General features: G+C 69.3%; 52 protein-coding genes and 1 tRNA gene (2 of these 53 running past the window's edge). 29 read left to right on the forward strand and 24 right to left on the reverse strand.

Features of this window, described 5'->3' with window-relative positions; translation table 11 throughout:
* The 3 genes in view from ACFVVM_RS21895 to ACFVVM_RS21905 are tightly spaced (at most 47 nt apart) and all read left to right on the forward strand, a layout consistent with a single transcriptional unit that may run on beyond the window.
* On the forward strand, positions 1-124 hold the 3' portion of the coding sequence (locus tag ACFVVM_RS21895) for a hypothetical protein (RefSeq protein WP_387621180.1). 311 nt of this gene lie to the left of the window's left edge; the window shows 124 of its 435 coding nt (coding positions 312-435); the start codon falls outside the window, past its left edge; the stop codon is at positions 122-124.
* Between the two features lie 47 nt (positions 125-171).
* Positions 172-1086: a prephenate dehydratase gene (gene pheA, locus ACFVVM_RS21900; RefSeq protein ID WP_387621182.1), complete on the forward strand. Its 915-nt coding sequence runs from the start codon at positions 172-174 to the stop codon at positions 1084-1086.
* Positions 1083-1751: a histidine phosphatase family protein gene (locus ACFVVM_RS21905; RefSeq protein WP_387621185.1), complete on the forward strand. Its 669-nt coding sequence runs from the start codon at positions 1083-1085 to the stop codon at positions 1749-1751. Before pheA ends, ACFVVM_RS21905 begins: the two co-directional genes overlap by 4 nt.
* 19 nt (positions 1752-1770) lie before the next feature.
* On the opposite strand, the gene ACFVVM_RS21910 is transcribed toward ACFVVM_RS21905, so the two are convergent.
* The 6 genes from ACFVVM_RS21910 to ACFVVM_RS21935 all read right to left on the reverse strand — a co-directional run bounded on the left by ACFVVM_RS21910 (position 1771) and on the right by ACFVVM_RS21935 (position 7369).
* Positions 1771-2607 (reverse strand): ESX secretion-associated protein EspG, encoded by an 837-nt coding sequence (locus tag ACFVVM_RS21910; protein ID WP_387621188.1) that lies wholly within the window; start codon positions 2605-2607, stop codon positions 1771-1773.
* On the reverse strand, positions 2604-3716 hold the full coding sequence (locus ACFVVM_RS21915; protein ID WP_387621191.1) for a PPE domain-containing protein: 1113 nt from the start codon (positions 3714-3716) through the stop codon (positions 2604-2606). The genes ACFVVM_RS21910 and ACFVVM_RS21915 overlap by 4 nt, the downstream gene beginning before the upstream one ends.
* A 48-nt stretch (positions 3717-3764) precedes the next feature.
* Positions 3765-4076 (reverse strand): PE family protein, encoded by a 312-nt coding sequence (locus ACFVVM_RS21920; protein WP_387621194.1) that lies wholly within the window; start codon positions 4074-4076, stop codon positions 3765-3767.
* A 109-nt stretch (positions 4077-4185) separates the two neighbouring features.
* Entirely contained in the window at positions 4186-4524 is a 339-nt protein-coding gene (locus ACFVVM_RS21925) for a metallopeptidase family protein (protein WP_387622307.1), read from the reverse strand.
* 14 nt (positions 4525-4538) lie between these two features.
* Positions 4539-5615, reverse strand: coding sequence for a septum formation family protein (locus ACFVVM_RS21930; protein ID WP_387621197.1), 1077 nt, complete (start codon positions 5613-5615; stop codon positions 4539-4541).
* 56 nt (positions 5616-5671) lie between these two features.
* Positions 5672-7369: an aldehyde dehydrogenase family protein gene (locus tag ACFVVM_RS21935; RefSeq protein WP_387621199.1), complete on the reverse strand. Its 1698-nt coding sequence runs from the start codon at positions 7367-7369 to the stop codon at positions 5672-5674.
* Positions 7370-7450: 81 nt separating this feature from the next.
* Here ACFVVM_RS21935 and serS point away from each other — a divergent pair, with 81 nt between their 5' ends.
* The 11 genes from serS (at position 7451) to ACFVVM_RS21990 (ending at position 22174) form a co-directional block, all read left to right on the forward strand.
* Positions 7451-8707, forward strand: coding sequence for a serine--tRNA ligase (serS, locus tag ACFVVM_RS21940; RefSeq protein ID WP_387621201.1), 1257 nt, complete (start codon positions 7451-7453; stop codon positions 8705-8707).
* 78 nt (positions 8708-8785) lie between these two features.
* Entirely contained in the window at positions 8786-10627 is a 1842-nt protein-coding gene (locus ACFVVM_RS21945; protein ID WP_387621204.1) for a putative bifunctional diguanylate cyclase/phosphodiesterase, read from the forward strand.
* 38 nt (positions 10628-10665) lie between these two features.
* Positions 10666-10959, forward strand: coding sequence for a type II toxin-antitoxin system Phd/YefM family antitoxin (locus ACFVVM_RS21950; RefSeq protein ID WP_387621207.1), 294 nt, complete (start codon positions 10666-10668; stop codon positions 10957-10959).
* Positions 10956-11216, forward strand: coding sequence for a Txe/YoeB family addiction module toxin (locus ACFVVM_RS21955; protein WP_387621209.1), 261 nt, complete (start codon positions 10956-10958; stop codon positions 11214-11216). Before ACFVVM_RS21950 ends, ACFVVM_RS21955 begins: the two co-directional genes overlap by 4 nt.
* Before the next feature lie 115 nt (positions 11217-11331).
* A complete protein-coding gene (locus ACFVVM_RS21960; RefSeq protein WP_387621212.1) occupies positions 11332-12750 on the forward strand; it encodes an MFS transporter in 1419 nt (472 codons plus the stop codon).
* 195 nt (positions 12751-12945) lie between these two features.
* Entirely contained in the window at positions 12946-13884 is a 939-nt protein-coding gene (locus tag ACFVVM_RS21965; protein WP_387621214.1) for a DMT family transporter, read from the forward strand.
* Positions 13885-14132: 248 nt separating this feature from the next.
* Positions 14133-16046, forward strand: coding sequence for a protein kinase (locus ACFVVM_RS21970; protein ID WP_387621217.1), 1914 nt, complete (start codon positions 14133-14135; stop codon positions 16044-16046).
* Positions 16047-16126: 80 nt separating this feature from the next.
* Positions 16127-17293, forward strand: a complete 1167-nt coding sequence (locus ACFVVM_RS21975; RefSeq protein ID WP_387621220.1) for a hypothetical protein — start codon at positions 16127-16129, stop codon at positions 17291-17293.
* The gene (locus ACFVVM_RS21980) at positions 17290-19155 is read left to right on the forward strand and encodes a serine/threonine-protein kinase (RefSeq protein WP_387621223.1); all 1866 of its coding nucleotides are present in this window, start codon (positions 17290-17292) and stop codon (positions 19153-19155) included. Before ACFVVM_RS21975 ends, ACFVVM_RS21980 begins: the two co-directional genes overlap by 4 nt.
* A complete protein-coding gene (locus tag ACFVVM_RS21985; protein ID WP_387621226.1) occupies positions 19152-21074 on the forward strand; it encodes a protein kinase in 1923 nt (640 codons plus the stop codon). The genes ACFVVM_RS21980 and ACFVVM_RS21985 overlap by 4 nt, the downstream gene beginning before the upstream one ends.
* 56 nt (positions 21075-21130) lie before the next feature.
* Complete coding sequence (locus ACFVVM_RS21990; protein ID WP_387621229.1) at positions 21131-22174, forward strand: Gfo/Idh/MocA family oxidoreductase; 1044 nt, start codon at positions 21131-21133, stop codon at positions 22172-22174.
* A 46-nt stretch (positions 22175-22220) separates the two neighbouring features.
* On the opposite strand, the gene ACFVVM_RS21995 is transcribed toward ACFVVM_RS21990, so the two are convergent.
* On the reverse strand, positions 22221-23756 hold the full coding sequence (locus ACFVVM_RS21995) for a Rieske 2Fe-2S domain-containing protein (protein WP_387621232.1): 1536 nt from the start codon (positions 23754-23756) through the stop codon (positions 22221-22223).
* A gap of 476 nt (positions 23757-24232) precedes the next feature.
* Here ACFVVM_RS21995 and ACFVVM_RS22000 point away from each other — a divergent pair, with 476 nt between their 5' ends.
* A complete protein-coding gene (locus ACFVVM_RS22000; protein WP_387621235.1) occupies positions 24233-24994 on the forward strand; it encodes a lysophospholipid acyltransferase family protein in 762 nt (253 codons plus the stop codon).
* A 113-nt stretch (positions 24995-25107) separates the two neighbouring features.
* On the opposite strand, the gene ACFVVM_RS22005 is transcribed toward ACFVVM_RS22000, so the two are convergent.
* On the reverse strand, positions 25108-25905 hold the full coding sequence (locus tag ACFVVM_RS22005; protein ID WP_387621238.1) for a helix-turn-helix domain-containing protein: 798 nt from the start codon (positions 25903-25905) through the stop codon (positions 25108-25110).
* An 85-nt stretch (positions 25906-25990) separates the two neighbouring features.
* Between ACFVVM_RS22005 and ACFVVM_RS22010 the strand changes: the two genes are divergently transcribed.
* Together ACFVVM_RS22010 and ACFVVM_RS22015 are read left to right on the forward strand one after the other, a co-directional pair.
* Complete coding sequence (locus tag ACFVVM_RS22010; protein WP_387621240.1) at positions 25991-26863, forward strand: NAD(P)H-binding protein; 873 nt, start codon at positions 25991-25993, stop codon at positions 26861-26863.
* 153 nt (positions 26864-27016) lie between these two features.
* Positions 27017-27088, forward strand: a tRNA-Gly gene (locus ACFVVM_RS22015).
* A 44-nt stretch (positions 27089-27132) separates the two neighbouring features.
* Here the strand turns inward: ACFVVM_RS22015 and ACFVVM_RS22020 are convergent.
* On the reverse strand, positions 27133-27768 hold the full coding sequence (locus ACFVVM_RS22020) for a histone deacetylase (protein WP_387621241.1): 636 nt from the start codon (positions 27766-27768) through the stop codon (positions 27133-27135).
* Positions 27769-27873: 105 nt separating this feature from the next.
* On the opposite strand from ACFVVM_RS22020, the gene ACFVVM_RS22025 reads away from it, so the two are divergent.
* Both ACFVVM_RS22025 and ACFVVM_RS22030 read left to right on the forward strand, forming a co-directional pair.
* Positions 27874-28527, forward strand: coding sequence for a DUF6636 domain-containing protein (locus ACFVVM_RS22025; protein ID WP_387621244.1), 654 nt, complete (start codon positions 27874-27876; stop codon positions 28525-28527).
* 85 nt (positions 28528-28612) lie between these two features.
* Positions 28613-30517 (forward strand): alkyl/aryl-sulfatase, encoded by a 1905-nt coding sequence (locus ACFVVM_RS22030; RefSeq protein ID WP_387621247.1) that lies wholly within the window; start codon positions 28613-28615, stop codon positions 30515-30517.
* 51 nt (positions 30518-30568) lie between these two features.
* Here the strand turns inward: ACFVVM_RS22030 and ACFVVM_RS22035 are convergent, their stop codons facing one another.
* The 12 genes from ACFVVM_RS22035 to ACFVVM_RS22090 all read right to left on the reverse strand — a co-directional run bounded on the left by ACFVVM_RS22035 (position 30569) and on the right by ACFVVM_RS22090 (position 45515).
* Positions 30569-32815 (reverse strand): heavy metal translocating P-type ATPase, encoded by a 2247-nt coding sequence (locus tag ACFVVM_RS22035; RefSeq protein ID WP_387621249.1) that lies wholly within the window; start codon positions 32813-32815, stop codon positions 30569-30571.
* A gap of 70 nt (positions 32816-32885) precedes the next feature.
* A complete protein-coding gene (locus tag ACFVVM_RS22040) occupies positions 32886-33821 on the reverse strand; it encodes a hypothetical protein (RefSeq protein WP_387621252.1) in 936 nt (311 codons plus the stop codon).
* A gap of 21 nt (positions 33822-33842) precedes the next feature.
* A complete protein-coding gene (locus tag ACFVVM_RS22045) occupies positions 33843-34046 on the reverse strand; it encodes a heavy-metal-associated domain-containing protein (RefSeq protein WP_387621254.1) in 204 nt (67 codons plus the stop codon).
* Positions 34047-34194: 148 nt separating this feature from the next.
* Positions 34195-34971, reverse strand: coding sequence for a sterol desaturase family protein (locus tag ACFVVM_RS22050; RefSeq protein WP_387621257.1), 777 nt, complete (start codon positions 34969-34971; stop codon positions 34195-34197).
* 19 nt (positions 34972-34990) lie between these two features.
* On the reverse strand, positions 34991-35848 hold the full coding sequence (locus ACFVVM_RS22055) for a FadR/GntR family transcriptional regulator (RefSeq protein WP_387621259.1): 858 nt from the start codon (positions 35846-35848) through the stop codon (positions 34991-34993).
* Positions 35849-35989: 141 nt separating this feature from the next.
* Positions 35990-36631: a hypothetical protein gene (locus tag ACFVVM_RS22060; protein WP_387621262.1), complete on the reverse strand. Its 642-nt coding sequence runs from the start codon at positions 36629-36631 to the stop codon at positions 35990-35992.
* A gap of 10 nt (positions 36632-36641) precedes the next feature.
* Complete coding sequence (locus ACFVVM_RS22065) at positions 36642-38318, reverse strand: ABC transporter family substrate-binding protein (protein ID WP_387621265.1); 1677 nt, start codon at positions 38316-38318, stop codon at positions 36642-36644.
* 29 nt (positions 38319-38347) lie between these two features.
* Positions 38348-40027 (reverse strand): ABC transporter family substrate-binding protein, encoded by a 1680-nt coding sequence (locus ACFVVM_RS22070; protein ID WP_387621267.1) that lies wholly within the window; start codon positions 40025-40027, stop codon positions 38348-38350.
* Complete coding sequence (locus tag ACFVVM_RS22075) at positions 40024-41700, reverse strand: ABC transporter family substrate-binding protein (protein WP_387622309.1); 1677 nt, start codon at positions 41698-41700, stop codon at positions 40024-40026. The genes ACFVVM_RS22070 and ACFVVM_RS22075 overlap by 4 nt, the downstream gene beginning before the upstream one ends.
* Positions 41701-41731: 31 nt before the next feature.
* Positions 41732-43576 carry an ABC transporter ATP-binding protein gene (locus ACFVVM_RS22080; RefSeq protein WP_387621269.1) on the reverse strand — a complete coding sequence of 615 codons (1845 nt, stop codon included), beginning with the start codon at positions 43574-43576 and terminating at the stop codon, positions 41732-41734.
* Entirely contained in the window at positions 43573-44541 is a 969-nt protein-coding gene (locus tag ACFVVM_RS22085; RefSeq protein WP_387621272.1) for an ABC transporter permease, read from the reverse strand. The genes ACFVVM_RS22080 and ACFVVM_RS22085 overlap by 4 nt, the downstream gene beginning before the upstream one ends.
* Complete coding sequence (locus tag ACFVVM_RS22090) at positions 44538-45515, reverse strand: ABC transporter permease (protein WP_387621275.1); 978 nt, start codon at positions 45513-45515, stop codon at positions 44538-44540. The genes ACFVVM_RS22085 and ACFVVM_RS22090 overlap by 4 nt, the downstream gene beginning before the upstream one ends.
* A gap of 87 nt (positions 45516-45602) precedes the next feature.
* Here ACFVVM_RS22090 and ACFVVM_RS22095 point away from each other — a divergent pair, with 87 nt between their 5' ends.
* Complete coding sequence (locus ACFVVM_RS22095; protein WP_387621278.1) at positions 45603-46430, forward strand: HAD family hydrolase; 828 nt, start codon at positions 45603-45605, stop codon at positions 46428-46430.
* Positions 46431-46518: 88 nt separating this feature from the next.
* On the opposite strand, the gene ACFVVM_RS22100 is transcribed toward ACFVVM_RS22095, so the two are convergent.
* On the reverse strand, positions 46519-49140 hold the full coding sequence (locus ACFVVM_RS22100) for an N-acetylmuramoyl-L-alanine amidase (RefSeq protein WP_387621281.1): 2622 nt from the start codon (positions 49138-49140) through the stop codon (positions 46519-46521).
* Between the two features lie 260 nt (positions 49141-49400).
* Between ACFVVM_RS22100 and ACFVVM_RS22105 the strand changes: the two genes are divergently transcribed.
* A complete protein-coding gene (locus tag ACFVVM_RS22105) occupies positions 49401-50927 on the forward strand; it encodes a SpoIID/LytB domain-containing protein (RefSeq protein WP_387621284.1) in 1527 nt (508 codons plus the stop codon).
* 165 nt (positions 50928-51092) lie between these two features.
* Here ACFVVM_RS22105 and ACFVVM_RS22110 read toward each other — a convergent pair whose 3' ends face one another.
* Positions 51093-51593, reverse strand: coding sequence for a MarR family winged helix-turn-helix transcriptional regulator (locus ACFVVM_RS22110; RefSeq protein ID WP_387621286.1), 501 nt, complete (start codon positions 51591-51593; stop codon positions 51093-51095).
* A 103-nt stretch (positions 51594-51696) separates the two neighbouring features.
* On the opposite strand from ACFVVM_RS22110, the gene ACFVVM_RS22115 reads away from it, so the two are divergent.
* Complete coding sequence (locus ACFVVM_RS22115) at positions 51697-52866, forward strand: EamA family transporter (RefSeq protein ID WP_387621288.1); 1170 nt, start codon at positions 51697-51699, stop codon at positions 52864-52866.
* Between the two features lie 11 nt (positions 52867-52877).
* On the opposite strand, the gene ACFVVM_RS22120 is transcribed toward ACFVVM_RS22115, so the two are convergent.
* Positions 52878-53504 (reverse strand): TetR/AcrR family transcriptional regulator, encoded by a 627-nt coding sequence (locus ACFVVM_RS22120; RefSeq protein ID WP_387621291.1) that lies wholly within the window; start codon positions 53502-53504, stop codon positions 52878-52880.
* A 104-nt stretch (positions 53505-53608) separates the two neighbouring features.
* On the opposite strand from ACFVVM_RS22120, the gene ACFVVM_RS22125 reads away from it, so the two are divergent.
* From ACFVVM_RS22125 to ACFVVM_RS22155, 7 genes are all read left to right on the forward strand, one after another.
* A complete protein-coding gene (locus tag ACFVVM_RS22125; protein ID WP_387621294.1) occupies positions 53609-54328 on the forward strand; it encodes an SDR family oxidoreductase in 720 nt (239 codons plus the stop codon).
* A gap of 54 nt (positions 54329-54382) precedes the next feature.
* Positions 54383-55141 carry a MerR family transcriptional regulator gene (locus ACFVVM_RS22130; protein WP_387621297.1) on the forward strand — a complete coding sequence of 253 codons (759 nt, stop codon included), beginning with the start codon at positions 54383-54385 and terminating at the stop codon, positions 55139-55141.
* 199 nt (positions 55142-55340) lie between these two features.
* Entirely contained in the window at positions 55341-55892 is a 552-nt protein-coding gene (locus ACFVVM_RS22135; RefSeq protein WP_387621299.1) for a hypothetical protein, read from the forward strand.
* Between the two features lie 30 nt (positions 55893-55922).
* Positions 55923-56330, forward strand: a complete 408-nt coding sequence (locus ACFVVM_RS22140) for a hypothetical protein (protein WP_387621302.1) — start codon at positions 55923-55925, stop codon at positions 56328-56330.
* Positions 56331-56355: 25 nt separating this feature from the next.
* A complete protein-coding gene (locus tag ACFVVM_RS22145; protein ID WP_387621305.1) occupies positions 56356-56901 on the forward strand; it encodes a hypothetical protein in 546 nt (181 codons plus the stop codon).
* 81 nt (positions 56902-56982) lie between these two features.
* Positions 56983-57624, forward strand: a complete 642-nt coding sequence (locus tag ACFVVM_RS22150; RefSeq protein ID WP_387621306.1) for a hypothetical protein — start codon at positions 56983-56985, stop codon at positions 57622-57624.
* A 28-nt stretch (positions 57625-57652) separates the two neighbouring features.
* Positions 57653-57671 carry the 5' end (the start) of a hypothetical protein gene (locus tag ACFVVM_RS22155; protein WP_387621309.1) on the forward strand. The gene runs 812 nt beyond the window's last position, so 19 of the gene's 831 nt are visible here — the first part of the coding sequence; the start codon lies at positions 57653-57655; its stop codon lies beyond the right edge, outside the window.

The raw sequence follows: 57671 nt of genomic DNA on the forward strand, positions 1-57671 counted from the left end.
AGACCTGACCTTCCTGAAGTCCCTCAAACCAGCAGCCATCGAAGCCACCCGCAACGTCTTGCTCGCCATAGAAACACCGGCAGAGCAACAGGTGCGTGAGGCGCTGCAGGTCTTGGACGCCTGACTCTCCACTGTCGAAAACCCCGCGGCGCCAGCCGCTAAAATTGCGCCGTGCCGTCTATTGCTTATTTCGGGCCTTCCGGAACGTTCACGGAGATGGCTCTGGTGAAGTTCGAGAACTCGGGGGCCTTCCACGGTCCGGTCGAGCGCGTCGCCGCGCCCAGTCAGGGGGCGGCGCTGGATCTGATCCGCTCTGGCGCGGTCGATGGTGCGGTGGTGCCGATCGAGAGTTCGGTGGAGGGGTCGATTCCGGCGACGCTGGATTCGCTGGCCATCGGGCCGCGGTTGCAGATCGTCGCCGAGACCGAGCTCGAGGTGAGCTTCACGATTCTGGCGCGTTCGGGCACGTCCCTGGCCGAGGTGCGCACGCTGGCGGCCTATCCGGTGGCGGCCGCGCAGGTCAGGGAGTGGGTGGCGCGGAATCTGCCCGAGGCGCGCCCGTTCGTCTCGGCGTCGAACGCCGCCGCCGCCGAGGACGTGGCCGCCGGGACCGCCGACGCGGCGGTGTCGACAGCGCTGGCGGGCGAGCGGCTGGGCCTGACGGTGCTGGCCGACCAGGTGGCCGATCACGAGCAGGCGATCACCCGGTTCGTCCTGGTGACCCGCCCCGGCGTCGCCCCGCAGGCCACCGGCGCCGACCGCACATCGATCGTGCTCGAACTGCCGAACGAACCCGGCTCGCTGATGCGCGCCTTCGCCGAATTCGCCACCCGCGGCGTCGATCTCACGCGCATCGAATCCCGGCCGACCCGTACGGGGATGGGCACCTACCGGTTCTATCTCGACTGTGTCGGCCACATCGACGATCCGGCGGTGGCCGAGACCTTGAAGGCGCTGCACCGCACGGCGCGCATCCGGTATCTCGGCTCGTGGCCCGCCTCGGCGACGGTCGGTACCCCGCCGCCCTCGGACGAACCGGCGGCAGAATGGTTGACACAATTGCGAAAGGGGGTCGCGGACCTATGATCACCCGTCCGAAACTGGTGCTGGTTCGCCACGGCGAGACCGAAGGCAACGTCGCGCGCATCCTCGACACCCAGGTGCCCGGCCTGCCGCTGACCGAACGCGGTATCGCGCAGGCGAAGGCGTTCGGCGCCGGGCTGATCCGCCCGCCGCAGGTGCTGGTCACCTCGGAGGCGCTGCGGGCCCGGCAGACCGCCGGTCACATCGAGGAGGCGACCGGGATCGGCGCGCAGGTGCTCGACGGCCTGTTCGAAGTGCAGGTAGGTGAACTGCACGGACGGTCCGATCGGGCCGCGCACGAACTGTTCCAGGAGGTCTACCGCGGCTGGCACCTCGGCGAGCTCGACATCAGGACACCCGGCGGTGAGTCCGGCCGCGACGTGCTCGACCGGATCCTGCCGGTGCTCGACGGGCTGCGGAAGGAGTTCCTGACCGGCCAGGCCGACGGCGATGTGCTGGTCGTGAACCACGGCGCCGCAATGCGTTTGGTCGGCAAGGCGCTCTCGGGCGTCGCGCCGCCGTTCACGACGAACAACCACCTCGACAACACCGAGACGATCGAGCTGCTCCCCACCGAGGACGGCGGCTGGGAGTGCATTCGGTGGGGCCGGTTCACCCCACCGTTCACGGTCAAGGCCGAGCCGTCCGCCGACGACCCGATGGGGTGAGGCGTCGGCGGCGCGGGCGTCAGCTCGGGCGGTCGGCGCGTGCGATCGGGAAGTCCGCGCGCACCGGCAGCGACTCGATCAGGTCCGCCACCGCCGTGCGCAGGCGCGCCGGACTGCCGGTGGCGATCGAGGACCACTTCACCCCGTCGTCGGCGACGCTGGCGGTGATGATGAATCGGCCACCGCGCGTGTTGAACACGGCGATGTGGTTGTCCTGGATCTCGCGGGTGCCGTCACCGTAGGCGATGCCGACGATCTCGGCGTAGGAGTGGATCTCCACCAGCGCCGAGGCGAGCACCTGGGCGTCGGTCGACGGGTTGCCGACCTTGCTCAGGCGCTGCGCGGTGGCGGCCGCGTCACCGGTGTCGTTGAACAGCGGCGCGAGATCGTCGGTCGGCGCGTTGAGTCCGTACAGCTCGAGCGCCTCGGTGGGCCCGAGCGCCTGCAGCACCGCGCCGGGCAGATCCAGACCGGCATCGTCGATGACGTAGGAGGTCGGCCCGCGCAGGGCGACGACCGCACGGTCCTCGCCCTGCGCCAGACAGAATCGGTTGACCTGGCCCGCGACCACCCAGCGCATCTCGATGACCCACTGCGGCCGGTAGAGCACCCGCAGGCGCTCGGCGAGCTCGGGCGCCACCACGTCGCCGAACAGCAGTTCGCGTTCGGCGAGCGCGGCTTCGGCGACCTTCATGGCGGCGTCGTGGTCGGTGACGTTGTCGTACCGGCCCTTGGCGTCGAGCACCACGGGCATCTCGTCGAACTGCAGCGTCTCCAGGAGGTGCTGCATGTCGTCGAGCGAGAGCACGACGGCCTCGAGCAGCGAACCTCCGCTGCCCCCGCCCAGAACCGTCACTTGGCCGTCCCGGCGAGATCGGCGCCGATCACGCCCTCCGCGGCGTAGCGGCCGTCGGTGAAGGCTTCGTTCGAGCTGCCGTAGTCGATGGCGTCGTGCTCGTCGTCGTCCTCGCCCTTGGTGGCGGCGCGGTTACCCATCAGCGGGTTGGCGCCGGACGCGGCCGGACGCGCGGCGCTGTCCACACGGGCGGCCGAGGAATCGGCGACCGGCGCGGCAGCGGGTGCGCTGGCCGCGGGGGCACCCCAGCCGTCGGGCAGCTTGAGTCCGCCGAGCGCGGCACCGGCCGAGGTGGTCGCCAGACCACCGGCGGCGGCACCGACCGCGCCGACACCCATCGCGGCGGGAGCCGCGGCGGCGGGCATGGTGGCCCCGCTGGTGGCGGCCGACAGCGCGGTGGCGCCGATGTTGCCGACCGTGCCGACCCCACTGGTGACCACACCGCCCGCGACATTCGCGGCCTGGGTGGCCGCGCTGACCACACCGGGGTTGGTGACGAAGGCCTGGGCCGCCGCGACCGCGGTCTGGATCGGGTCGCCACCGAAGTCGCCCTGTGCGGTCCCGGCACCACTGGCGATCGAGGGCGGCTGCTGGAACTCACCGGGCGTCAGCACGGTGGCGGTGGTGGCGGCCTCGTAGGTCTCCATCACCAGCGCGGCGCGGATGTCCATGGCGCTCTTGGCGACCTCGGCGGCGGCGAACGCGCCGGAGGCGGCACCGGCCGGGTTGGCCGAGGCGACGACCGCGCCGTTGGTCGCGATGATCTCGGGCAGGCTCGGCATCGCGATCGAGGCGACGGTGTAGGCGGTGGCGTTGGCGGCGGCTTTGGTGCCCATGGCCGCGGCCAGCGCGCCCTGCTGGGCCGTCCAGCCCAGGAAGGGCGCGAGCTTGGCGAGCACGGCGAGGCCGTTGACACCCTGCAGGCCGACGCCTACCTCGGCGATCACGCGGGTGAGGGTGAAGGAGGCGTCACCCCAGGCCGCGGTCAGCGTGCCCCACGAGGTGGCGGCGGCCGAGATCGGAATCGCGCGCGCCCCCGCGTTGAGGGTGGTGGAGTTGAACTCTGCCATGCGAGGCAGCCAGAACACCCCGGTGATCCCTGCGGTCATGCTTGTTTCTCCCCTGAATGGATTCTCGTCGACGGATCGGAGGGCGGGCTACACCTGGATGGCGTTGATGACCGCGCCGCGGACCCCGTCTTGCCCGATGTGGGTGCTCAGCTGCGAGCGGATCGTGGCCGCCGCGTGATGCAGCTCGAGGATGGCCTGCGCGATCGCCGCGTCATGGGTGCCCGCCGCCTTGTTGAAGTGATTGGCGGCGAGCAACGACACCTCTTCGGCGCCCGAGGGCAGCACATGGGTGGTCGGCCCGGCCAGGGCGGCGACGGCGGCGAGGCGGTCGGCGAGCAGATCCAGCTCGACGGCAGCGGCGAGGACGATTTCAGGCGTGACGGAAATGTGTCCAACCATGACCCGACTCCTTCTGGTGGCGACTATCGGGAACCACGAGAATTCCCCCTACGAGTGATAGGACGCGCGAGCGGGTCGTTCGGTTCCATCGATCCCCCACCCAATCTCGCTAGCCCCATCCCAGCTCATGCAACCGGTCGTCGTCAATCCCGAAATAGTGTGCTATTTCATGGATCACGGTGATCGCGACCTCTTCGACCACGTCGTCGTCGGTGTTGCAGATATCGAGAATAGCCTCTCGATACACGGTGATGGTATCCGGCAGCGAGCCCGCGTAGTAGCTGTCTCGCTCGGTGAGCGCGATTCCGTGGTACAGCCCGAGCAGCGAGGGCTCCTCGTCGTTGCGCGCCTCGACCAGGATCACCACGTTGTCGATGGCGTCGGTGAGCTCGGGCGGGATCAGGTCGAGCGCGTCGCCGACCAGCTCCTCGAACCGCTCGGCCGGCATCCGCTCCGGTGCGCTCACCTGGGCTGGGGCTGCGGCGGCAGCGGTGCGGCGCCCGGCAGCGGGGCCGGGGTGGAGCGGCCGGTGTTGGGCGGCGGCACGGGGGCCTGGCCGTCGATCAGGATCTCCCCGCGCGCCGAACCGACGATCGGCGCGAAACCCTCACGGTCGGCGCCCTTTCCGAGCCAGCAGTCCAGTTTCTGGCTGCCCGCCAGCCAGCTGGCCGGTTCCAGATAATCGAAGAACAGGGTCAGCGTCTTGTTGCGGATGGCCTCCGGGCTGCCGAGATACTCGGTGGAGAGCCGGTTGCACTCGGACTCGACGTACTTGTCCTGATCGGCCTCCGACGGCGGTCCGCCGGTGAAATTGGCCGCCAGGTCGACCGTGCCGACGATCTCCACCGAGTGCGGCTGGGCGCAGTCGACCGGATCGGTCGGCAGGTTCTGGTTGATGCCGAGGCAGGTTCCGCTGGCGTGCACCTTGGACTGGTCCTGCTCGAGGATGCTGCCGGCCGAAGCCGGACTGGCCGTGGTGGCCGCGACCTGCACGCCGCAGCGCAGCGTGCGGTCGCCGTGCTGCCAGCCCGCCGGGCTCGGCGACATCACGTTCACCATGTACCGGCCGCGCGGGTCGAAGCGTCCGCCCACGTACTTCTGCACGGCCGACACGCAGTGCTCGTCCCTGAGCTCGGTCATCCGCAGCGAATCGGGGTGCCGGGTGCCCTCGCCGAACTCGCGGCCGGGGTAGGCGCTGAGATCGATCACCCCGGCCACCTCGAACAGGTGCTTGTCCGCGCAGTTCACCTTCACCAGGTCGCTGCGGTCGGGCTTGGTCCAGCTCAGGCAGTCGCCCGCGTTGGCGCTGCTGAACTCCTTGTCCCTGACCACGGGCTCGGCGCCGGGGGAGTGCGCCTCGACCTTGTCGGTGTCGAAACCGCTGACCGTCATGGTGACCATCGCGGCGATCACCGCGCCGAGGGCGCCGATCAGCAGCCCCCACCGCAACTTCGTCGCCGACAGGTGCAGCGAACTGGCGACGCGGCCACGCGACGCGGTCTCGGATCCCTGCTCTTGGTCACTCTGCTCTTCGGACATCGCGGTCCATCATGGCAGCGTGGTCGCGGCTGTGCCACGACCACGCCACTTATCGCTCAGCCGCGCAGGGCGGAGGCGAAGATGCCGGGGAGCCGTCGGATCTTCCCGTCGCCGTAGAAATCGGTCAGCTTGCGGCCGGTGGAGGTGCCGGTCTTGTTGGAGACGAACCACGGCGGCTTCGGGCTCAGGGTGAACTCGCCCGCCAGGATCGCGCGCGGGGCGGGGCGGAAGGGTCCGCGGACCACGGTGCGTTCGACATCGTCGAGCAGGAAGGCGTTGTGGACGACGCCGACGCCGCTCTGGATGTCGTCGAGGGTGTGGCCGGGGAAGGCGCCCCAGCTCGCGCGCGGGGTGAGGAAGGCCAGGCCGGTCCAGGCGTTGAGCGCGACGGTGCCGTAGCGCAGCTTCTCGATGGCAGCGTCGAGTTTCGCGCCGAGCGCCTTGATGGTGCCGGGGTGGGCGATGATGTTGGCACCGAGGGTGCCCATCAGTTCGTCGTTGGCGAAGTCGACCGCGTTGCCGAGGAATTCGGCGCCGGAGCCGGGCAGTTCGACCACGCCGAGGACCGGCGAGAAGTACTCGGTCTGCAGCAGCGGGGTATCGGCGGTCGGCAGGTTCTCCACCAGCACGCGGCCGTTGGCGCGACCGGCATCCGGGTAGCTCTCGAGCGCACCGGCGACGCGGTCGGCACTGCCGGGGTAGTAGGCGGTCCGTGTGGGCGCCTGATCGATCGCCGCGCGCAGCTCGGTCAGGAACTGGTCCTTCAGCGGCCAGTCGGCGCTGAGCACCACGGTCTGCGCGGCGACGCAGTTGTAGCCGCCGTTGTGCAGACGCTGGGTGGCCACGTGCTCGGCCTGGAACTTCAGATCCGCCGGGCTCCACTCGCCGGGGACGACGATGACCGGCGCGACCCCGCCCAGTTCGGAGGTGATCGGCTTGTCCAGCGCGGGCTTGCCCTCGGCCCGGCGCCGCGCGCCTTCCTCGCCCCGGCCCCAGACGATCGCGTCGTGGGTGGGCGCGCCGCCGGTCATGTGCACGTGCGCGACCTGCGGATGGTTCACCAGGTACCCGCCCTCGGGCGCGCCACCGGTGAGGATGCGCACCACGCCGAGCTCGATGAACGGCGCGAAGATCGCCTGGAACACCGGCAGCAGCGGATCGGTGATCGGGTTGAGCTTGAGCGCGACCACCCGGTTGTTGGCGTAGAGCTCGTAGAGGGTGTCCAGCGGCGCGATCGACATGATGTTGCCCGCGCCGAGCACCGCGCCGACGCCCTTGGTCGCGGCAGGGTCGAGCTGGGCGAGCCCGGCCTTGCGACGCGCGGTGGCGCCGTCGACACCGGGACGCAGCCACACATCCGCGCTGAATCCGCTCAGCAGCAGTTTGTCGTAGATGCCGTGCGGCAGCGCGGGCACCGTGATCCGGCCACCGGGCGCGGCACCGAACTCGACACCGTCAAGAGGGCTTGCGCCCTGCTCGAGGGCGGCGAGCGAATCGCTGAGCGCCTTCGCCCCGCCCAGCATCGTCATCGGGCCCGACATCCACTCCTCGCCCACCAGCGGGCTGTCGGGATCGAGCTGCTTGATGGTGCGGGCGGCGGCGACCCAGGCCTCGGCATCGCGGGCGGTCAGCGCGTGGAGTTCGTCGAGCAGTTCGCGGCGGCGACGCAGGTCGGTCGCCGCCCAGGTCTTTTCCCCCTGTGTGAGGTCGGCGAGCGCGTTGTCGATGACGGCAGTGTCGAAAGTGGTACTCACACCGCAACTATGCTCCTGTTCGCCCTGCTTGGCATAGGGGCGAAAGAATTTGCGTTGCGCAAACTACTAGGCTGTTTGTTCATGATCGACCTCCGATTCCTGCGCGAGAACCCGGAAGCCGTCCGTGCCTCGCAGCGGGCCCGTGGTGAGGACCCCGCGCTCGTCGACGCCCTGCTCGAAGCCGATGCCGCGCGCCGCGCCGCGGTCGCCACCGCCGACTCCCTGCGGGCCGAGCACAAGGCGATGGGCAAGGTGATCGGGAAGGCGAGCAAGGACGAGCGCCCCGCGCTGCTGGCCGCCGCCTCGGACATGTCGGCCAAGGTCAAGGAGGCCGAGGTCGCCCAGAACGCGGCCGACGCCGATCTCGACGCCGCGCACCGCGCGATCTCCAACGTCGTGCAGGACGGCGCCCCCGCCGGCGGCGAGGACGACTACATCGTGCTCGAAACGGTCGGCACCCCACCGGAATTCGACTTCGAGCCCAAGGATCATCTGGAACTGGGCGAATCGCTGGGCCTGATCGACATGGAGCGCGGCGCCAAGGTGTCGGGCTCGCGGTTCTACTTCCTCACCGGCCACGGCGCGCTGTTGCAGCTGGGTCTGTTGCAGCTGGCCGCGCAGAAGGCGGTGGCCAACGGTTTCACCATGATGATCCCGCCGGTGCTGGTGCGCCCGGAGATCATGGCCGGTACCGGCTTCCTGGGTCAGCACTCGGCCGAGGTCTACCACCTGGCCGATGACGACCTCTACCTCGTCGGCACCTCGGAGGTGCCGCTGGCGGGCTACCACGCCGAGGAGATCCTCGACCTGAGCGCGGGCGCCAAGCGCTACGCGGGCTGGTCGTCGTGTTTCCGGCGCGAGGCCGGTAGCTACGGCAAGGACACCCGCGGCATCATCCGCGTGCACCAGTTCGACAAGGTGGAGATGTTCGTCTACACCACCCCCGACCAGGCCGATGCCGAGCATCAGCGGCTGCTGGCCTGGGAGCGCGAGATGCTGGCCGCCATCGACGTGCCCTACCGGGTGATCGACGTCGCGGCGGGCGATCTGGGCAGCTCGGCGGCCCGCAAGTTCGACTGCGAGGCCTGGGTGCCCACCCAGCAGACCTACCGCGAGCTCACCTCCACCTCGAACTGCACCACCTTCCAGGCGCGCAGGCTGGCGGTCCGCTACCGCGACGAGAACGGGAAGGCGCAGATCGCGGCCACCTTGAACGGCACGCTGGCGACCACGCGCTGGATCGTGGCGATCCTGGAGAACCATCAGCAGGCCGACGGTTCGGTGCGGGTGCCCGCGGCGCTGGTGCCCTTCGTCGGCACCGAGGTGCTGAAACCGTAGACCTCTCCACTGTTTGCCGGGCGGGCATTTGTAGCATGTGGCAAACGACCTGACCCGACAACATCTAGGCTGGTGCTCGTGCGAGGAATCGGGGCGCGCGGCGATACCCGAACCCGGGTGCGGGCGGCATCGGCGTTGGCGACGGCAAAGGTCATGGCCAGGACAACGGGGGCGTTCTACGTCCTCGGAGGTGTCCTCGGCCTGACGATCACTGCCGTGGCACCGGGCGACGACGGCAATCGGTTGCTGGTCGGAACCGCGGCCGCGGTCGCGCTGTTCCTCGGGCTGACCCTGCTGGCCTGGGGTCCGCGGATGCCGCACGCCCTGCACCACCTCTACCTCGCCACCGCGACCGTGCTGGTGACGATCGCGGTGCACTCCTTCCCGAACCTGGTCGGCGGCATCACGCTGGCCTCGTTCTATGTCTTCATCGCCTGCGACGCCGCGCTGTTCTTCGCCTGGTCGCAGGCGGCCGCGCACATCGGTTTCGCGATGGCGCTGTGTCTGTGGGTGCTGCCCGATCGCGGGCTGCCGTGGTGGTCCGGGCTCATTCCCGCCGGTGTCACCTTCGGCGCGGGCGTGGTCGTCGGCATCCTGACCAGGATGGCCTCCGACGCCGATATCGACGTGCTCACCGGCCTGATGAACCGGCGCGGGTTCGAGAAGCAGCTCAACCCGGCGATCGACGCGGCCGGTCGCGGCGGTCAGGGGCTGTCGCTGGTCCTGGTCGATCTCGACCGCTTCCAGAAGATCAACGACCATCTCGGCAACCGCGCCGGTGACGCGGTGCTGCAACGTGTCGCCGACACCTGGCTGGACCTGCTCGCGCCCGACCAGGTGCTGGCCCGCTTCGGCGGCGACGTCTTCGCCCTGCTGCTGCCCGGCACCACCGAGCAGGCCGCGATCCTGCTCACCGAGCAGCTGCGCGCCGCGGTGACGATGGGCTGTTCGGCCGGTGTCACCTCCTGGCAGCCGGGCGAATCCGGATCGCTGCTGATCAGCCGTGCCGACGTGGGCCTGTACCGGGCCAAGCAGGCGGGCCGCAATCGCACGGTGCTCGAGTCCTCGCGGCAACTGCCGCTGGCGGTGGAGCTGCGCGAGGCGATCGACCGCGGCGCGCTCGATGTGCACTACCAGCCGATCGTCAGCCTGAGCGAGGACGGCGGCCAGGCGGTCGGGGTCGAGGCGCTGCTGCGCTGGTCGTCGAACGCCCAGCCCGAGGTCACCACCGAGGGGCTGATCCGGGTCGCCGAGGAATACGACCTCATCTCCGACCTGGACGAGCTGGTGTTGCGCCGCGCCTGCGCCGACGCCGCCCGCCTGCAGGAGAGCTTCGCCTCGCTGAACCTGACCCTCAATGTCAACGTCTCCGGCCTGGAACTGGCCGAGACCGATTACGCCGAGCGGGTCGCGACCATCCTGGCCGATACCGGCTGGCCCGCCGACCAGCTCGTCCTCGAGGTCACCGAGAGCGAACTCGCCGCCGAATCCCAGACCGCCATCGCCAACCTGCACACCCTGCGCGACCGTGGCGTGCGCATCGCCATCGACGATTTCGGCACCGGCTACTCCTCACTGAGCCGCCTGGCCACCATCCCCAGCGACATCCTCAAGGTCGACCAGTCCTTCGTCGCCGCCATCCGCTCCGATTCCCCGGCCCCACCCCTGCTCGGCGTGATCGCCGCCCTCAGCAAGTCGCTGGACCTGCAGGTCATCGCCGAGGGCGTGGAAACCGAGTACCAGGCCGCGGTCCTCACCGAACTCGGCTTCGCGCTGGCCCAGGGCTACCACTACAGCGATTCGCATCCGGTCTCGGAACTGATCAACGACCTCAACGAGGGCGGCGGCGCGCTGGCGAGCGCGAAGACCACCGACGACGACGATTCCCTCGCCGCCAACGGCTGGCTCCCCTTCCCCTGACCAATACAACGTGTACAGGAATCCTGTACATTTGTGTCATGAGGCAGATCAGCTACACCGAAGCGCGCGCGACGTTGGCGAGCGTGCTCGACGCTGCCACCGATGACCTCGAGGAGGTTGTCGTCACTCGGGCCGGCCACGATGCTGCCGTGGTTGTGTCGTTGCGTGAGTACGAAGCGCTGAAGGAGACCGCGCATCTACTCGGCTCGCCCGCGAACGCGCGACATCTCCAGCGCGGCTTGGAAGAGTTCGCGGCGGGCGGTTTCGTTCCGCAGGAGAAACTCGAAGTCCCCGACGAAGATCCGACCGGCGATGCGGCCGGTGTCGCGTGAAGCTGGACTTCTCGAGCGAAGCCTGGGCTGACTATGAGTGGACGGTCACCAACGACCGCGCGGCGGCCCGCAAGATCAACCGCCTTTTCGACGACATCGCGGTCAACGGGCAAGCGGGTGGTATCGGCAAACCCGAGCCCCTGCTACACAGCCTTTCAGGCTGGTGGTCACGCCGGATAACGCAGGAGCACCGCTTGGTCTACCGCGTCGACGATGGCGTGATCCGCGTGCTGTCGTGCCGGTATCACTACGAGTGACCACGGGCGCGATATTCGCTTGACGGTGGTCGGGGTGCGGCGAAGTATTGATCGTATGCGGATGCTCATCTACGGCTGTTGACCTTCGGAGGTCCGGCGGCGCTGCGTGGCGGCGGTGGCGCGGTTGACCCGTGAACCGGTCGGTGTGCGCGGGGTCGCTGTGCGGGCGGTGCTGTTCAAGGGCACCCGTGATCTGTTGCCCATCTACGCGCTCTACGGCGTGCTGTTCGCCGAGAACGGGCTGAGCACGGCGCAGATCTCGCTGCTGCTCGCCATCTGGTCGGTGACCTCGTTCGTGCTGGAGGTGCCATCGGGTGCCTGGGCCGACACCGTCTCCCGTCGTGGGCTGCTCGTCCTGAGCTGTGTGCTGCAGGCTGCCTGTTTCGCCGGGTGGATGCTGGTCCCGACCTTCGCCGGGTTCGCGCTCGGGTTCCTGCTGTGGGGGATCGCCGGTGCGCTGGAATCGGGCACCTTCGAGGCGCTGATCTACGACGACCTGGTCGCCCGCGGTGAACCCTCGGCCTATGCCTCGATCATGGGCTGGGCTCGTGGTGCGCAGGAGGGCACGGTCCTCGTCGCGATCCTCGCCGCCGCACCGCTGTTCGCGTGGGGTGGATACCCGCTGGTCGGGTGGGTCAGCGTCGGTATCGGCGTGCTGCACACGCTCACCGCGCTGGCCTTGCCCAGCGCGCCGAAGGCCATCTCCGCGACCGCGGTCGACGACTTGGACGACGAGCCGAACCCCAGCACTCTCGGCCCGCACATCGTTCCCGGTTCGGCGCCGAACGCCACGAACGACCGGGCACACTCGCGCAGGCCGACCGGTGGCGAACTCGGATCGACTCCCACCGACGCGGCCGCTGACCAGCCGCAGCCGGTCGAATCGGATGATGGTGGGATCGTGCGGGGCGCGTCTTCGTCGCGATACGTGATCATGCTGAGGACCGGGCTGGCCGAGGCGCTGCGGGTGCGTCGGGTCCGCCGGGGCGTGCTGCTGGGTGCGCTGCTGTACGGAATCACCGCTTTCGACGAGTACTTCGGTCTGCTCGCCGTCTCCGGTGGTGCCTCGACGAGCACCTCGGCCCTGCTGGTCGGCGTGACGGTGGTCGGCTCGCTGGTCGGCTCCCTGCTGGCGGGTCGCACCGAAGTGCTCTCCGCGCGCACGCTGGCGATCGCGTTGTTCACCGCCGGAATCCTGTTCATCGCGGGTGCGTTGGCCGTCGGCGTGGATGCCGATCCCGCGCTGCTGTGGATCGGGTTCCTCGGGATCGGCCTCGCCTACGGCATCGACTTCAACGTCGAGGTCGTCGCGGATGCCCGCCTGCAGGCCGCCATCGAGGGTCCCGCCCGGGCCACGGTCACCTCGGTCTCGGGCCTGCTCTCCGAGATCGTCGCGCTGGCGGTCTTCGGTTTCGTCGCGGCCGCCACCGTGTGGCTGTCGATGTCGGTGACGATCGCCCTGCTCGGCGTGGTCCTGCTGGTCACCGCCGCTCTCGTTCCGAGCTGGCTGCCGCCCCGTCACGACGAGGGCTGATTCGCGGTTCCGCCGGATCGTGTCGAAGCGGGTGCCGATGTCGACTGACCCGCGGGTTCGCCGTGTGGCGGCTCCGCGCTGGTCATCGCGGAGTCGTCGGCCTGCGCGGCGACCAGGTGTGGGCCGGGCGGAGAGGCGGTCGATGGCTGGCATGCTCGTGTCGAGGAGCGAGGTGTCGAGGCGGAGAGGAGCCGGGTGAGCGGGCGTAGGGGGATCGGGCTGGTGTTCGGGTTCTGTATCGGCGCGGGCGTGGCAGTGCAGGGGCGGATCAATGGTGCGCTCGGGGCCGAATTGGGTGACGGCGTCATGGCGGCGACGATCAGCTTCGGCACCGGGCTGGTGGTCCTGCTGCTCGCGTTCGCGTGCAGTCCCGCCCTGCGCGCCGGGTTCGGGACAGTGCGAAATGCCGTGTCGCAGGGCAGTTTGCGGCCGTGGCACCTGCTCGGCGGCCTGTGTGGCGCGTTCTTCGTGGCGAGTCAGGGGCTCACGATCGCCGTCATCGGGGTCACCGCGTTCACCGTCGCGGTGGTCGCGGGGCAGCTGCTCAGCAGCCTGGTGGTCGACCGGCTCGGTCTCGCGCCGAACGGCCGGACCGCGATCACCCCGTTGCGCGTGGCCGCCGCCGTCCTCGGCATCGGCGGCGTCGTGCTGTCGGCCAGCGGCCGATCCGTCCCGGTCACCGTGGTCACCGGCGTCCCCGACATTCCCCTCCTGCTCATCGTCCTGCCTGCCCTGGCCGGTGTCGGCCTGGCCTGGCAGCAGGCGGTGAACGGCCGGGTCAGCGCCGTCGGTGGCCCCTTCACCGCCACCCTGGTCAACTTCGTCGTCGGCCTGCTCGCCCTGTTCCTGTTCGACCTCTACACCCTGTCCACCACCGGCCTCCCGACCGAATTCCCCACCGAGCCATGGCTCTACCTCGGCGGCCTCATCGGCGTCGGCTTCATCGCCCTGGCCGCGGTCACCGTCGGCCTGATCGGCGTCCTGCTACTCGGCCTCACCTCGGTCGCGGGCCAGCTCGTCGCGGCCGTCCTGCTCGACGCCACCGCGGGCAAACTCTCCCTCACCGCCGTCCTCAGCTGCGCGATCGTGCTGTGCGCGGTCGTTGTCGCGAGCCGGGCCACGGCATCCGCCTGATCGCCACAGCGATTGGGCCGTGCCGCCTGCTGCCCGGTGATCGACGAAGCAGTGGCGCTCGTCCGGCGAGTCCGGCCCCCGCCCGCCAACGCGGGTCTCGGTGCGGCGCGAGGCGGGTCACCGCACCCCCGCGCTGGCGATCCGTCGACCGGGTGCGGCGGCGGCCGAATGCTAGGTTGCTGGCGAGAAGACGGCCGGATGTCCGGTCGGCCCGCACGGTAGCGGGCGTGAAGTGGGGGTGTCACACAGTGCTCGAGCAACTTTCGCCGGGCGATTCGCCGGTGATCGGTCGCTATCGGATTCGCGGCGTGCTCGGTGCGGGCGGGATGGGCCGGGTGCTGCTGGCCACCGGGCCGGACGGGCGGTTCGTCGCGATCAAGCAGATCCACGCGCACCTGCTCGACGACCGGGAGTTCCGGGCGCGGTTCGAACGCGAGGTCGCCATCTCCGCCCGGGTGTCGGGCGCGTTCACCGCGGCGGTCGTCGACTTCGACACCAGCGGCGAAACACCGTGGCTGGCTTCGGTCTTCATCCCCGGCGTGCCGCTGGACCGTGCCGTGCGCGAGCAGGGACCGTTGCCGGTGCCCGCGCTGCGCACCCTGGCCTCCGGCCTCGCCTCGGCCCTGCACTCGATCCACAGCACCGGCCTGGTCCACCGGGATCTCAAGCCCGCCAACGTGATCCTGGCCGCCGACGGCCCACGCGTGATCGACTTCGGCATCGCCCAGGCGGCCGAGGCGAGCGCGCCGCTGACCGAGGTCGGCGCGGTGGTCGGCTCACCCGCCTACATGTCACCCGAGCAGGCGATGAGCGAACCGGTGACCTCGGCCAGCGACGTCTTCTCCCTCGGTGCACTGCTGTGCATGGCCGCGACCGGCAAGAGCCCGTTCGCCGCCAACTCCGCCCCGTACACCCTGTTCAACATCGTGCACAGCGAGCCGCAGCTCGACCAGGTCCCCGAACCGGTGCGCGAACTGATCGCCGGCTGCCTGCGCAAGGACCCGAAGACCAGACCGACACCCGCCCAGATCCTGGACTACCTGGGCGCACTGCCGGTCCAGCCCCGGCCGTGGTCGGATCGGGTCCACACCGAGATCGCCGAGCAGACCCGGAATCTGGTCGCGCTGACCTCGGATCCCGAAGCGACCCAGATCATTCCGGCCTACCTGCCGTCCGCGACGTCACCTGTCGAACAGCCGCCGGCACCGACCCGACGACGTACCGGGCTGCGGGTCGGCCTGGCGGCACTGGTGGTCGCGGTCGTCGTCGCGGCCGGGATCACGGGTCTGGTGCTGCGCGGCGGCGACTCGACATCGGCGGAGGCCACCGCACCCGCGGCGACGCCGACCGCGACCCTGCCCGCCCTCGACCAGTTGCGTGGCGCCGACGCGTGTGCCTGGCTGCAGCAGGCGCTGGGCGAATCGCTGCCCGCCGAAGCCGCCGTCCGCGCCGCCGCGGAGGTCGCCGCCTGGCGCTGGCAGTCGACGGCGAGCTGGGGCTGTGAGGGAACCTCCGGCGGTGGCCGGCTCGCGGTCGAGATCGGCGCCGCGATAGCCGGATTCGGGCCCGGCGAGGCGGTCGTCAACGGTTACGCGCTCGCCCGTCGCGGCGAGGACTGCGCCTTCGCGCTCGAAGGCGGCGAGCCGGGACAGCGCTGGGGCATCACCGTCGACACCTTCACCAGGGCCGCGCAGTGCCCACTCGCCGATCACGTCGTGGACCGGCTGTCCGCCACGCTCGGCGACCTGCCCGCCGATCCGGCTGCCGCTCGGTCGCTGGCCTCGGTGGATCCCTGTGCGCTGGTGGACGAGTCGACGAGCGCGGGCGCCGAGCCGCTCGGCATCGGCGTCGCCAGTGCCGCGCATGTGTGCGAATGGTCGGGCCCGACCAGTGTCCGGGTCACGCTGGCACAGGAGCGCCCGCGGCAGACATCGGCGCCGGACCAGGTCATCGATATCGGTGACGGTGTGGTGGTCCAAGACCTCGGAATGGGCTCCCTGCTGACCGATTGCCGCCGGGTGTACCGCTACCGCAAGGTCAGTGACCACCTGGTCGAGGTCGCCGAAGTGATCGTCAGCGATTCGCGGCGCAAGCCCGCCCAGCTGTGCGAGATCGCCGATCCGATCGTGCGCCAGCTGGTCGGCCGGTTGTCCACGCTGTAGCGATACCGAAGTCGAGGGTGATAGTTTCGCGGCAGAGTTCGGGAGGGGCCCGGCATTTCGCCGGGTGAAGGGGGATGTTCGTGCGTTGGCGGTCGCGCTGTTTCGCGGCGCTGCTCGTTGGTACCACCCTGGTCGCCGCCGGGTGTGGTGCGCAGGCACCGGTATTCGACCACGGTGACTACGCGCTGGAACCCGCGGCCGCTGATTACGATGCCGAGCCCAGCCGTGTGCGTGGTGCGACGGCGGAGTCGATCCGGATCGGCGAGCGGTTGCTCTTCGTCGACAGCGTCGACCCCGACCTGACGAAGGGCAACGGCGGCGGCGTCGTGGTCGGCCTGAACGGGGTGGACGACCTGCTCTCCGGCGTCCAGCGGAGCGCGTTGCTGCCCTTCGACGTACTGGCCGGATTCGGCGTGATCGGGAGCAACGGTCGCGCCGACGACGATCCCGGCCAGAAGCTCATCTCGATCACGCTCCTGTCGTTGCCCGACGAGGAACAGGCCGTCGCCGCCGGGGCCGCGATGGCCGCCGCGGATTTCGCGGCCAACACCGAGAACGCGCCGCTCGCACTGCCCGAACACCCTGCGGCACTGACCCATTGGCGTCCCGGCGTCCGAACCGTTGGCAGCTGGCTGGTGTGGAAGACCCTGGTCATCCGGGTTTTCGCGGTGGTCGCCGAGCCCGATCCCGCGGTGATGATCGATCTGCTGACCCGGACCTATCGGGGCCAATTGAACGAACTCGACACCTTCGTGCCGACGCCGGCGGCGGAGCTGGCGAACCTGGCACTCGACCGCGACGAGTTGCTTCCCCGCCTGGTCAAGACCGGCGACTACTGGCCCCACCGATGGAGTTTCGCGGTCTACGGCCCGCGCGCCTACGCGCTGTTGAGCGGCCAGCCGAGCGTGCGACTGCGTGACCTGGAGGCCAGTGCGATCTCGGCGGTCGCGGTGACGCGCACCAGCTTCCTGTTCCGCGCGCCCGACGAGGACGCCGTGCGCACGTATGCCGAGGCCTTGACCAACCGACTCCTCGACCGGGACTACTCGGCGTTGGCGAGTACGCCGGACCTGCCCGGGGTGTCGTGTCACCGCGCGGCCCGGCCGGATCCTTCCTCGACCACCGCCCACCAATTCGCCTGCGTGGTGCGGCACGGCGAGTTCGTCGTTCTCCTGCACAGCAATCGGGAGATGGATGTGCGGCGCCAGGCCGTCGCGCAGTACGCGCTGCTCGGTGGTTCGTGGTGACGAGTTCGGGAGGCCAGGCATTGCGACCGCTCGGCGCGCAAGAACCGCAGCGGCTCGGCCGCTATCGCCTGCTCGCGGTGATCGGCCGCGGCGGCATGGGACAGGTGCTGCTCGGTCAGGGCCCCGACGGTCGCCTGGTCGCGGTGAAGCAGATCCATCGCCAGTTCACCGGCAATCCGGAGTTCCGGGCCAGGTTCCGCCGGGAGGTGCTCGCCTCCCAGCAGGTCACCGGCGCCTACACCGCCGGTGTGGTCGACCACGACGCGGAATCCGAAACACCATGGCTGGCCTCGGAATACATCGCCGGGCCCGCGCTGGAGGAGATGGTCGCCGAGTTCGGCAAGCTGACGGTGAGCGGGCTGAAACTGCTGGCCACCGGTCTGGCCATGGCGCTGCTCGAGATCCACCGCACCGGCCTGGTGCACCGCGATCTCAAGCCGAGCAATGTCCTGCTCACCAACGAGGGCCCCCGGGTGATCGACTTCGGCATCGCCAGGGCGATCGAGGACGACGTCACCCTCACCGCGACCGGCACCGTGCTCGGCTCACCCGCGTACATGTCACCGGAACAGGCCGAATGTCGCCCGCTCACACCGGCTTCGGATGTGTTCGCGGTGGGCGCCGTCCTGGCGATGGCCGCCACCGGCGTCAGTCCGTTCGCGGCGGCGTCGACTCCGCAGGTGCTCTACAACGTCCTCTACACCGAACCCGACACCACCGGTGTTCCCCAGCCGATCCGGGCACTGGTCGAGGCGTGCCTGGCGAAGGATCCCGCCGCGCGCCCGACGCCGGCGCAGCTGCTCGACGCCGCGGACCGCATCGAGGTCGAACCGGTCTGGCCCGCCCGCATTCGTCGCCGCATCGCCGACCGCCAGGCCGAATCCGCGCTGTGGGCGCAGGGTCGCGCCGCGGTCGCGCCGGTGCCGGTCGAGCGGCCGGATCGACGGTGGGCGCGGGTGCTCACCGCCGCCGGGGTCGTGTCGGCGCTGGTGCTGGCCGGGACCGTGATCTGGGGTTTCGGCATCGAGGGAAACGCGGTGGCGATGGAGGATCCGCCGCTGGCGCTGACCGACGAGGAGACGCGCCGGCTCGATCTCTGCGGTCTGCTGATGCCGTCGGTGCTCGGTGAACTCGGTACCCCCGTCTCCGATGTGGTGCCCAGCATCCTCGACAGTTGCACCGCCACCTATCGCGACCCGGCCGGCACCAAGATCTCGTTCTCGCTGACCAAGACCACCGCCGAGCGCGAGGAGCTGACGGGAACCACGATCGGCTGGTTGCCGGTGCTCGGCAAGGAATACGACTGGCTCAGCTGCGATCGTGCGGTGCTGACGCAGAGCGGCCTGCCGATCGTCCTCGAGATCAACGCCAGCGTGTCGGACGGCAATGGCTGCCTGGTCGCGGAACGCGCGCTGGCCGCGGTGGTGCGCCGGCTCACGGTGAACCCGCCGCTGCGGGCGACCGCGCCCGATTCGGTGCTGCTGCTCGATCCCTGTGCCCTGATCGACCTGCCGGTCACCCGGTCGGTGGTGGGAGATGTGGCGATGGCCCGCGGTCCGCACATGTGCCGGGTGGCCGGCCACGACGGTTACTTCGAGATCCGGGTCGAAGACAACACCCGGCCGGATCACCAGGCCTACGGCAGGTTCCGGCCGACGAGACCGGTCGGCGCGCACACGGTGTACGTCGACCGTGACGACTCGACGATGTGCGAGTTCATCGTGCTGGTCCGGCCGACCCGTGCCAACCAGGCCGAGCAGCTGCGGGCCGCCTACGTGTCCGACGATCCGGCGCCGCGCGGTCTGTGCGACGCCGCGACGACCATGCTCACCCCCGTTCTCGCGAAGTTGCCGACCTCATGACCATTCACCCGCTCGGCCCCGACGAACCCGGCACCATCGGCCGATACCGTGTGCTCGGCACGCTCGACCCGGCGCCCGGATTCCGCGCGGTGCTCGCCGCGGGGCCCGACGATTCCCTGGTCGTCGTGCGGCAGGCCGAGCCGGAACTGCTCGGTGAGCCGGAGTTCCGGGTGCGGCTGCGGCACAGCGCCGTGGCCGGAATGCGGGTCGCCGGCGCCGGCAACACGACGGTGCTCGATGTCGACGCCGACGCGGACCGGCCCTGGCTCGCCGCGGCGTTCGTCCCCGGCGTGCGACTCGACAGCGCGGTCGCCGAGCACGGCCCGCTCCCGACGCCCGCCGTGCGCGCACTGGCCGCCGCCTTGGCCACCGCCCTGCGGACCGTGCACGAGGCCGGACTGGTGCACCAGCGCCTGCGCGCCGATACGGTGCTGTTGGCACGCGAGGGCGGACGCCTTGGCGAGATCGGCATGACCCCCGCGGCCGCACCCGGAACCACCGGCACCGCGACGACGGTCGGAACGCCCGATTTCCTGTCGCCGGAACAGACCCTCGGTCATGCGCTCACCCCGGCGTCGGACGTGTTCTCGTTCGGCTCGGTGCTGGCGTTCGCGGCCGGTGGCGTCGCGCCGTTCGCCGCGCCGTCGGTCCCGTACGCGATGTACAACATCGCCCAGCGTGCGCCCGATCTGAGCCGCGTTCCCGCGGAACTGCGCGAACTGATCGCCCCGTGCCTGCACAAGGACCCGGCCGCCCGGCCGACCCCGGCGCAGATCCTGGATTACCTCGGCAACCCGGCACCCACGCCGCCGCCATGGCCCGCGCCGATCCTCGACGACATCGACCGCCAGCAGGCCGAGGTCTCGGCGCTGCTCGCCGCGCTGGCCCCGCCCGCCGCGCCGACATCGCGACTGATGGAGCAGTGGTCGACGCGCCTGGCCGCCCTCGGCCCGGCCGCGCTGGAAATCGGCAGGCGCGCAGTGCGATCCGGGCAGCGTCGCTGGCAGTCGGCGACTTCGGGTGCCCGGATCGGGTTCGCGGCGGGCCTCGCGGTCCTGCTGCTCGTCGTCGGCGGTGTCACCGCGTTCGCCCTCCGCCCGGCCGAGGAGCCCGCGCCGGTGACCGCACTGACGCTCGCGCAGTTGCGTCAGATCGATGCGTGCGCCTGGCTGACCACGGCGGTCGGCGATTCGGTCCCGGTCGCGCCGACACCGCTGCCCGCCCAGGCCTGGCGGATCGAACCCACCGAGACATGGGGTTGCGCGGCCTTCGCCAACCGGTACGCCATCCTCCTGTCGCTCGGCAGCGTGAGCACCAAGCTCACCCCGCACGAAGTGATCGTCGACGGCGTCCCGGTCATCTACGGACACGAAGTCGGCTGTACGCGCGCGATCGCCGGTGCGGACGACAAGCGTGAGGCCGGCATCGAGATCATGCTCCTCCCACCCTCCGACGTGCAGGGATGCGACGGCATCGATCACGTTGCCGCCAACATCGCCCGCACCCTGACCACCGCGCCGACGGCCGAGGACCGACAGACCCGGCTGGCCCTGCTCGACCCGTGCGAACTGCTCGACCGCGATGTCGTGACCGAGAAGATCGGTGTGCTGGCGCCCGAACCCACGATCGCCGCCGCGCACACCTGCCAGTGGGACGCGCGCGTGGAACTCGGCCTGCGACTGGTGCGCGTGTCCCAGCTCACCGGCCCGGACGCCGAGAGCACGGAGGTCGACGGGATCTCGATGTATCCCGACCGGAGCCTGTCCCGGTCCACGTGTACCCGCGCCTACCTCGTCCCGGACTTCGATCGGGAGACCGTGGAGGTCGAGGTGCGCGGCATGGACGGCGGCCGCGACGAGTATTGCGCTCTCGCCGCCACCTTCCTGCGCCAGGCGATCGACAACCTCCCCGCCCGCTGAGGTTCCCCCTCGCCGGGCATACTCGGACCCCGGAGACCACCACGAAGGGGAACTGGATGGATGACCTCGGGGTTGCGATCGTCGGGTACGGGCTGGCCGGGTCGGTGTTCCACGCGCCATTGATCGCGGCGGATCCGCGGCTGCGGGTGGCGTCGGTGGTCACCTCGTCGAAGGAGCGGGCGTCGCAGGCCAGGGCCGAGCATCCCGGCGTGCGGGTGTGGGCGACGGCCGAGGAGATGTTCGCCGAGGACGAGGATGTCGATCTCGCGGTGATCGCGACGCCCAACCGCACGCACGCCGAGCTGGCCACGAAGGCGTTGGCCGCCGGACTGCCGGTGGTCGTTGACAAGCCATTCGCGGTGACGGCCGCGGACGCCGAAGCGGTGGTCGAGGCCGCCGAGCGGGCCGACCTGCCGCTGAGCGTTTTCCAGAATCGTCGCTGGGACAACGATTTCCTGACCGTGCGCGCGCTGCTGGACGCGGGCGAGTTCGGTGAGGTGCGCCGGTTCGAGTCCAGGTTCGAACGCTGGCGGCCGGTGTCCAAGGGCGGTTGGCGCGAGGTGGGCGCCGCCGAGGACGGGGCGGGCATCCTGTTCGACCTGGGCAGTCACCTGGTCGACCAGGCGCTGACCCTGTTCGGTCCGGTCACCGAGGTCTACGCCGAACTCGACCGCCGCCGCCCGGACGTCGAGGCCGACGACGACGCCTTCATCGCCCTCACCCACGCCTCCGGCACCCGGTCACAATTGTGGATGAGTGCCGTTGCGCCACAACTGGGTCCGCGCCTGCGCGTACTCGGCGCCGACAACGGCTACACCGTGTACGGCCTCGATCCCCAGGAAGCCGACCTGCGCGCGGGTCGCCGCTCCGACGACGGAAAACCCTGGGGCACAGTCTCGGCCGACAGCTGGGGCACCTTCGGCGCAGGCGAGAACCTTCGCACCATCCCGACGGTCCCCGGCGACTACCCGGCCTTCTACGCGGGCATGGCCGCCGCGCTTCTCGACGGCGCCCCGGTCCCGGTCGACCCCCGCGACGCGGTGGAAACCCTGCGCATCCTCGAATACGCGCGCCACGTCGCAACCCCGCCCGAGCCCTGAGAACGAGAAAGGGGCGATGCCGAAACATCGCCCCTTCCGCCGAGATTCAGAGCTTGCGTGCCCGCAGCTCGTGACCCTTCGACGTCTTGCAGCGACCCGATTCCAGATCCCACTGCCAGCCGTGCAGATTGCAGGTGAGGTTGTTGCCTTCCACCACACCGAATTTCGACAGGTCGGCCTTCAGGTGCGGGCAGCGCCGTTGCACTTCCCAGCCCTCGAGGTCGATGACGGCGGAATCGTCGTGCGCCTCGGAGAACCAGCCGTCGGCGTAGGCGATGCGCTCGTCGGTGAGGCACTTGAAGAAGGTGTAGAGGAACTCGTTGTAGCCGCCGATCCGCCACGCCTGGAAGCGGGTGGACAGGAAGATGGTGTTCACCCAGTCCGGCTCGTTGTCGCGCAGCACGGTGCGCACCAGCTCGGGGGCGATCCGGAAGCCGTAGCGGTAGCGGCCCTCGCTCTCGAGCGGCGCGCGCACGGTGCGGTGCGGGAAGTCCAGAACGATGGTCTCCTCGCCGATCACCAGACCGACCGGGTAGCCGATGCCGTCGCTGATCAGCGCGCTCTGCTTCATGATCGGTTCGAACAGCTCGCGCAGCGGCTCGAGCAGCGAACCCTCGCCGTTCTCCCACGAGGCCTTCTCGGCGGCCAGCACCGGCGCGAACCGCTCGGCCATCTCGGCGATGTAGGCGGCCTTGTCGCCGTAGATCCGGTCGGGATCGAACGGGTGGGCCAGGTCGAGTTCCTTGCCGCGCACATCGGCGACCGAACCGGGGATCATCAGGATCCCGCCCTCGTTGCCGTGGATCTCCATCTGCTCGAGGAACACGATCTGGTCGGGGAAGATGTTGCCTTCCTCGCCGCGGTCGTCGTTGAGGTAGCGCAGTTCCTCATCCAGGAACACCGGCGGACCGGCCGAGGGCACCACCCAGGTCGCGCCGACCTGCTCGATGTAGGAGCGCGCGCGGTCCATGCCGCGCTGGCGCTTCTGCTTGCCGAAGTTGGCCTTGGTGCGGGCGGGGATGTCGTAGACCGCCGGGTACCAGATGGCGCCCGAGTACTGCAGCAGATGGATATCGATGTCACCGAAGGCGTCGTGGATGATGTCCATGTCCACCGGGCGGGCATCGTTCATGTTGAAGCAGGTGGTCTCGCCGTCGGAGACGAGGATGCCCGAGTCGCCGATCGGACCGTCGGCGGGCGCGCGCAGGGCCACGATCATGATGTCGAGCGAGCCCTTGGGCCCGGTCACCGTGTGCTTGACCGAGTCCTGGGTCTCGAAGAACTTGGTGAAGCCGAGCGCCTCGAGCTCACGGCGCAGATCCGGCACCGGGTAGTCGGGCAGCAGGATGGTCGCGTCCTTGTTGACGTACTTGCGCAGGTGCGCGGCGTCGAAGTGGTCGCGATGCAGGTGGGAGACGTACAGGTAGTCGACATCGCCGAGCGACTCCCAGTCGAGCTGGGTGTTGTCCGGGAACGGGAACCACGACGCGAAATACGCGGGATTGACCCATGGATCGCACAGGATCGTCCCGGCCGTGGTTCGGATGTGGAAGCCTGCGTGTCCGACGCTGGTGATCTGCACGAGCTGTTTCCTCCTACCAGTACCAGCCAACCAGGGTAGTGGCTGAATCGTTACGTCACCGATGCAATAGCCCGCAGCGGTCGTAACGATCGCATATGTCCGTTTTCTGGTGCCCCCGGAGCAGTGCTCAGCCGAACGTGAACTGCCAGGTAGTCGCCACGTATCCGCTCGAATCGTAGCTCTTCACCCACGTCGGAGGTGACATTGCCTACTTTGCCCGAGTCGCCGGTCGGGTGGGTGCTGACGGGTTGCTGGTGTGGCGGGAAATCGGGTGGCCGGTGTCACGGAGCAGGTCAGCGGGCAGGCGGTCGAGGTATCGATCGGGTCAAGAAGTTTGCCGGTGGTTCCGCTGGGGCTCGGCGCGCGGTATGGCGGGTCGTAACCGGGCTCGACATCGGTCGCGAACCTCCCCATCGGGCTCGCGGGTGCGGTGGCCCCTGCCGCAACCGAGTCGCGCCGACTACGCTAACGAACTTGTGGAACCCGTCTACCGGTCGATCATCGGCCTGGCCCGAACCGTCTTCTTCCTCGAAGGTCTGAAGTTCACCGTCAAGGGCGCGGAGAACATTCCCGCCTCCGGTGGTGCCGTGGTGGCGATCAACCACACCGGCTACATGGACTTCACCTACGCGGGACTGCCCGCGCGCACCCCTGGTCGCTACATCAGGTTCATGGCCAAACAGGAGGTGTTCGACAACAACATCTCCGGCCCGATCATGCGCGTCCTCAAGCACATTCCGGTCGACCGCACCGCGGGCGCCGATTCCTACAAGTCGGCGGTGAAGTACCTGCGCGACGGCGAGCTCGTCGGCGTCTACCCCGAGGCCACCATCAGCCGCAGCTTCGAGATCAAGGAATTCAAGTCCGGCGCGGCCCGCATGGCGCTCGAAGCCGAGGTCCCGATCATCCCGATCGTCATCTGGGGCGCCCAGCGCGTATGGACCAAGGGCTTCCCCAAGCGCCTCGGCCGCACCAACACCCCCATCTCGATCGCCGTCGGCGCCCCCATCAAGCCCTACGAACCCGCCGCCGACCTCACCGCCGAACTCCGCACCACCATGCAGCAGCTCCTCGCCGACCTGCAGGAGTCCTACCACCACGAGCCCGGCGCCTACTGGGTCCCCAAGCGCCTCGGCGGCAGCGCCCCCTCCCTGGAAGAGGCCACCGCCCTCGACGACGCCGAAGCCGCCGAACGCATCGCCCGCAAAGCCGAGAAAACCCAGGAACCGGACGCCTGACGTCCGCACCAGCAGGCAGCCGTCGGGCCTGACCAGTGGTTCACCACACCGACGCCTGCTCGGGCGAGGCGCCGGTGATGCCGCGCGTCGACGCTCGGCGGGATGCGCGTGTTTCAGCGGGGCATTCGGCAGCGAGTCGGTGCCGGTAGTCGGCCGCGCAGGTAGGCCGCCGGTGGGACGCCCATGAGGGTGCGGAAGTCGGCGGTGAGGTGGGACTGGTCGTAGTAGCCGGTGTCGGCGGCGAGGTGGGACCACGGGGTGTTGCCCGCGTAGGCGAGGACGCGGCGGACCCGGTCGATGCGGGCGAAATGCTTGGGGGAGACGCCGATTCCGATGTTGAACAGGGTGCGGAGCTGGCGCTCGCTGACGGCGAGCCGGGCCGCGAGATCGGGGATGGCGGGTGCGGTGTCGGCGGTCAGGACCGAGATCGCCTCGCGCAGCACGATCCGGTGCGCGCGATCGGTGTCCGACTCGGAAACCCGCTGTGGCAGCACATCTTCCAGGTAGGTGAGGGCATCGTCGGCTGGCAGGTCGGTGAGGTCGCCCGCGAAAGTGGCGAGCGGGCCGGGCAATTCGGCGAGTCGCACCGCGCGGTCGGTGAGCTCGCCCGCCGCGATGCCGAGCAGCTGACGGGTCGTCCCGGGCGCCAGCCGCAGGCGCACGCAGCCCGCGGGCTCCTCGGGCACCGAGTACACGGCCTTGGTTCGCGCGCCGACGACCAGCGTCTCGCGTCGGCCGGTCAGGTCGGTGCGGAGCACGATCGTGGTCGTCGCGACGGGTGGCTGCGCGAACGGCTGGTCCGGGTCGTCGATCGCCCCGGTACTGGTCAGTTCGGTGAGCCAGGGCCGTAGCGAGTCCGGCGTCGGAACCGGGGTCTCGATCTCGGCCGAGGTCAGATACTGCGTGCGCACCCGCTCGACAGTAGGCGCCCGAGCCCGGCTTGTCCGTGCCGATTTCTCCTATATTCGCAGGCAGGGGAGCGGCCATGCTCATCGCATGATCCTGATCACCGGTGCGACAGGCACCATCGGTTCCACCCTCCTCCACCACCTCGTGGCCGACGGCATCCCCGTCCGGGCGAGCACTCGCGCTCCCGGGAGTGCGTCGTTCCCGCCCGGCGTCGAGGTGGTCCGGGTCGACTACCGCGAGCCCGCCACCTTCGCCGCCGCGATGACGGGCATCGAGGCCGCGTTCCTCAACGGCGTCCCCGGCCCGGACGGCACCGGCACCGACGCCGCACTGGTCGCGGCCGCCCGGGCCGCCGGTGTCCGCCGGGTGGTGAAACTGTCCGCCATCGGCACCGGCGACCCCCGCCTGGCCGGTCCCGGCACCTGGCACGTGCCGGGCGAGCAAGCCGTCCGCGATTCCGGCCTGGAGTGGACGATCCTGCGCCCCAACACTTTCGCGTCCAACACCTTCAGCTGGATCGAGCCGCTGCGCACCGGCCACCCGGTCCCCAACCTCACCGGCGACGGCAGGCAGGCCGTGGTCGACCCCCGCGACATCGCCGAGGTCGCCGCCGCGGCCCTGCGCGACCCGGCCCACCACGGCCGGACCTACACCCTGACCGGCCCCACCCTCCAGACCGGCCGCGAGCAGGCCGCCGACCTGTCCGCCGTCCTCGGCCGCCCGATCGAGGTCACCGACATCGCCCCCACCGACGCCCGCGCCTTCATGACCGCCGCCGGCCTGCCCCCCGCGTTCATCGAAGGCGCCCTGATCGGCCAGACCTTCATCCGCGACGGCCACAACGAACTGCTCTCCGCCGACATCGCCGCGGTCCTCGGCCGCCCCCCACGCACCTACGCCGAGTGGGCCGCCGACCACCGCGCCGCCTTCGCCGCGTCGGAAGTCGGAGGGCGGTTGTAAGGGGAGCACACCCACATCGTTTGTCGGGAACGAAAAACGCGGCTGCTCGCAGGGGCCGGTCCGACCCGGATTTCGTGTTTCGGGGGGTCAGGCGCTAAAGTTTCTTCTCGCACGACGAAGTCCCGGCGATCCCGGAACGGCCTCGATGTGCACGCGGATGTAGCGCAGTGGTAGCGCATCACCTTGCCAAGGTGAGGGTCGCGAGTTCGAATCTCGTCATCCGCTCAACAAAAGCCCGGTCGACAATTTGTCGTGCCGGGCATTTCTCGTCATGTCTTCAGCAATGCCCGCAGGTCGGGTACTTCCCACCGGTCGACAACCCCGGGACACACCCGCAGATACTCGACGATGCGATCGGTGTCCCAGCCGTGGGATTCACGCAGACCCGCGCCGACCATGGAGAGGTAGCGCGCCGAAGGTCGTTGCGGCGCCACGGTTTCCGGCGCCCATGGAGCGGTGAAAGTCAGGACGGGCACACCGTCCTCAGTGCCCGCGTGCACCAAGGTCTCGTAGCGCCCCGCACCGAGCGTCACCGTGCCCTCGGCGAGCACCCGCGCCAGGTCGAGGTCGCCGCCGGGTTCGCGGTACATCTCCTGGGCCTGCAGATCGGCGAACTGGTCGACGGTCAGCAGGTACCCGCGCGCCGCGACGCCGGTCGGCCGGCTTGCGGCCGGACGGTCAGCGTAGAAGGCGACACCCCCGGTCCAGACCGGACTCTGCCAGGCGAAATACAGACTTCCCCGCAGCGTGAGGGCGGTGATCGCCGCGGGTGGCGTGGGGTCGCGGAATCCCGGATAGGTGTGCGAGGTGCCCGGCGGAGTCCCGCCGCGGCGGTAGAAGTCGAATCGCGCTGCGTGCATGTTGGAGCCGTACGCGGCGTACCAGACGTACGGAACTGCGGCCACGGCTCACCTCGCGAAGGTCACGGTTTAGTAAGCAAAGGAAACGAATTCGTTCCTGCCATCGATTGTCCCTCGAAGAGTCGGGGCGACATCGAGGGGAAGAGATTCATGAAATCAGCGATAGTGATCGCCGCACTGATCGTGCTGACCGGGGGCCTGGCCGCCTGCGACTCGGGCACCGTGACCCAGCCACGCACCGAGCTGTCCGCACCGGGCTCGACGACCATGCCGGAACCCGGTGCTCAGGAGCCCGGTACTCAGGAGCCCGGTGACCCGGAACCCGGTAACCCGGAGGTCTCGGTGACGGCGGTCCCGCCCGGCCAGTCGCCGGCCGTCGTGCCCGCTCGCGGCGACAAACTCGTCGACCCCCGCCCCTACCAGCAGCAGGGCGACAACTTCTACTTCCAGTCGCCGACCGGCAACATCATGTGCGGCATCCTCACCGAGCTGTCCCTCGGCGTCGGCTGCCAGCTCGCCCGCACCAATGTCATCCCGGCCCAGCTGCCCGACTGCACCGACGCGCCCGACCGCAAGGTCGCGGTGCACGTCGCCGGCGGCACGGCGGAGTTCCTGTGCACCAGCCAGGGCATCTTCGTCGGCGAATCGGTCGACGGCGGCAGCAAGGGCGGCGGCAAGGTGCTGAACTACGGCGACACCATCAGCATCCTCGGCACCGCCTGCACCTCCACCGAACAGGGCATGCGCTGCGAGGTCGCCGGCCGCGGCTTCTTCATCTCGGCCGACCAGCAGTCCCTGTTCTGAGTTCACCCGCGACGGGTGATCCGCGAGTTCCTCGGTGCGGACAGGCTGGGTGTCGGCAGCCGATTCCGAGCCGAGGAGCGTCGTCATGGGGCAGCACCCGAAGGACCCGACCGAGCAGACCACCGCGGTCAACCGGGCGGCGACCAGGCTCTACGACATGGACGATCGCGCGGATTTCACCACCGCGCGCCAGGGCCTGATCGCAGAGCTGCCCGGCCCGGTGTACTCCGACGCCGACCCCTCGAAGGTCGTGTTCGATCCCTCGGGTTTCGACTACCTCGCTGGTGACCCGCCGACCCCCGATTCGGTGAACCCGAGCCTGTGGCGGCAGTCGCAGCTGATCACGGTGGGTGGCCTGTTCGAGATCACCAAGGGCATCTACCAGGTCCGCAACAACGACATCGCGAATCTGACGATCGTCGAGGGCGAGGACGGCATCATCGTCATCGACTGCATGGCCGGGGTCGAGTCCGCCGCGCAGGCGATGAAGCTGCTGCGCGAGCACGTCACCGACAAGCCGGTCGCCGCGGTGATCTATACCCACACCCACGCCGACCACTACGGCGGCGTGAAGGGTGTGGTGTCGGTCGAGGACGTGGCCTCGGGCAAGGTGCCGATCATCGCGCCGGGCCATCAGTTCGACAAGTTCGCCATCGGCGAGAACGTCGTCGCGGGCAACGCGATGATCCGGCGCAGCTCCTATGCCTTCGGTGCGCTGCTGCCGCCGGGACCGCGGGGATTCGTCACGTGCGGGATCGGCATCTCCCTGACGAGAGGTCCGGTGGTTTCCTACATCTCGCCGACCGAGCTGATCACCGAGACCGGCACCAAACGCGAGATCGCCGGAATCGAAATGGAATTCCTCTACGCCCCCGACACCGAGGCGCCCGAGGAAATGCACATCTGGATTCCGCAGCTGAAGGCACTCACCTGTGCGGAGAACGCCAACCACACCCTGCACAACATCCAGACGTTGCGTGGCGCCCGTACTCGCGATGCCCGCAATTTCGCCCGCTATCTCGACGAGTCCCTCGAGCGCTGGGGCGACGAGGTCGAGGTGCACTACGGTCCGCACACCTGGCCGGTGTGGGGCAACGACAATGTCACCGGATTCCTCGAATCCCAGCGCGACACCTACAAATACATCCACGATCAGGCATTGCGCCTGGCCAACAAGGGCTACACCCCGCTCGAAGCCGCCGAGGTGATCGAGCTGCCCGAGGAACTGCGCCGCAACTGGGCCAACCGCGGCTATCACGGCACCCTGCACCACGATGTGCGCGCCGTGTACACCAAGGAACTCGGGATGTGGGACGGCGATCCGGTGTCGCTGCACCCGCATCCGCCGGTCGAGGCCGCGCGACGTTTCGTCGAATTCGCCGGTGCCGACAAGATTCTCGCCGAAGGTGAACGCGCGATCGCCGCGGCGGACTACCGCTGGGCGGCCCAGATCCTGCACGAACTCGTCTTCGCGCAGCCGGACAATCAGCGGGCCAAGGATCTGCAGGCCGATGCCTACGAGCAGCTGGGATACCAGGCCGAGGGTCCGCAGTGGCGCGGCATCTTCCTCACTGCCGCAATGGAATTGCGCGAAGGAGCGTCGTCGCCGTCGTACGTGACGGCCAGTGAGGACACCATTCTGGCGATGCCGATCGACATCCTCTTCGATTTCGTCTCGGTACACGTGATCGGCGAACGGGCCGCCGATGTCGACCTGCGCATCGATTTCGACTTCACCGACCTCGGCGAGCAGTGGACGATGTGGATTCGTCGCGGGGTACTCAACGCCCGGCGCGGTAAGTCCGCGGACGCGCAGCTCACGGTCTCCGGACCGAAAGCGTTTCTGGTGGCAGTACTGATGAAGCCGGAGGTGGCGACGAAACTGGCTGCGGGACAGCAGATCACCCTCGACGGCGATGCCGAGGCGCTCACCACGCTGGCCGGGCTGCTCGACGATTTCGACCCGGCGTTCCCGATCGTCACGCCATGAACGCGAACGGGGCCGCACCGAATCGGTGCGGCCCCGATGTGATCGCGATCCCTACTGCGCCGTCGACTTGAACCGGCGCAGCCGCAGGCTGTTGCTCACCACGAACACCGAGCTGAACGCCATGGCGGCGCCGGCCAGCATCGGGTTGAGCAGGCCCGCCATGGCCAGCGGGATGGCGGCCACGTTGTAGGCGAAGGCCCAGAACAGGTTGCCCTTGATGGTGGCCAGGGTGCGTCGCGACAGGCGGATGGCGTCGGCGGCGGCGCGCAGGTCGCCACGAACCAGGGTCAGGTCGCTGGCCTCGATGGCGACATCGGTGCCGGTGCCCATGGACAGGCCGAGATCGGCCTGGGCCAGGGCGGCCGCGTCGTTGACGCCGTCGCCGACCATGGCGACGACCTTGCCCTCGGCCTGCAGCCGCTTGACCGTGTCGACCTTGTCCTGTGGCAGCACCTCGGCGATGACCTCGGTGATCCCGACCTCGTCGCCGATGGTGCGGGCCGCGCGGGCATTGTCACCGGTGAGCAGGATCGGGGTCAGGCCGAGCTCGCGGAACTGCGAGATCGCCGGGGCCGAGGTCGGTTTCACGGCGTCGGCGACGACGAGCACACCGCGCGCCTTGCCGTCCCAGCCCACGGCGACCGCGGTCTTTCCCGCCGACTCCGCTTCCGCCATCGCGGTTTCCAGGCTCTCGGGCAGCGGCTGCGACCAGTCGGCCAGCAGCCGGGCGCGGCCCACGATCACCGCGTGACCGTCCACCACGCCCTGCACACCGAGACCCTCGACATTGGCGAAGCCCTCCACCGGCAGCAGCGTCCCGAACTCGTCCTGCGCGCCCTTGGCGATCGCCTGCGCGATCGGGTGCTCCGACGAATGTTCCAGCGCCCCGGCCAGTTCCAGCACCCGGCGGCCCAGCTCGCCCTCGGCGGGCAGCACGTCGAGCAGGGTCATCTTGCCGGTGGTGACGGTGCCGGTCTTGTCCAGCACGATGGTGTCGACCTTGCGGGTGGATTCCAGCACCTCGGGGCCCTTGATCAGGATGCCGAGCTGGGCGCCGCGACCGGTGCCGACCATCAGCGCGGTCGGGGTGGCCAGGCCGAGGGCGCACGGGCAGGCGATGATCAGGACCGCGACGGCCGCGGTGAACGCCGCCGCGACCGCGCCACCGGTGCCGAGCCAGAAGCCGAGGGTGGCCACGGCCAGCGCGATCACGATCGGGACGAAGATGCCGGAGATCCGGTCGGCCAGCCGCTGGGCCTGCGCCTTGCCGGTCTGCGCGTCTTCGACCAGCTGCGCCATCTGCGCGAGCTGGGTGTCGGAACCGATTCTGGTGGCGCGCACCAGGAGTCGTCCGCCGACGTTCACCGTCGCGCCGGTCACGCTGTCGCCCGCGCCGACCTCGACCGGCACGGATTCACCGGTCAGCATGGAGGCGTCGACCGCCGAGGTGCCCTCACTCACCACACCGTCGGTGGCGATCTTCTCGCCCGGCCGCACGAGGAACTCGTCCCCGACGGCCAACTGCTCCACCGGAATCCGGGTCTCGACACCGTCGCGCAACACCGCGACTTCCTTGGCGCCCAGCTCCAGCAGTGCCTGCAACGCGGCGCCTGCCCGTCGCTTCGACCGTGCCTCGAAGTAGCGCCCGGCCAGGATGAAGGTAGTGACACCCGCCGCGGCTTCGAGGTAGATGTTGCCGGTGCCGTCCATCCGCGCGATGGTGAATTCGAACGGGTGCGTCATCCCCGGCGTGCCCGCGGTGCCCCAGAACAGGGCGTACACCGACCAGCTGAGCGCGGCCAGCGTACCCATCGACACCAGCGTGTCCATGGTGGCGGTGCCGTGCTTCAGGTTCGTCCACGCCGCCTTGTGGAAGGGCAGCGCGCCCCAGACCACGACCGGCGCGGCCAGCGTCAGCGAGAGCCACTGCCAGTTGGTGAACTGCAGCGCCGGGATCATCGCCATCGCGATCACCGGGACGGTGAGCACCAGCGAGACCAGCAGCCGGGTGCGCAGGGCGGCGGTGGGGTCGGGTTCTTCGGCGGGGGCCGCCTCGACCTTCGGCGCGGGGACTGCCGCGGTGTAGCCGGCCTGCTCGACGGTGGCGATGAGCTCCTCGGGGGAGACGTCGCCGGTGACATCGACCCTGGCCTTCTCGGTCGCGTAGTTGACCGTGGCGGTGACCCCGTCGAGCTTGTTGAGCTTCTTCTCGATCCGGTTCGCGCAGGAAGCGCAGGTCATGCCACCGATCACCAGTTCGACCTGGCCGGTGCCGGGTTTGTGTGTCGCGGTGGTCATGGGCTGCTCCGATCGTTTCCTGATATCGATTCTTGCTGAGAGGTTGCGGGGGTGTGCTCGGGGTCGGGTCTCAGTGACCGTGACCGGGCGTGCCGTGGTCGTCCGGTGCGTTCGTCGGCGCCGGACCGGTCACACCGGTGGCATCCGGCTGGGCCACCCGCAGGGTGAACTCGGCGGTGCGCACCACGCCTTCGTGCTGGAAGTCGAGGAACAGCCGGTAGTCGCCCGCGCTCGGCGCGTTCACCACGAAGTCGATGCCGGGACCGGGCGCGGTGACCCCGTCGCCAGGCGAACCCTCGGGGTGAACGTGCAGGTAGGCGAGGTCGGCGGCCCGCAGGGCGACCAGGTGACCGTAGGCGCCGAGGTAGGGCTGCAGATCGGTGACCGGCTTGCCGTCGCGGCTCACCGAGAGGCTGACCTGCGATGCTGTTCCCGGGGTGACCGTGCCGTCGAGGGTGACCGTGTACCCGTCGACCTTTGCGGTCGGTGCGGGAGCGGGTAGTGCCTGCACGTCGTAGTCACCCGCGACCCGCAGATCGGCGCCCAGGGTCAGATTCGACCCGCCCGCCGGGGTGAAGTCGGCGTAGACCCGGTAGTCACCGGCCCGGCTCAGGTTCAGCGGAACCGTCCAGGTCCCGGCCTCGTCCAGCACCGGATGTACGTGCTGGAAGGCGGCCATGTCGCGCCGGACCACGATCAGGTGCAGGTCCTTGTCGTGGCTGTTGACGTACTGGGTGACCGGCGCGCCGGTCCGGTCGAGAATGCGGAAGCTGGTGCTCACCTGCGCCGCGGCCTCGGTGTTCGGCTGATCCAGCGCCAGTGTGTAGCCCTGGTCGGTGGCCATGAGCCCACCGGGCAGCTCGGTCGCGGGCGCCGCGGCCTCGTGCTCGTCGTGCGCGGCCGGTTCGGCGGGCTCGGGTCCGATCAGGGCGCCGACGCCGAGAGCGATCCCGAAGACCGCCACGAGGCCGAGCGTGAATCCGGCGAATTTGCCTGTCGCGTTCATCGGGATGCTCCGTTCCTGGTGTCAGTCGGCGAGCTGGAAACCGGCCGCGGTGACGGCCGAGGCGAGGACGGTGCGCTCGGGTGCGGTGCCCGCGATGGTCACCGTGCCCTCGGCCAGATCGACATCGACGCCGGTGACGCCGGGCAGCGCGCCGACCTTGTCGCGCACCTTGTTGATGCAGCAACCGCAGGTCATGCCGGTGACGGTGACAGTGGTGGTGCTCATGAATGCTCTCCTCGTGTCCGTGTTGATTCTTACCATACCCCCCTAGGGTATTGTGTCAAGTGGTTGCTCCGATCTTGTGCGGGAGCTGGCGAAACGAGTGAGACCGGCCCGCTGAACAGCGGGCCGGCCTCGTGATGGGGTAGATCGGTTAGGAGCTCGCGTGCAGATTGCGGGCGGTGGGGGAGGTCGGGGTGGTGGCCGGGTCGGGGGCGGTGCCGAGGAGGCGGTCGGCGGTGCCGGAGGTGGTCACCGTGAACCAGTAGTGCTCGTTCTTGTAGTGGTGGTGGCGATGGTTGCGCCAAACAGCCCGGTAGAGAGCATGTTTCGGCTTGTAGTCGGTGTGGATCAGGTAGTGCGTCCACTCGTAGAGCAGGCCGAGGGTGCCGATGGTGAGCAGGAAGGTCAAGCCGAGGCCGAGGCGGGGGAAGGCGAGCAGCCCGATGGCGACCAGGGCGGCGATGGTGAGTGCGAGCGACTTCGGTGGGATGAAGATCAGCGGGATGTCACGCGGGTCGACATGATGCGCGCGATGCTTGCGCGCGAGTTCGCTGTCGACGGTGAGTGGGCCGAGGTGGCGGGGACGCCAGTGCAGCACGGTGACGTGAATGATCCACTCCACCAGCGGAAACGCGGCGAGGATGAGCAGTGGCACCAGCGCGTCGGTGAGTTGCCAGTCGCCGACGGCGATCCGCGCGGCGAGCGCGGTGGCGAAAGTGGCGGCGATCATCCAGGGCGAAGGATGGCGCACGAACTCCCGAAAAGCGTCGGGCAGACCGAGCCCGCGACGAACGGCGCGGGAGGAATCGGCTCGCCGTTTCGCGGAGACGTCGGGTCGGGAGTGTGGCGCCGGGAGGGCGGCGCTGCGCGGCGGGGCCGCATCGGTGGTGTCGCGCGACGTCGTTGTCGGCCGACGGTCATTCGTCATTGCGGTTCCTCGGGTGAGTTCACGCCCCGTCGAGGGCGTGGATGAGAGCGGTGGTCGCCGGTCCGAGCAGTGCCCGGGCGGATTCGGCGGCCCGGTCCGGCTCGCCCGCGTCGATCGCGGCGGCCAGGTCTCGATAGGCGTCCCCATTGCCCACCTCGGCGGACATGATCGGCGCCAGCGCCGCCAAGGCTGGTTCGTAGGCGGCGCGCAGCATGGAATACATCAGCCGGAACGCGATCGAATCGGCGAGCTCGAGGACGTGATCCCAGAACTCGAGCGCGATCTTCTGCTGAGCGAGCGGATCTGTCTCGGCGACAAGCGAATCCACGGACTCGTTCAGCAGAACCAAGCCGCGGTCCACGTCTACCTCCGGCCGGCGAGTTCCCTCCCCGCCGAGCGCGGCGCCGATGGCCGCCGGGCCGGTGTTCGCGCTGGTGGCGTTCGCGCCGCTGGTCGCCCCGGCGGTGGCTGGACCGGTAGTCAGGTCGCCGCGCGACCGGGTCCGCCGCACTCGCGCCGCGGCCAGCTCGGCGATCTTCGGACCGTTGTGCAGCCGCGCCTCGAGAATGCTGCGGGCGACGGCCGGATCGATCGTGTCACCGCGAAGCAGCAGCCGAGGCAGCACCTCGAGCCCCGCGCTGCGCCGATAGTCGAGCACGGTGGTCGCTTCCCCCTGCCGCACCGAAACGAGCCCCGCCGCCGCCAGCCGCTGCAACGCCTCCCGCACCGCGGGCCGCGAAACCCCCAACGCCTCCGCCAGCTGCCGCTCACTCGGCAACGTGCTCCCCGCCGCCAGCTCCCCACCCAGCACCTCGGCGGCGATCTGCTCGAACACATCACCGGAAACCGACCGCTTCACCACAGGAGTCCACGCCATATCCCCACTCTGACACCGAACAGGTAAGAGGTCAAGTGGTCAGACCAGTTCCCTCCAACTTGGACAGCTGATCACCAGGCTCTGGTGCGAGCAACGCCCGAGAGGCGAACGCCACCAGAGCCTGGTGATCGAATGTCCAGCTCAGCTGGGGTCGGAGCCCCGGATGGCGGAGAGCCAGGTGAAGGTGGCGGCGGCGACCGTGGTGGCGGCGACGAAGGCGCCGAGACCGCCGTCCATGACATAGACCCAGAGCAGACCGGCGAGCGGGGCGCCGATCGCGAACTGGAGGTCGAGAATCAGGCGGCGACCCAGGCCGTACGCGGGCGGGTCGGCAGGGCGGGTGGGATTGTCGATGAGCTTGCCCGGCGGTTCGGTGTTGCGCACCCGCCCCGAGGGGAAGAACCGGACCTCCCCGGAACGGATCGCCGAACCCGTCAGCTCGACTTCACTGGGGACGAACGTGGACAACTCCGGCGCGTAGAACACCGGCAACCACACCACCCGATCCCCACTCGAGATCTCCAACCACGACCGGCTCACCAGCCGATGCTGCTGCCGAACCCGCCGGCCCCGCACCACCCCCACCGCCCGCAACCCACTCGGCAACACACCAACCGCCACCCCCAATTGCCAAGCGCTATAGGCGAGTACCGCCAACGCCACCACGGCCAGCCCACTCAACTGATCCAGATCCGCGAACGGCACCCACGCCGCGATGACGACAAGGGTGCCGCTCGTGACCAGCAGCGGATACGTGAGCGCACGCGCCGGCCCGGAACTCACTGCGGGAGGCTCACTTCAGGAACCCGATCTTGGTGTAGTCGTAGGAGGCCAGGCCAGGCGCGCCGAAGTTCGCGAGGGTGTCGCGAGCGGCGATGTTGCCGGGCGACTGCATCAGCGGAAGAGAATGACCCTCCTCGAAGACCTTGCGGTCGACATCGTTCGCCAATTCGATCGCCCGGTCGGGGTCCAGCTCGGAGATTGTCTGCTCGATCAGGGCATTGAGCTCCGGTGAGCCGATCCGTCCGTAGTTGCCCTGCAGGTCATCGGGGTTGTAGCCGTAGATCTGGGTGAGGCTGCTGAGCGGGAACGGATCGCCCACCCAGCTCCACTGCCCGACATCGAAGTTGCCCGGCATGATGTGCTCGGTGAAGAAGCCCTGGCCGGGCTTGGTCTCGATGATCAGCTTCACGCCGATCTGGGCGAGGTTCTGCTGGATGATCTGGCCGATCTGCACCCACTGGTCCTGGACCGGCATGACATCGCGGATCTCCAGCCGCTGCCCGTCCTTCTCGCGTACGTCACCGTTGAGCGTCCAGCCCAGCGCGTCGAGTTCGGCGGCCGCGGCGGTCGGATCGAACCCGAGGCTGTTGTCCTGGTAGCCCTTCTGCCCACTCAGATAGATGTGGTTGTTCAGCGGTTTCGGCTCTTGGACCATGCCGTTCTGCAGGGCGTTGGCGATGCCCTGGCGGTCGATCGCCTTCGAGATCGCCACGCGGACACCCTGATCGGCCAGGATGGAACCGGGCGCGCCGTTGAACGTCAGATGTGACCAGCTGGCACCGGGCGCGCGGCGGATCGCGATGCCGGGGGTGTTGCGCGCGGTCTTGAGTTCGTCGCGATCGGCCAGGCCGACGGCGTCGATCTCGTTGTTCTGCAGGGCGGGCAGCATCGCGGCCGCGTCGAGCACGCTGAAGGTGATGGTGTCGAGCTTGGGAGTGTCGCCCCACCAGTGCGGGCTGCGAGCCAGGACGACGCGACCCTGTGCCCGGTCGACCGACTCGACGATGAACGGTCCGGCGGACGGACCGGCCGCGTCGACGAGACTGCCGTTGAACGCCTCCGCGGTCGCGGTCACCGACTTCGGGAACAGGAACGAGTTGCCCGCGAACTGGCCACGCCAATCGGCGTAATGCTGATCGAAGGTGATGACGGCCTGTTTGTCGTCGACCCCGCGCTCGACCTTCTCGACCCGATCGAAGCCGCTGTTGTTGGCGATCAGGAACGCCGTGTCGGCGCCACTGAGCGCGGCGGCCTGGGACTGGATGTCCTCCCAGGAGATCGGCGTGCCGTCGGACCAGACCGCTTCCGGATTGATCGTGTAGGTGACCTGCTGCGGGTCGGTTCCGGTCAGCTCGACATCGGTGAAGTAGTCGGTGTTGACCGACAGGTTCGCCGCCGCGTCGGTGGTGAACGCGCGGGGCATCGTCGCCTTCATCAGCGCACCCAGGTCGGCATCGTTTCCGTCGGTGTGCAGGGCATTCCAGTTCTGCGGCAGCGCGCTGAGCGCCAGGCGCAGATTGCCACCGTCGCGCAGCTCGCTGACATCCCTGGGGTTGATGTCGTTGGAGGTGCCGAGCGTGGCCTCGCCCTCCGCGGGGATGTCGTCGCCGGTGGCGCATCCGGCGGCGAGCAAGCCGACGATGACGAGTGGGACCGCCAACCGGGTGGTCACCGAACGAATCCGCATAGTTCCCGCTCCTTTTTGCTCGTTGACGCCTACTCGACGAAACCGACCTTCGTGTAGTCGTAGGAAGCCAGCCCGGGCGCCCCGTAGTTCGCGAGATTCGCCCTGGTCGCGACCGTACCCGCGGACTGCACGATGGGCAGGGAGAAGCCCGACTCGAAGATGATCCGGTCGGCTTCGTTCGCCAGCTCGATCGCGCGTTCCGGATCGAGTTCGGAGATGATCTCCTCGATCAGCGCGTTGAGCTCGGGCGAGCCGATGCGGCCCTTGTTGCTCAGCGGGTTCTCCGGGTCGTAGGCGTAGATCTGGGGCAGCGCGCCGAGGGGGAAGATGCTCTTGGCCCAGACGAACTGGGCGATGTCGAAGTTGCCCGGGTCGATCACGTCGGTGAACAGGCCGTTGCCGGGGTAGGTCTCGATGATCAGTTTCACGCCGATCTGGGCCAGGTTCTGCTGGGCGATCTGCGCCATCTGCGTCCAGGTGTCGGCCTGGTACATGACATCGCGGATCTCGAGCTTGCGGCCGTCCTTCTCGCGGACGTCGCCGTTGAGCTTCCAGCCCAGCTCGTCGAGCATCCGGGCGGCGGCTTCGGGGTCGTAGGACACCGATTCGGCGTTGTCCCGGTAGCCCTTCTGGCCGACGAGGTAGAGGTGATTGTTCAACGGCTTCGGGTCGGCGACCACGCCCTGCTGGGTCGCGGTGGCGATCGCCTGCCGGTCGATGCCCTTGGAGATGGCGACCCGCAGCTTCGGGTCGGCCAGGATCGAGCCGGGCGCGCCGTTGAAGGTGAAGTGCGAGAACCGGTTCGCCGGTGCGCGCCGGACCGCGATACCGGCGGTGTTCGTCGCGGTGGTGACTTCTTCGATGCCGTTGAGGGCGGTGGCGTCGAGTTCGTTGTTCTGCAGGGCGCTCAATCGCGCCGCGTTGTCGAGCACGCTGAAGGTGACGGTGTCGAGTTTGGGGGTCTCGCCCCACCACTTCGGGTTGCGGCCGAGCACCACCCGCTGCTGGGCGCGATCGATCGAGGTGAGCAGGAACGGACCCGACGACAGCGGCATCTCGTTGCGGAACGCCGTGTCGAACGACTCGGGGGTCGCGGTGCTCAGCCGCGGGTAGAGCGGATTGAACAGGCCCTTCCACTCCGCGTAGTGCTGGGCGAAGGTCACGATCGCCTGCCGGTCGTCGACCCCGCGTTCGACCTTCTCCAGCCTGCTGTAGCCCTGGCTCGCCGCGATCTTGAACGCGTTGTCGCGACCGCTCAGCGCGTTGGCCTGGGAAGCCAGGTCCTCCCACGTGATCGGCGAACCGTCGGACCAGACCGCCTGCGGGTTGATCGTGTAGGTGATCTGCTGGGGATCGGTGCCGGTGAGCTCGACCTCGGTGAAGTAGTCGGTGTCGACGGTGAGCTCGCCGGCGGCGTCGGCGTTGATCGTGCCGGGCAGCGTCCAGCTGACGATGTCGCTGACCTCGCCGTCGGAATCGACGTGACTGCTGTTGAAGGTCGCGGGGAACGAGGTCAGCGCCAGCCGCAGGTTGCCGCCGTCGCGCAGGTCGTCGCGGTCACGCGGGTTGATGTCGTTGGTCGCCCCGATCTCGTTGACGCCGGACTGCACCTGCGTCTCCGATCCACACGCCCCGAGCACCAGCGCGACAGCGAGAACTGGTGCCGCGACACGGAAACCGGCCCGACGCGGCCGAACGGGAGCACTCATTTCAGGAATCCGATCTTCGTGTAGTCATAGCTCGCCAACCCCGGCGAACCGATGTTGGCGAGGGTGGTGCGGGCGCCGACGCTGCCGTCGGACTGCATGAGGGGCAGGGAGTGGCCTTCTTCGAAGACCTTGCGGTCGACCTCGTTGGCCAGTTCGACGACCTTGTCCGGGTCGAGTTCGGTGAGGGTGCGTTCGATGAGGGCGTTGAGTTCGGGGGAGCCGATGCGGCCGAAGTTGGCCTGCAGGTCGTCGGGGTCGTAGTAGTAGACCTGGCGGATGCTGCTGAGGGGGAACGGGTCGCCCTGGAAGATGAACTGGGCGGCGTCGAAGTCACCGGGCTGGATGACGTCGGTGAAGAAGCCGGCGGCGGGCTTGGTGTCGATGGTGAGGCCCACGCCGATCGCGGCCAGGTTCTGCTGGATGATCTGGGCGATCTGGACCCAGGTGGGGTCGTTGTACATCACGTCGCGGATGACGAGCCTGCGGCCGTCCTTCTCCCGGACGTCACCGTTGCGGACCCAGCCGAGCTCGTCGAGTTCGCGCGCGGCGGCCTCTGGATCGAAGCCGAGGCTGTTGTCCTGGTAGCCCTGCTGGCCCTGCAGGAAGATGTGGTTGTTCAGCGGCTGCGGGTTCTCGACCAAGCCGTTCTGCAACGCGGTGACGATGCCCTGGCGATCGATCGCCTTTGAAATCGCCACGCGGACACCCGCATCGGCCAGGATCGAGCCCGGCGCGCCGTTGAAGGTGATGTGGCGCCAGCGATTACCCGGCGCGCGGCGCACGACCAGGCCCTCGGTGCCGCGCACGGTCTTCACCTCGTCGATCGAGTTCAGGCGCACGAGGTCGATCTCGTTGTTCTGCAGGGCCTGCACCCAGGACGAACTGTCGAGGGCGCTGTAGGTGATGGTGTCGAGGACCGGCGTCTCGCCCCACCAGTTCGGGTTGCGGCCCAGGGTGATTCGGCCCTGGGCGCGGTCGGTGGCGGTGACGATGAACGGTCCGGCGGTGAGGCCGGGCGCGTCGACCAGCCCGGTGTTGAACGACTCGGGCGTGCTGGTCACCGATTTCGGATACAGCATGCTGTTGCCCGCGAACTGGCCGCGCCAGTCGGCGTAGGGCGTGCTGAAGGTGAGGACGGCCTGGCGGTCGTCGACCCCGCGCTCCACGGTCTCCACGAACTCGAAACCGTTGGTGATCGCGATCAGATACGCCTTGTCCCGGCCGCTGAGCGCGTTGGCCTGCGCGGCGATGTCCTCCCAGGTGATGGGCGAACCGTCCGACCACACCGCGTCCGGATCGACCGTGTACGTCACCCTCATCGGGTCGGTGCCGGTGAGCTCCACCGAGCTGAAGAAGTCGGTGTTGACGGTGAGCTCGCCCGCGGCGTCGACCACGAACGCGCGCGGCATCATCGCCCAGGCGATCTCGCCGATGTCACCCTCGTTGCCGTCGTTGGACAGCGTGTTCCAGTTCGGCGGGTAGTTGGTGATGGCCAGGCGCAGGTTGCCGCCCTCGCGCAGGGCGGACCGGTCCTGGGGATTGATGTCGCTGGTGGTGCCGATCGCGTCGCTGAGCCCCTCGGCCGACTCCGTACCGGATCCACAGGCCGCCACGATCATCCCGGCGGCCACCACCACGGCGGCACACCGCAGCCTCGTACCGCGGGCGCGCAGGCGTCGGGATCTCATGGCATCTCCTGGATTCTCAGCCGCTGACCGCGGGTTCTGGGACGGCCGCGATCAGCGAGCGGGTGTACTCGTGCCGAGGATCGGCGAAAATCCGCTCCGCCGGGCCGGATTCGACGATCTTGCCCCGCAGCATCACCGCGATGTCGTGGGCGAGATTGCGCACCACCGACAGGTCGTGCGAGACGAACAGGTACGACAGTCCGCGCTCGGCCTGCAGGTCACGCAGCAGATTCAGCACACCGGCCTGGATCGAGACGTCCAGCGACGACACCGGTTCGTCGAGCACGAGCAGTTGCGGGTCCAGCGCCAGCGCTCGCGCGATGCTGATGCGCTGCTTCTGGCCGCCGGAGAAGTCCGACGGGTAGCGGTCGGCGTGCTCGGGACGCAGGCCCACCTGTTCCAGCAGTTCGGGCACCCGCCGGTTGACCTCCGCGCGCGGGCGGCCGTCGATGCGCAGTGGCTCGGCCAGCACGTCGAAGATCGGCAGGCGCGGGTCGAGCGAGGCGCTGGGGTCCTGGAAGACGATCTGCATCTTGCGGCGGATCTCGCGGATCCTGGCCTTGGTCAGCGCGGCGACATCGGTGCCGAGCACCTCGATGCTGCCCGACTGCGGCCGCGCCAGATCCATGATCTGCGACAGCGTCGTCGACTTGCCCGAACCCGATTCGCCGACCAGCGCCAGGGTGCGCCCGGCGCGCACGCTGAAACTGATGCCGTCGACCGCGCGGACCTCGCCGGTGCGCCTGCGCAGCAGCACGCCGGAGGTGATCGGGAAGACCTTCACCAGGTCGGTCACGCGCAGCACCACGTCTTCGTCGGGGGGATCGGCGTGCGGCGGGGCCGTGATCTCCTGACGGTAGGCCTCGAACAGCTGTGTCGTGCCGACCTCGGCGGTGCGGATGCAGGCCGCCGAATGGCCGGGACCGAGCTTCTCCAGCGGCGGTTCGGCGACGGCGCAGTCGTCGATCGAGATCGGGCAGCGCGGCGCGAACGAGCAGCCGTCCGGCAACGCGTGCATGGCCGGTGGGGCACCGACGATCGGGATCAGCGGGGCGCGCGCCGGGCCGTCCATCCGCGGGATCGAACCGAGCAGCCCAACCGTGTAGGGCATCCGGGGTGCGGTGAAAAGCTCGGTGACGGGCGCGGTTTCGACGATCCGGCCCGCGTACATCACCGCCACCCGATTGGCCACGGTGGCCGCGATGCCCATGTCGTGGGTGATCATGACGACCCCGGCGCCGGTGATGTCGCGCGCCTCGCGCAGCAGGTCGAGGATCTGGGCCTGCACGGTCACGTCGAGCGCGGTGGTCGGCTCGTCGCAGATGATCAGGGCCGGGTCGTTGGCGATGGCCATCGCGATCACCACGCGCTGGCGCATGCCGCCGGAGAATTCGTGCGGGAAGGACCGCGCCCTGACCGCGGCGTCGGTGATCCCGACCAGCTCGAGCAGGTCGATCGCGCGTTCGCCGGCTTCCTTGCGGCTCATCGAGCCGTGCGCGAGCAGCGCCTCGGCGATCTGGTCGCCCACCCGGTAGACCGGGGTCAGCGCCGAGAGCGGGTCCTGGAAGACCATGCTGATCGAGGAACCGCGCAGCTTCGACATCTGCTTGTCGCCGAGGCCGAGCAGTTCGCGGCCGCGCAACCGGATCGAGCCGTGCACGCGCGCCTGCTCGGGCAGCAGCCCGATCACCGCCAGCGAGGACACCGACTTGCCCGAGCCGGACTCGCCGACGATGGCGAGTACTTCGCCGTCGGCCACGGTGTAATTCACCCCGCGCACCGCCTCGACCCGCCCCTCCTCACCGGGGAACGAGACCCGCAGGTCGGTGACCTCGAGCAGCGGCGCCGTCGACGTCGTCATCGCTTCTCGGCCTTCTTCAGCTCCACCTGCGCCTTGTCCTTCTTCTCCGACACCTCTTTACGTGACTTCCGCGCGCCACGCGCACCGGGGTCGAACGCGTCGCGCAACCCGTCACCGACGAGATTGGCGCACAACACGATCGTGATCAGCAGACCACCCGCGAACAGGAACAGCCAGGGATAGGTGAGCGCTGATTTGGTCCCGGCCGCGATCAGCGAACCCAGCGACACATCCGGTGGCTGCACGCCGAAACCGAGGAAGCTCAAACCGGTTTCGGCGCTGATCGCCGCGCCGACGGCCAGGGTGGTGTCGATGATCAGGATGGAGGCGATGTTCGGCACGATGTGGCTGAGGATGATCTTGTGCGTCGGCGCGCCCATATACCGTGCGGCCCGGACGAATTCGCGATCGCGCAGGCTCATGGTGAGTCCACGCACGATGCGCGCGGCGATCATCCAGCCGAACACACTGAGCAGCACGATCAGGACCACGATCGACCCGGAACCCTTCATGCGCGGGGCGAACAGCGCGATGATGATGAAGCTGGGCACCACCAGCAGCAGGTCGACCAGCCACATCACGGCCCGGTCGGTCCAGCCGCCGAGCAGTCCGGCCAGCGCGCCCGCGGTCGCCGCGATCACGCTGGAGAACAGCGCCACGCAGAAGCCGATGACCAGCGATTTCTGCAGGCCGCGCAGGGTCTGGGCCAGCACATCCTGACCGATCTGGGTGGTGCCGAACGGATGCTCGAGGCTCGGCGGCTGCAGCAGCGCGGTGTAGTCCATCTGCTGGTAGTCCCACGGCAGCAGGGGCGGCAGCGCGAAACTGACCACCACGAGCAGCCCCAGGATCACCGCGCCGACCACGGCGGGCTTGTTGCGCAGGAACCGCCGCCACACCAGCTTGCGGCGCCCGGCCGCGGCGACCTCCGGCGCGCCGACGACGATCAGCTGGGTTTCGGTCACGACACACGCACCCTGGGATCGAGCAGCGCCAGCGCGATGTCGGCGAGCAGGCCCGAGATCAACACCACCAGCCCGGCGAACGCCGTCACCGTCACCACGACGTAGAGGTCCTGGGCATTGATCGAATCCACCAGCCACTCACCGACGCCGTGCCAGCCGAAGATCTTCTCGGTGAAGGTCGCACCGGTGATCAGCCCGCCGAGACTGTAGGCGAACAGGGTGGCCATGGGGATGAGCGCGGTGCGCAGGCCGTGTTTGTAGAGGGCGCGATTGCGGGTGAGGCCCTTGGCGCGGGCGGTGCGGATGAAATCGCTCTGCAGCACGTCGAGCATGGCGTTGCGCTGGTAGCGGCTGTAGCCGGCCATGGCGCCGAGGGCCAGCGTGAGCGTCGGCAGCACGAGATGCTGGACGCGGTCGACGAGCTGGTTCCACAAACCGTGCACCTGGGTGGCCGAGGTCTCGCCGGTATAGAGGAAGATCTGCACACCGGTGGCCGTATTGACCTGTAGCGCACCGTATTTCAACAGGGTCGCCAGCAGGAACACCGGGGTCGACAGGATCAGCAGTGAGATCACCGTCGAGAAATAGTCACTGAATTTGTATTGCCGGATCGCCCCGGCCGCGCCGATCAGCACCCCGAGCACCGTGCCGATGATCGAGCCGAGAATCAGCAGCCGCAGACTCACCGCCACCCGCCTGCCCAGTTCCTCGCTCACCGGCTGCCCGGCCAGCGTGGTCCCGAAATCGCCTTGCACAACCCCGCCCAACCAGGTGAGATAGCGCTGAGGGATCGGCTCGTCGAGATGCAGTTGCTCGGCCTTGGCATCGATCACCGACTGCGGCGGGCGCGGATTGCGCTGCTCGAGACTGTCGAGCGGGCGGAAGGTGAGCGAGGCCAGACTGAACGTCAGGAATGAAGCCAGCAGCAGGAGCACGACGTAATTCAGCGCGCGCCGCAACAGGAAGCCGGTCATCAGTCCCCTCTGGAATCGGGTAATGAAGCCCTGATCATAAGGACAGACCGCGGTCCCCGCGTGGCGACTTGCGGCAGGATGGAACGGATGACGCCCCTGCACCCGAAACCGAGCCTGGTGGCCACCGATGTCGACGGCACGCTGATCGACGACTCGGAGAAGGTCTCGCCCCGCACCAAGGCCGCCATCGGCGCGCTCGTCGCCGACGGTGCCACCTTCGTGCTCGCCACCGGCAGGCCGCCGCGCTGGATCGATCCGGTCGTCAGCGAACTCGGCTACGCCCCGCTGGCGGTGTGCGGCAACGGCGCGGTCATCTACGACAGCGCCACCGACCGGGTGCTGTCGAGCCACACCCTCGACGTGGAGACCCTGGCCTGGCTGGCCGAGATCGCCGAACACGCGCTACCCGGGTGCGGGCTGGCCACCGAGCGGGTCGGCGCCAGCGCGCACGACGCGGCGACGCCGCAGTTCGTCAGCTCGCCGACCTACGAACACGCCTGGCTCAACCCCGACGACACCGTGGTCTCGCACGCCGAGGTCATCGCCTCGCCCGCGATCAAGATGCTGATCCGCCTGCGTTCGGCCCGCAGCTCGGCCATGCGCGCCGCGCTCGCGCCGCTGGTCGGCGACCGTGCCGAGATCACCTACTCGACCGAGAACGGGCTGATCGAGGTGGCCGTTCCTGGGGTGACCAAGGCGTCCGGGCTGGCCGAGGTGGCGCGGCGGATCGGCGTCGAGGGGAACTCGATCGTCGCGTTCGGCGACATGCCCAACGATGTGCCGATGCTGACGATGGCGGGGCACGGCGTCGCGATGGGCAACGCCCATCAGGAGGCCCGCGATGCCGCCGACGAGGTCACCGGGAGCAACGTCGACCACGGTGTCGCCATGGTCCTCGAACGCTGGTGGCAGTAAACCTGATCGAACGTCCAGGTTGGGACGTGAAAAACAGCCGGTGCCGCTCTCGGCGGGCACCGGCTGTTTCCTTCGCCATGACCGGGGGTTAGCCAGTCGGGGCGGGTTCCGGGGCGACCGGCGGGTCTGCCGGGGTCGGTTCGTCAAGTGGGGCCTGCTGGTCGGCTGGTTCTTGTGGGACGGCGAGTTCGTTCGGGCTCGCGGGTGTGCCCTGCTCCGCGGAGGTTCCGGGCTCGCCCGGTGTCGCGGGCTCACCCGGTGTCGTGCCGTCGCCCGGGGCCGCTGGTGCGGTCGGGCCGGTCGACGGGACGGCCCTGCCGTTCATCTCGGCCTTGTAGGTCTCGTCGTAGGTCTTCCAGAAGGTGGTGACGATGCCGGTGAGCTCGTTGAGCACCAGCGAACCGTTCTGGAAATCGGTGCGCAGACCGTCGGGAACGAGGTAGGAACTGCCGGTCGGGAGGCCGAGTACGCCCGAGTCGGCGCCCAGGCTCAGGTACCGGTCCAGGATCGCCCCGACCAGCTCGAAGACCTGGCCGTTCTCACCCGAGAACACGTACCCGTTGGCGAACTTCGCGTACTCACGACCCTGCGAGCCCGACAGCAGATCCGACTGCGGCGCGCCGAGCGGACCGTCGACGCCACCGCGGCTCACCCAGTGCCTGGCGATCGCGTTGGAACCGGACAGGCCGAGCAGCTTGTCGACCATCGCGCCCAGCTCGGCCATGTTGCCCTGCGGGGCGCGGGCCTGCTGACTCGGCGGACGGTTGTTCGGCGTGGCGGGTGAGGTGTAGGTGCTGGAATTGCCCGCCGCGATCCCGCGGATGCGGTCCATCAGCGCGTAGGCGGCATCGCCGGGGCAGTCGGTGTTGCCCACATCGCGGTGCGCGAACACCACCGGCAGGTCGACCGCCTCGTTCAGCGCGTACGGCGTGAACTCGGTGCCCTCGGAGTACATGGTGGTGTAGCCCTTGGGATTCAGCCCGCCGATCTTGGACCGCCAGCCGACGAACTTGCCGATCGCGTTGATCGCCTCGGTGCTCGGCTTCTCGGTCTGGTAGTTGCCCATCAGCGCCACCCCGGCGGTGTTCTCGTTGAAGCCACCGGCGTGCGCGCCCTGGACCGCGCGGTCGAGCCCGCCGTAGCGGCCCTCGAAGATCTGGCCGTACTGGTCGACCAGGGCGTTGTAGCCCATGTCGCACCAGCCGAGGGTCTGCGCGTGATAGGCGTAGATCGCGCGGACGATGCCCGCCGACTCCGAGCGGCTGTAGTCGTTGCGGCCCGCCGTGTGGTGCACGGTGATGCCGCCGAGGCCGTCGTCGTAGGTGGGTTCCTGGCAGCGGATCGACTCGTCGGCACCCCACTGCGCGCGGGTGATCACCTTCGGTCCGCCGCCGGGCAGCGCCGCCGCGACATCGTTGAGCGCGGCGTCGATCGCGGCCCGGCCCGGGTTGATCAGGATGGCCTTGAGCGCGGCCTCGGTGAGATGGGCCGGATCGTGATCGGGACCGGCGGTCGGCTTGCGGGTCACCAGCATCTGCACAGCGGTGGTCTCGCCGACGTAGATCGGCTCGGTGCCGGTCGGCGTGTCGGTCGGGGCCTGATCATTGGCCCTGGTCTCGACCGGATCGGCGTCGTACCAGGGGCCCCAGTTCCCGTCCTGCTGACGGGCGCGCAGCTTGGTCGTGGTGTTCGCCAGATCGCGCGCGGTGAGCGCGACCATGCTGAACGGGGTCTCCTGGGTGAGTTCCTTGACCTGTGCGCCGACCTGGTCGATCACATCGGCGCCGACCGCGCCCGGGGCGAGCGCGGGGGTGTCCGGGGTGGTGCCGGGTTCCAGGTTCTCCGGGTCGGCGATGAAACGCATGCCCGCCGGGCGGTTCTGGGCGATCGGGGCGCCTTCGGGGGCGGTCGATGTCGGCGCGGGTGCCCCCGGGGCTGCTTCGCTCGGAGCCGGAGCCGGAGCCGGAGCCGGAGCCGGAGCCGGAGCCGGACCGGGTGCGGGTGCCGCGGGATCGGGCTCGGTCGCAGCCGGTGCCGGTGCGGGTGCCGCGGGGTCGGGCTCGGACTGAGCCGGTGCCGCGGGCGCTGCGGCCGCAGGCTCCTGGGCAGGGGGTTCGGTGGAATCCGGTGCGCCGGGCGCCTGGGCGCCGGGCGCTCCCGGTGCCGACTCGGCGGCAGGCGGCGCGCCGGGGGCGGGTGCGGCCGCCGGTGGTTCGGCGGCGGGGGCCGGTGGTGTGCCCGGTGCCGGTGCGGCCGGTGCCGGGGGAGTGGGCGGCGCGGTCGGGACCGCGGTGCTCGGGACCGGTGGCCGGCCCGGCACCGCCTCGCCCTGTGCTGGCGCGGGCTCCTTGGTCGCATCGGGCTTCGCCGGGATCTGCGGCAGCGGGATCTCGGTCGGCAGCGCCACGCCCGGCGGAACCGGCAATCCCGGGGGGATCGGGATCGAGGCGGGCAGCGGCAGCATCTGCAGATCCGCCAGGCGCAGATCGGGCAGATCGAGGCCGGTCAGCTCGCGCAGCGGGACCGTGATGTCGTGCGCGGAGGTCAGCGCGACCTCGGCCAACTGGGTCGGCACGGCTGCGAGCTGGGAATCATTGGCGCTGCGGTAGTCGGTCGAATCGCTCAGGGCGAGCGCGCCGATCGGTGCCGCGACTACGAGGGTGGTGACCACCGGGAGCACGTAGGAACGCTTCGGCTTTCGGTATCGCACGTGCCTCTCCAATCAGGTCGAGCTCGTGTTCTTGGCGGCTGGTGCCGCGGGTGTCGAGAGCGGCTGGCGTTCGGACATCACCGCAAGTGATGCTTGCTTCCTCTAGCCTCACACACCACACTAGTTAACATACGTCACACATCTAAACCTCAACTCGAGGTTTATGTGATTGCTCGAATGTAGCCCCCGGATCCCGCTCGGCGACGACGACATGCCGACGCGAGCTTCGCCGGTAGAACCCCGAAACGTGGGAGCGCAGTATGAGAGCGAACACCTTCATCAACCGCGGAACGCGGCGCGGCACCCATCGCCGCACCATGCCGTTGATCGCGACCGTGCCGCTGCAGGTGCTGGTCGGCGGAACCGCGCTCGCGGTGACCGGGGCGATCGGGCTGTGGCAGATACTGCCAGGTCAGGTCACGCCGACGGTAGGCGCGGGTCATGGACGCGGGATGAGCCAGGTCGGCGCGTTCGACAACGCGAAGGCGGGTTGGACCGCCGAGGACATCCTCGGGCACTACTACCCCGGCGCGACGCTCGGCCAGATCGGGCCGACCACCATCGCGGTCCGCCTGCAGGCCCAGGACGACGCCACCCTCGACACCTACGCCGCCGCGGGCGCGCAGGTCGCGGGCCGGACGATCGGTCCCGGCGAAGCCGCCCACCTCACCCCGCTGCCCGACGGCGGCGCGAATGTCGTGGTGACCTCGGGCTGCGACGGCGAAGTGCTCTGGCAGGCCGCCACCGACGATCCCTTCGTGTATCCGGTGCATCCCGGTGTCGGCAGGCCGGCCGAGGAACACCTGACCCTCTGCGGTGGCACCGGCTATCGCGGCGCGCTCGGTGTCGCGCTGGAAGGCGGCGCGTTCCGGACCGTCAACGAGGTCGACCTCGACGACTACCTGGCGGGCGTCCTGCCAGCGGAAATGCAGGCCAACTGGGCCGATCAGGGCGCCTTCGAAGCGCTGCGCGCGCAGGCCGTCGCCGCCCGCTCCTACGCGCTCGCCGAGAACCGCTACGACTACGCGCAGATCTGCGACACCACCGACTGCCAGGTCTACCCCGGCACGGTGAAGGAGGACGCGCGCACCACCGAGGCCGTCGCCGCCACCACCGGCACCGTCCTGCTGCGCGACGGACTCATCCTGCGCTCGGAGTACTCCGCCGCGCCCGACGGTGGTCGCCCGGCCGATATCGAGACCTTCGCCGTCGGCCCCGCGCCCCACGAACTCGTCCAAACCGCGCCGATCCCACCCGCGCCGACCGACCCGGCATACCCCACCGACCCGTCCGCGCCGACCCTCCCTGACGTGACCATCGAGGCGCTGGCGGGCGAGTCCGTGATCGACACCGAGTACCGCCGCATCGGCGGGCCGGAGAGCGCGATCGGCGCACCGATCGGCCCGGAAATGCTGCTCCCGCAACGCGCGGGCACCTACCGGCTCTACACGAACGGCGTCATCGTGGCGACGCAGACGCTCGGCGCCCAGGTCGTCGACTTCACCACGCTGCTGCAGCTCGTCCCCGATCTCGGCGGGCAACTCCCGCCGACCGCCTCGGGACGCCCACAATTGACGACGCCGGAAGGCTCACTGCCGGACGTCACCACGCCGGAGGGCGTCGCGCCGGAGGGTGTCGCGCCGGAAGGTGCGATACCCGGCGAGCAGGTCCCCGTCGACCCCGGCCTTGCCGGTCCGGCACCCGTCGGGGCCGTGTTCCCCACCCTCGAAGATGTGTACGGCCCACCCAATCCAGCTGCGCCGCAAGGTGTTCCCGCAGCGGAGTAACCCTCATTGCTGGACGTTCACCGGCGGGGCATCTCGCCTGAGGTTGTCGACGGTGAGCTGTACGGCGCGCCTTCGCGAGACTGCGGATCCTTCGGCGAGTCGCGGCCCGTGCCGTTCTGGTCGGCGCGCGCTCGAAGAACCTTCGCGAAGGCCGATGCGGCGGGCTCAGTCGAGGGCGGTGTCGTCCAGGGCGACGGAGAGGGTGCGCAGGAGGTCGGCGAGCTGGGTGCGCTCGGCGGTGTCGAGCGTGGCGAGCAGGCGTTGTTCGTTGGCCATGTGCAGGGGCAGCAGGCGGTCGACCAGTTCGCGGCCCTCGTCGGTGAGCTGGACCAGGACCGAGCGGCGGTCGTCGGGCGACGGACACCGGCGGACGAGTTTCTTCGCCTCGAGGCGGTCGATGCGGTTGGTGATCGCGCCGGAGGTGACCATGGCGGCGCGGTTGAGGGCGCCCGCGGTGAGACCGGTGGTGCCGCCGGAGCGGCGCAGCGTGGCCAGCACGTCGAACTCCCAGAATTCCAGGCCGTGACCGGCGAAGAAGCGCTTGAGGTCCTGTTCGAGGACGCGCGAGAGCCGGGTGATCCGGCCGACGACCGCCATCGGTGACACGTCGACATCGGGGCGTTCGTTCGTCCAGTGCTCGGTGATCAGGTCGACGGCGTCGCGCATCCCATGTACCTCTCTGTTGAATATCTCAACGTTCATCTACTTGACGCTGAGGCATCCCGGCGAGTAGATATTTCAACGTTGAGATTATCAATCAGGAGTGAACATGACGACCGCAACCCGCTCCACCGGTTACGCGGGCACCCTCGCGCTCACCGCCATCACCCCGATCGTGTGGGGGTCCACCTACGCCGTCACCACCGAATTCCTGCCGCCGGACCGTCCGCTGTTCACCGCCCTCCTGCGCGCCCTGCCCGCCGGTCTGGTGCTGCTGGCGCTGACCAGGGTGCTGCCGCGCGGCCGCTGGATCGGCCGGACCGCCGTGCTCGGCGTGCTCAATATCGGCGCCTTCTTCCCGCTGCTCTTCCTGGCCGCGTACCGGCTGCCCGGTGGTGTCGCCGGTGTGCTCGGCGCCGTCGTGCCGATGTTCGCGCTCGCGTTCGCGGCGGTGCTGCTGGCCGAGGCGCCGACCCGGCGCAAGGTGCTCGCCGGGGTGGTCGGCGTGGTCGGGGTGGCGCTGGTCGTCCTGCGCGGCAATGCCGAACTGGACACGATCGGGGTGCTGGCCGGGCTGGCCGGTGCCGCCTCGATGGCGGCGGGCACCGTACTCACCAAGAGATGGGGGCGGCCCGATGGCGTCGGCCCGCTGGCGCTGACCGGCTGGCAGCTCACCGCGGGCGGCCTGTTCATCGCCCCGCTCGCCGTGCTCATCGAAGGCGCCCCGCCCGCCATGGACGGCCGCGCCATCGGCGGCTACCTCTACCTCGGCATCATCGGCACCGCACTCGCCTACTGGCTGTGGTTCCGCGGAATCTCCCGTGTATCAGCCACTTCGGTCGCCTTCCTCGGCCTGCTGAGCCCGATGTCGGCGGCGGTGATCGGCTGGATCGCCCTCGGTCAGGCGCTGACCGTGCTACAGATCCTCGGCCTGGCCATCGCCCTCGCGGGCACCGTCCTCGGGCAGATTCCGCCGAAGTCGACGCCGGGCGCGTCTTCCGCCGAATCGGCTGGACCCGAACGGATCCGGCTCGACCACGATGCGTCCTGCGGGAAGGGGCCGGTTTCGCCCGAATCCGCGGTGGCCGAGGATGCCGCCGAACCAACTGCGCCGGAGCGGATTTCGCGTGACCCGTTGGTGGTCGATGGATCGTCGCCGAAGTCGGCGACCATCGTGCGCGGTAATCCGGCGGAGCGCGCCGTTGCAGCGGCATCGCTCGATACCGGCCGCCGTATCGTTCCCGGTCAGGAGCTCGTCGCGGCCAAGTCCTGCGAATAGTCGCTGACGCGTCAGCCGCGCATCACCTGCATCAGCTGGTCCTCGGTGAGGGCCGGAACCGGCAGGGGGTGTGCGGCTTTCGCGCGTAGGCCGTCGAGGATGAGGGCCAGGTTGCGGCGCCAGATGTCCGGGGCGAGGGTGGCGGTCGCGGCGAGGACACTGGTGTGTGACCAGGTGATGAAGGCGATGTCCTCGAGCGTCCAGTCGGGGCGGAGGACGCCCGCTTCCTGGGCGCGCGTGACGATGCGGCGCATCAGGCCGTGGCCGTAGACGCGGGCGTGTTCCATCGCCGCGCTGGGGGAGTCGCGCAGCGCGAGTTCGCTCAGGACGCGGTCCTCCGCGTGCAGTTCGCAGATCTTCTCGACCAGGAAGACGAACGATTCCCACGGGTCGTCGAGCTCGAGCGCCTGCTCGGCGATCCGGCTGCCCGCCCCGACGCGGTCGGCGACGGCGGCCGCGATCAGTTCGTCGCGGGTGGGGAAGCGGTTGTAGAGGGTGCCGATCGCGACGCCCGCGCGGGCGGCGATCTCCTTGAGTGGCGCGTCGAGGCCGCGTTCCTCGAAGAGCTCGCGCGCCGCGGCGACCAGTGCGGCGCGGTTGCGCACGGCATCGCTGCGTAGCGGCTTGTCCTCGGGCATTCGCCGATCCTACAAATCCGGCCCGGGAAATATCTTGAGCGTGGGTTCAACTTAGTGCTACGTTCGGGATAACTTGAACCACTACTCAACTTAAGGGGTATCGGATGAGCACGCTCGCGATCTTCGGCTACGGCCCGGGACTCGGTGCGGGGACCGCACAGCACTTCGGCCGCAACGGTTTTCGGATCGCGGTGATCGGGCGCGACGCGGCCAGGGCCGCCGAACGCGCGGCGGCGTTGCGCGCGGAGGGCATCGAGGTCGAACCGTTCGCCGCCGATATCGCCGACCCGGCCCAGCTGACCGAGGTGATCGGCAGCGTCGAGGAGAAGCTGGGCCCGATCGACGTCGCCCTGCACGCGGCGGCCGCCGACATGTCGGTGCGCCGCCCCTCGACGCTCGACGTCGACCAGGAATCGCTCGACGTGCCGTTCGCCCTCAAGCTGTATTCGTCGATCAACCTCACCCGTGCGCTGGCACCCGCCATGATCGCCCGTGGCAACGGCACGCTGCTGTTCTCCTCCGGCGCCTCCGAGGAGCATCTGCAGCCCTACCTGGCCAATATGGGCGTCGCGCTGGGCGCGCAGCGCGCCTACATCCGGCAGGTGGCCGCCGAACTCGACGGCACCGGGGTCTACGTCGGGCTGCTCGCCATCGGCTCGCTCATCGAGCACAGTGCCGCCCAGCGGATCGTCGACGCGAATCCCGACCTGATTCCGCCGGGGCTGGTGCTGCCGCGGGTCGACAATGCCGAACTCGGCGCCCACCTCTGGCGGATGTACACCGAGCGCGACACGGTGGAGGTCGAAGTCGGGTTCGCGTCTTGACCTTGACGTAGCGTCAACTTGCACACTGGTCTCACCGACGAGAAAGGGGAGGTCATGGCGGGTGAATGGTCCATTCAGGACCTCGCAAGAGCCGCGGGCACCACCAGCCGCACGCTGCGCCACTACGGGCAGCTCGGCCTGCTGGCACCGAGCCGGACCGGCGCCAACGGCTACCGCTACTACGACCAGACCTCCCTCGTCCGCCTGCAGCGCATCCTGCTGCTGCGCGAACTCGGCCTCGGCCTGCCGGTCATCGCCGAGGTCCTCGCCGGTGAACGGGACACCACCGACGCGCTGCGCACCCACCTGGAACTGCTTCGGCAGCAACAGGATCGGATCGCGCGGCAGATCGACTCGGTGTCGACCACGTTGCACAAGACAGAAAGAGGTGAACCCCTCATGGCCGCAGAGGTTTTCGACGGCTTCGACCACACCCAGTACAAGGAGGAGGTGACCGAACGCTGGGGCAAGCAGGCCTACGAGAGCGGTGACCGCTGGTGGCGTTCGCTGTCCGAGGACGACAAGAAGTCGTTCCTGCAGACCCAGCGCGACATCGCCGCCGACTTCGGAAAGGCCCATGCCGCAGGCCTTCCTGTCGACGGCGAGACCGTCCAGGCGATCGTCACCCGCCACCGCACCTGGCTCGGCGACGGTACCCAGGGCCGACCGGTGACCGATGAGTACCTGCTCGGCCTCGGCGAGATGTACGTCGCCGACCCGCGCTTCCGCAAGAACTACGACGTACACGGCGACGGCACCGCCGAGTACATCCTCGAGGCCTTCCGGGCATACGTGGCCGGAAAGTCCTCCTGACCAGCGGAGTTTGCGGCCGAGGTGCGGTAGAAGGGTGAATCGGTAAGCTTCCTCGCGGCGCCGGAGGGCGTTCGCCGACACCGCTGTCGGGTGGGCGCGGTCGGTATTCCGGCTCACCATGTCTGCTCGACTGTGGCCGCGTCCGGGGCGGCCACAGCAGGGTTCGGCAGTGCCGGATGCCGCACATGGAGGGGGAGCGATGAACTATCCGCAAGGGCCACCACGGGTTCCGCGAACGCAGGGCCCGCCAGGGTCGACGATCCCGGTGTACGCGCTGCTCGCGGGCCTCGGTGCGATCAGCGGCGGGGTGTTGGGACTCATAGGGGTGGTCAGCGGGTTCGGCCGTCTGAGCCACCTTCGGGCGTCGGATACCACTTACTCCGGCCTCGAAGAGCAGGACAGGGCGCTGCTTCGCCTGCGTTCGGAGCACGAGGAACTGGCGGCGCTGGTCGAATTCGGCACCAGTGCGGTGTTCATGGTCCTACTCGGAATGGGCGGGGTCCTGCTGCTGCGTCGTTGGGCGGCCGGGCACACGATGGTGATCATCGGCACCGCGCTCGGGGTGTGTGCGGGTGCTGGCTTCGCGACCACGAGCAGGCACGTCGGAACAGGACTGATCTTCGGGATGGCGGCGGTGGGAATCCTGATCATGGCCATGCTGCCGTCGACTCGTCGCTGGGTCGGCACCGGGCCGACGCGTGCTGTCATCGGGCCGAGCAACCCCGGATCATCCGTTCCGCCGTATAACTGACGGCGACGGCGACGAGTAGCGGGGACAGTGGTGGAGCAGGGGCAGTCGGGGCGATTCGGTGCGGTTGTCGCGCTGACGGCCGGCTGGCTGGGCGTCGTGGTCGGCGTCGCGGGGCTGATCGTGGCCGTGGCGACGGCCGGGATGCGGGTGGCCGGGCGGAACATCGAACTCGATTACACGGCGGCGGGGATCGTCGGTGGGCTCGGGGCGGTGTATCTGACCGGCGGGGTGTTGCTGGTGCGCAGGCGGATCGCGGGGCGGCGGGTGCTTGTCGTGATGACGGGGTTGATGAGCGGGGCGACCCTGCTGGTCGTCGCGCTCAACGCGGCCGGGCACGGGGTGCGGTTCGGGCCGCTGTTCTGGTGGTTGCTGCTGAATCTGGTGATCCTGGCGCTGAGTGTGATCGAACCGACGCGCCGTTGGACCACCACGCGGTAGCGGGGCACGGGATACGGTTCCGGGCATGGTCGTGCGGGAGACGAAGTCGACAGTCGGTGAGGTGACGGCGATCGCCGCCGTGTGCCTGGCGGGGGTGGCCGCCGCGGCCAATCTGATCGGGGCGCTCGTACTCGTGCGCGCTCACCTGCGCGATCCTCGGCTGCTCGACGACTCGCTGACCCTGTGCACCACCCTCGCCGCACTGCTGGCGGCGTTCGCGTTCGGCTACGGCGCCGTGCTGCTTGCCCGGCGCGACGAGACCGGTCGCTGGGTGCTGATCGTCGCCGCGGGCACCCAGCTCGTGCTCGGTCTGTTCGGCCTGCTCGCGACGCTGGTGAACTTCGACCCCGAGTACGGCATCCACTGGTTCGCCGCCGAGCCGGTGCTCCGGTCGATTGTGCTCGGCTTCGGCGGGGTACCCGGTGCGGTGACGGCGATCGTGAACCACAGCTGGGCCGCCGCGCTCTCGGCGGTGGTGCTCGGCGCGCTGGTCCTGCTGCCCGCGGCCCTGCCGTGGACGGCGTCGTACACCGCCGCACGACCGCACTCGGGTGTCGGTACGGCCGTATAGTTTTGGCAGGTCGGTGCCCGGAATCGGGCGCCGCGACATCGGGAAGACCGGTGGCACAACGGCTCCAGGAGGGGGACACCGATGGGGTATCCGTACGGCCCGCAGCAGGGCCACGACCCGTACGCGGGACAGGGTTACGCGCAACCGGGCTACTCCGACCCCTATGCCGCGCAGCCGGGCTACGCCGACCCGTACGGCGCGCAGCCCTATGGCGCACCGGGCTACGGCGTCCCCGCTTACGGCGCGGCGCCCTATGGCGGCTACGGCCAGCCGCGCGCCGGCGGCGGAACGGCGATCACCGCCGCGGTGATCGCCCTGCTGCTGTCGCTGCTCGGCTTGACCGGGATCGGGATCGCCGCGGCCTTCCTGCTCGGCACCGAGTCCACGAGCGCGACCGACGCCGCGGGCCGCGAGGAAGTCACGGTGGCCCTCGCCATCGGTGCGGTGCCCGCTCTGCTGCTGTTCCTCGGCTCGATCCTGCTCTTCCGGCGCAAGACCGCGGGCCGGGTGATCCTCATCCTGCTGTCCTCGGCGTCGCTGATCTTCACCGCGATCTCGATCGTGGCGGCCGCGAGCAGCAACGGTTCCGATCAACTGGGACCCATGCTGGTCGGCGGCGGCATCACCAGCGTGGTGCCCCTGCTCCTGCTGTTCCTGGCCGCCGCACCGTCGACCGGCCGCTGGATCAAGGCAGGCCGCCAGCCCGCCTACCCGTACTACTGACGCAACCGGATCGAAGAGGGGGAGATCGATGGGGTACCCGTACGGCC

This window comes from Nocardia sp. NPDC058176, from assembly GCF_042883805.1.
GTDB lineage: Bacteria > Actinomycetota > Actinomycetes > Mycobacteriales > Mycobacteriaceae > Nocardia.

Coding starts and splice junctions, on each gene's coding strand:
- ACFVVM_RS21985 (WP_387621226.1), top strand. CDS start 19,152: ATGACCATTCACCCGCTCGGCCCCGACGAACCCGGCACCATCGGCCGA.
- ACFVVM_RS22095 (WP_387621278.1), top strand. CDS start 45,603: ATGACGCCCCTGCACCCGAAACCGAGCCTGGTGGCCACCGATGTCGAC.
- ACFVVM_RS21950 (WP_387621207.1), top strand. CDS start 10,666: ATGAGGCAGATCAGCTACACCGAAGCGCGCGCGACGTTGGCGAGCGTG.
- ACFVVM_RS22135 (WP_387621299.1), top strand. CDS start 55,341: ATGAACTATCCGCAAGGGCCACCACGGGTTCCGCGAACGCAGGGCCCG.
- ACFVVM_RS22130 (WP_387621297.1), top strand. CDS start 54,383: ATGGCGGGTGAATGGTCCATTCAGGACCTCGCAAGAGCCGCGGGCACC.
- ACFVVM_RS22150 (WP_387621306.1), top strand. CDS start 56,983: ATGGGGTATCCGTACGGCCCGCAGCAGGGCCACGACCCGTACGCGGGA.
- ACFVVM_RS21925 (WP_387622307.1), bottom strand. CDS start 4,524: ATGCCGGCCGAGCGGTTCGAGGAGCTGGTCGGCGACGCGCTCGACCTG.
- ACFVVM_RS22030 (WP_387621247.1), top strand. CDS start 28,613: ATGGGGCAGCACCCGAAGGACCCGACCGAGCAGACCACCGCGGTCAAC.
- ACFVVM_RS22065 (WP_387621265.1), bottom strand. CDS start 38,318: ATGCGGATTCGTTCGGTGACCACCCGGTTGGCGGTCCCACTCGTCATC.
- ACFVVM_RS22090 (WP_387621275.1), bottom strand. CDS start 45,515: ATGACCGGCTTCCTGTTGCGGCGCGCGCTGAATTACGTCGTGCTCCTG.
- ACFVVM_RS21990 (WP_387621229.1), top strand. CDS start 21,131: ATGGATGACCTCGGGGTTGCGATCGTCGGGTACGGGCTGGCCGGGTCG.
- ACFVVM_RS22045 (WP_387621254.1), bottom strand. CDS start 34,046: ATGAGCACCACCACTGTCACCGTCACCGGCATGACCTGCGGTTGCTGC.
- ACFVVM_RS22125 (WP_387621294.1), top strand. CDS start 53,609: ATGAGCACGCTCGCGATCTTCGGCTACGGCCCGGGACTCGGTGCGGGG.
- ACFVVM_RS22040 (WP_387621252.1), bottom strand. CDS start 33,821: ATGAACGCGACAGGCAAATTCGCCGGATTCACGCTCGGCCTCGTGGCG.
- ACFVVM_RS22070 (WP_387621267.1), bottom strand. CDS start 40,027: ATGAGTGCTCCCGTTCGGCCGCGTCGGGCCGGTTTCCGTGTCGCGGCA.
- ACFVVM_RS22115 (WP_387621288.1), top strand. CDS start 51,697: ATGACGACCGCAACCCGCTCCACCGGTTACGCGGGCACCCTCGCGCTC.
- ACFVVM_RS22025 (WP_387621244.1), top strand. CDS start 27,874: ATGAAATCAGCGATAGTGATCGCCGCACTGATCGTGCTGACCGGGGGC.
- ACFVVM_RS22010 (WP_387621240.1), top strand. CDS start 25,991: ATGATCCTGATCACCGGTGCGACAGGCACCATCGGTTCCACCCTCCTC.
- ACFVVM_RS21915 (WP_387621191.1), bottom strand. CDS start 3,716: ATGACCGCAGGGATCACCGGGGTGTTCTGGCTGCCTCGCATGGCAGAG.
- ACFVVM_RS21930 (WP_387621197.1), bottom strand. CDS start 5,615: ATGTCCGAAGAGCAGAGTGACCAAGAGCAGGGATCCGAGACCGCGTCG.
- serS (WP_387621201.1), top strand. CDS start 7,451: ATGATCGACCTCCGATTCCTGCGCGAGAACCCGGAAGCCGTCCGTGCC.
- ACFVVM_RS22080 (WP_387621269.1), bottom strand. CDS start 43,576: ATGACGACGTCGACGGCGCCGCTGCTCGAGGTCACCGACCTGCGGGTC.
- ACFVVM_RS21920 (WP_387621194.1), bottom strand. CDS start 4,076: ATGGTTGGACACATTTCCGTCACGCCTGAAATCGTCCTCGCCGCTGCC.
- ACFVVM_RS21905 (WP_387621185.1), top strand. CDS start 1,083: ATGATCACCCGTCCGAAACTGGTGCTGGTTCGCCACGGCGAGACCGAA.
- ACFVVM_RS22110 (WP_387621286.1), bottom strand. CDS start 51,593: ATGCGCGACGCCGTCGACCTGATCACCGAGCACTGGACGAACGAACGC.
- ACFVVM_RS22055 (WP_387621259.1), bottom strand. CDS start 35,848: ATGGCGTGGACTCCTGTGGTGAAGCGGTCGGTTTCCGGTGATGTGTTC.
- ACFVVM_RS22105 (WP_387621284.1), top strand. CDS start 49,401: ATGAGAGCGAACACCTTCATCAACCGCGGAACGCGGCGCGGCACCCAT.
- ACFVVM_RS22035 (WP_387621249.1), bottom strand. CDS start 32,815: ATGACCACCGCGACACACAAACCCGGCACCGGCCAGGTCGAACTGGTG.
- ACFVVM_RS22050 (WP_387621257.1), bottom strand. CDS start 34,971: ATGACGAATGACCGTCGGCCGACAACGACGTCGCGCGACACCACCGAT.
- ACFVVM_RS22145 (WP_387621305.1), top strand. CDS start 56,356: ATGGTCGTGCGGGAGACGAAGTCGACAGTCGGTGAGGTGACGGCGATC.
- ACFVVM_RS22120 (WP_387621291.1), bottom strand. CDS start 53,504: ATGCCCGAGGACAAGCCGCTACGCAGCGATGCCGTGCGCAACCGCGCC.